Source organism: Bordetella hinzii LMG 13501, assembly GCF_001548475.1.
Classification (GTDB): domain Bacteria; phylum Pseudomonadota; class Gammaproteobacteria; order Burkholderiales; family Burkholderiaceae_B; genus Bordetella; species Bordetella hinzii.
The window spans coordinates 1-50,306 of sequence record NZ_LRUJ01000038.1; the positions used below are offsets into that span (position 1 = coordinate 1).

The 50,306-nt window shown below is 69.0% G+C and carries 52 protein-coding genes and 1 tRNA gene; 30 read left to right on the plus strand and 23 right to left on the minus strand.

What is annotated here, in order from left to right; all coding sequences use genetic code 11:
- The 5 genes from AXA74_RS19565 to panB form a co-directional block, all read left to right on the plus strand.
- A partial coding sequence (locus tag AXA74_RS19565) for an EamA family transporter (RefSeq protein ID WP_155680894.1) occupies window positions 1-452 on the plus strand: 452 nt, incomplete at its 5' end.
- A gap of 221 nt (window positions 453-673) precedes the next feature.
- Entirely contained in the window at window positions 674-1,357 is a 684-nt protein-coding gene (locus AXA74_RS19570; RefSeq protein WP_223850468.1) for a CsgG/HfaB family protein, read from the plus strand.
- 8 nt (window positions 1,358-1,365) lie between these two features.
- Window positions 1,366-1,776, plus strand: coding sequence for a DUF4810 domain-containing protein (locus tag AXA74_RS19575; protein ID WP_029577666.1), 411 nt, complete (start codon window positions 1,366-1,368; stop codon window positions 1,774-1,776).
- A 5-nt stretch (window positions 1,777-1,781) separates the two neighbouring features.
- Window positions 1,782-2,438: a DUF799 domain-containing protein gene (locus AXA74_RS19580; RefSeq protein ID WP_032956368.1), complete on the plus strand. Its 657-nt coding sequence runs from the start codon at window positions 1,782-1,784 to the stop codon at window positions 2,436-2,438.
- 71 nt (window positions 2,439-2,509) lie between these two features.
- Window positions 2,510-3,370: a 3-methyl-2-oxobutanoate hydroxymethyltransferase gene (gene panB / locus AXA74_RS19585; RefSeq protein WP_029577664.1), complete on the plus strand. Its 861-nt coding sequence runs from the start codon at window positions 2,510-2,512 to the stop codon at window positions 3,368-3,370.
- 4 nt (window positions 3,371-3,374) lie between these two features.
- On the opposite strand, the gene AXA74_RS19590 is transcribed toward panB, so the two are convergent.
- Window positions 3,375-4,616: an Hsp70 family protein gene (locus AXA74_RS19590; protein WP_029577663.1), complete on the minus strand. Its 1,242-nt coding sequence runs from the start codon at window positions 4,614-4,616 to the stop codon at window positions 3,375-3,377.
- Between the two features lie 125 nt (window positions 4,617-4,741).
- Here AXA74_RS19590 and AXA74_RS19595 point away from each other — a divergent pair, with 125 nt between their 5' ends.
- Window positions 4,742-5,713, plus strand: a complete 972-nt coding sequence (locus AXA74_RS19595) for a sigma-54 interaction domain-containing protein (protein WP_029577662.1) — start codon at window positions 4,742-4,744, stop codon at window positions 5,711-5,713.
- A 36-nt stretch (window positions 5,714-5,749) separates the two neighbouring features.
- Here AXA74_RS19595 and AXA74_RS19600 read toward each other — a convergent pair whose 3' ends face one another.
- The 8 genes from AXA74_RS19600 to AXA74_RS19635 all read right to left on the minus strand — a co-directional run bounded on the left by AXA74_RS19600 (window position 5,750) and on the right by AXA74_RS19635 (window position 12,747).
- Entirely contained in the window at window positions 5,750-6,712 is a 963-nt protein-coding gene (locus AXA74_RS19600; protein WP_029577661.1) for a tripartite tricarboxylate transporter substrate-binding protein, read from the minus strand.
- 54 nt (window positions 6,713-6,766) lie between these two features.
- A complete protein-coding gene (locus AXA74_RS19605) occupies window positions 6,767-7,087 on the minus strand; it encodes a DUF4387 domain-containing protein (protein WP_029577660.1) in 321 nt (106 codons plus the stop codon).
- A gap of 11 nt (window positions 7,088-7,098) precedes the next feature.
- Complete coding sequence (locus AXA74_RS19610; RefSeq protein ID WP_029577659.1) at window positions 7,099-8,454, minus strand: acyclic terpene utilization AtuA family protein; 1,356 nt, start codon at window positions 8,452-8,454, stop codon at window positions 7,099-7,101.
- A 251-nt stretch (window positions 8,455-8,705) separates the two neighbouring features.
- Window positions 8,706-9,236 (minus strand): 2OG-Fe(II) oxygenase, encoded by a 531-nt coding sequence (locus tag AXA74_RS19615; RefSeq protein ID WP_029577658.1) that lies wholly within the window; start codon window positions 9,234-9,236, stop codon window positions 8,706-8,708.
- 3 nt (window positions 9,237-9,239) lie between these two features.
- Window positions 9,240-10,283 (minus strand): bifunctional DNA-binding transcriptional regulator/O6-methylguanine-DNA methyltransferase Ada, encoded by a 1,044-nt coding sequence (gene ada, locus AXA74_RS19620; protein ID WP_029577657.1) that lies wholly within the window; start codon window positions 10,281-10,283, stop codon window positions 9,240-9,242.
- 103 nt (window positions 10,284-10,386) lie between these two features.
- The gene (alkB, locus tag AXA74_RS19625; RefSeq protein ID WP_029577656.1) at window positions 10,387-11,037 is read right to left on the minus strand and encodes a DNA oxidative demethylase AlkB; all 651 of its coding nucleotides are present in this window, start codon (window positions 11,035-11,037) and stop codon (window positions 10,387-10,389) included.
- Window position 11,038: 1 nt separating this feature from the next.
- On the minus strand, window positions 11,039-11,824 hold the full coding sequence (locus tag AXA74_RS19630) for a 2OG-Fe(II) oxygenase (protein ID WP_172899577.1): 786 nt from the start codon (window positions 11,822-11,824) through the stop codon (window positions 11,039-11,041).
- 20 nt (window positions 11,825-11,844) lie between these two features.
- Complete coding sequence (locus AXA74_RS19635; protein WP_032956424.1) at window positions 11,845-12,747, minus strand: LysR family transcriptional regulator; 903 nt, start codon at window positions 12,745-12,747, stop codon at window positions 11,845-11,847.
- Between the two features lie 120 nt (window positions 12,748-12,867).
- Here AXA74_RS19635 and AXA74_RS19640 point away from each other — a divergent pair, with 120 nt between their 5' ends.
- Genes AXA74_RS19640 through AXA74_RS19650 form a run of 3 tightly spaced genes read left to right on the plus strand, consistent with a single transcriptional unit; the run spans window position 12,868 to window position 15,710 of the window.
- Window positions 12,868-13,851, plus strand: a complete 984-nt coding sequence (locus AXA74_RS19640; protein ID WP_029577652.1) for a Bug family tripartite tricarboxylate transporter substrate binding protein — start codon at window positions 12,868-12,870, stop codon at window positions 13,849-13,851.
- A gap of 3 nt (window positions 13,852-13,854) precedes the next feature.
- Complete coding sequence (locus AXA74_RS19645; RefSeq protein WP_029577651.1) at window positions 13,855-15,024, plus strand: M20 aminoacylase family protein; 1,170 nt, start codon at window positions 13,855-13,857, stop codon at window positions 15,022-15,024.
- Window positions 15,024-15,710 (plus strand): phosphoribosyltransferase, encoded by a 687-nt coding sequence (locus tag AXA74_RS19650; protein ID WP_032959513.1) that lies wholly within the window; start codon window positions 15,024-15,026, stop codon window positions 15,708-15,710. The genes AXA74_RS19645 and AXA74_RS19650 overlap by 1 nt, the downstream gene beginning before the upstream one ends.
- Here AXA74_RS19650 and AXA74_RS19655 read toward each other — a convergent pair.
- Window positions 15,707-16,261, minus strand: coding sequence for an isochorismatase family protein (locus tag AXA74_RS19655; RefSeq protein ID WP_032979612.1), 555 nt, complete (start codon window positions 16,259-16,261; stop codon window positions 15,707-15,709). The genes AXA74_RS19650 and AXA74_RS19655 overlap by 4 nt on opposite strands.
- 127 nt (window positions 16,262-16,388) lie before the next feature.
- Between AXA74_RS19655 and AXA74_RS19660 the strand changes: the two genes are divergently transcribed.
- From AXA74_RS19660 to AXA74_RS19680, 6 genes are all read left to right on the plus strand, one after another.
- Complete coding sequence (locus AXA74_RS19660; RefSeq protein ID WP_029577650.1) at window positions 16,389-16,823, plus strand: GNAT family N-acetyltransferase; 435 nt, start codon at window positions 16,389-16,391, stop codon at window positions 16,821-16,823.
- 3 nt (window positions 16,824-16,826) lie between these two features.
- A complete protein-coding gene (locus tag AXA74_RS19665) occupies window positions 16,827-17,318 on the plus strand; it encodes a DUF523 domain-containing protein (protein ID WP_029577649.1) in 492 nt (163 codons plus the stop codon).
- 114 nt (window positions 17,319-17,432) lie between these two features.
- Window positions 17,433-18,983 (plus strand): FAD-dependent oxidoreductase, encoded by a 1,551-nt coding sequence (locus tag AXA74_RS19670; RefSeq protein WP_080666482.1) that lies wholly within the window; start codon window positions 17,433-17,435, stop codon window positions 18,981-18,983.
- A gap of 10 nt (window positions 18,984-18,993) precedes the next feature.
- On the plus strand, window positions 18,994-19,167 hold the full coding sequence (locus AXA74_RS24510; RefSeq protein ID WP_164725175.1) for a hypothetical protein: 174 nt from the start codon (window positions 18,994-18,996) through the stop codon (window positions 19,165-19,167).
- Window positions 19,168-19,223: 56 nt separating this feature from the next.
- The gene (locus AXA74_RS19675) at window positions 19,224-20,198 is read left to right on the plus strand and encodes a Bug family tripartite tricarboxylate transporter substrate binding protein (protein ID WP_060833251.1); all 975 of its coding nucleotides are present in this window, start codon (window positions 19,224-19,226) and stop codon (window positions 20,196-20,198) included.
- 51 nt (window positions 20,199-20,249) lie between these two features.
- Window positions 20,250-20,717, plus strand: coding sequence for a MarR family winged helix-turn-helix transcriptional regulator (locus tag AXA74_RS19680; protein ID WP_029577648.1), 468 nt, complete (start codon window positions 20,250-20,252; stop codon window positions 20,715-20,717).
- Between the two features lie 2 nt (window positions 20,718-20,719).
- On the opposite strand, the gene AXA74_RS19685 is transcribed toward AXA74_RS19680, so the two are convergent.
- The 8 genes from AXA74_RS19685 to AXA74_RS19720 all read right to left on the minus strand — a co-directional run bounded on the left by AXA74_RS19685 (window position 20,720) and on the right by AXA74_RS19720 (window position 29,195).
- Complete coding sequence (locus AXA74_RS19685) at window positions 20,720-21,505, minus strand: heme ABC transporter ATP-binding protein (RefSeq protein ID WP_029577647.1); 786 nt, start codon at window positions 21,503-21,505, stop codon at window positions 20,720-20,722.
- A complete protein-coding gene (locus AXA74_RS19690) occupies window positions 21,505-22,509 on the minus strand; it encodes a FecCD family ABC transporter permease (RefSeq protein WP_032979614.1) in 1,005 nt (334 codons plus the stop codon). Before AXA74_RS19690 ends, AXA74_RS19685 begins: the two co-directional genes overlap by 1 nt.
- Window positions 22,493-23,326 (minus strand): heme/hemin ABC transporter substrate-binding protein, encoded by an 834-nt coding sequence (locus AXA74_RS19695; protein WP_032979615.1) that lies wholly within the window; start codon window positions 23,324-23,326, stop codon window positions 22,493-22,495. The genes AXA74_RS19690 and AXA74_RS19695 overlap by 17 nt, the downstream gene beginning before the upstream one ends.
- Window positions 23,327-23,333: 7 nt before the next feature.
- A complete protein-coding gene (locus AXA74_RS19700; RefSeq protein WP_029577644.1) occupies window positions 23,334-24,380 on the minus strand; it encodes a hemin-degrading factor in 1,047 nt (348 codons plus the stop codon).
- 54 nt (window positions 24,381-24,434) lie between these two features.
- Complete coding sequence (locus AXA74_RS19705) at window positions 24,435-26,999, minus strand: TonB-dependent receptor (protein ID WP_048940392.1); 2,565 nt, start codon at window positions 26,997-26,999, stop codon at window positions 24,435-24,437.
- Between the two features lie 103 nt (window positions 27,000-27,102).
- The gene (locus AXA74_RS19710; RefSeq protein WP_032979616.1) at window positions 27,103-28,035 is read right to left on the minus strand and encodes a FecR domain-containing protein; all 933 of its coding nucleotides are present in this window, start codon (window positions 28,033-28,035) and stop codon (window positions 27,103-27,105) included.
- Window positions 28,032-28,550 carry a sigma-70 family RNA polymerase sigma factor gene (locus AXA74_RS19715; RefSeq protein WP_032979617.1) on the minus strand — a complete coding sequence of 173 codons (519 nt, stop codon included), beginning with the start codon at window positions 28,548-28,550 and terminating at the stop codon, window positions 28,032-28,034. The genes AXA74_RS19710 and AXA74_RS19715 overlap by 4 nt, the downstream gene beginning before the upstream one ends.
- 69 nt (window positions 28,551-28,619) lie before the next feature.
- Entirely contained in the window at window positions 28,620-29,195 is a 576-nt protein-coding gene (locus tag AXA74_RS19720; RefSeq protein ID WP_029577640.1) for a TetR/AcrR family transcriptional regulator, read from the minus strand.
- A gap of 89 nt (window positions 29,196-29,284) precedes the next feature.
- Between AXA74_RS19720 and AXA74_RS19725 the strand changes: the two genes are divergently transcribed.
- The 4 genes from AXA74_RS19725 (at window position 29,285) to AXA74_RS19740 (ending at window position 33,385) form a co-directional block, all read left to right on the plus strand.
- Window positions 29,285-30,457 (plus strand): MFS transporter, encoded by a 1,173-nt coding sequence (locus AXA74_RS19725; protein ID WP_029577639.1) that lies wholly within the window; start codon window positions 29,285-29,287, stop codon window positions 30,455-30,457.
- Window positions 30,458-30,612: 155 nt separating this feature from the next.
- The gene (locus AXA74_RS19730) at window positions 30,613-31,608 is read left to right on the plus strand and encodes a YVTN family beta-propeller repeat protein (RefSeq protein ID WP_029577638.1); all 996 of its coding nucleotides are present in this window, start codon (window positions 30,613-30,615) and stop codon (window positions 31,606-31,608) included.
- A complete protein-coding gene (locus tag AXA74_RS19735; protein WP_060833252.1) occupies window positions 31,592-32,389 on the plus strand; it encodes a polysaccharide deacetylase family protein in 798 nt (265 codons plus the stop codon). Before AXA74_RS19730 ends, AXA74_RS19735 begins: the two co-directional genes overlap by 17 nt.
- 6 nt (window positions 32,390-32,395) lie before the next feature.
- Window positions 32,396-33,385 (plus strand): sterol desaturase family protein, encoded by a 990-nt coding sequence (locus AXA74_RS19740; protein WP_029577636.1) that lies wholly within the window; start codon window positions 32,396-32,398, stop codon window positions 33,383-33,385.
- Here the strand turns inward: AXA74_RS19740 and AXA74_RS19745 are convergent.
- Window positions 33,342-33,854 carry an acyl-CoA thioesterase gene (locus tag AXA74_RS19745; protein WP_029577635.1) on the minus strand — a complete coding sequence of 171 codons (513 nt, stop codon included), beginning with the start codon at window positions 33,852-33,854 and terminating at the stop codon, window positions 33,342-33,344. The two genes, AXA74_RS19740 and AXA74_RS19745, sit on opposite strands and share 44 nt — an antisense overlap.
- 38 nt (window positions 33,855-33,892) lie before the next feature.
- The gene (locus AXA74_RS19750; RefSeq protein WP_032979618.1) at window positions 33,893-35,323 is read right to left on the minus strand and encodes a DUF1254 domain-containing protein; all 1,431 of its coding nucleotides are present in this window, start codon (window positions 35,321-35,323) and stop codon (window positions 33,893-33,895) included.
- A 259-nt stretch (window positions 35,324-35,582) separates the two neighbouring features.
- Here AXA74_RS19750 and fdnG point away from each other — a divergent pair, with 259 nt between their 5' ends.
- The 8 genes from fdnG to selD all read left to right on the plus strand — a co-directional run bounded on the left by fdnG (window position 35,583) and on the right by selD (window position 45,784).
- Window positions 35,583-38,651 (plus strand): formate dehydrogenase-N subunit alpha, encoded by a 3,069-nt coding sequence (fdnG, locus tag AXA74_RS19760; RefSeq protein ID WP_155271759.1) that lies wholly within the window; start codon window positions 35,583-35,585, stop codon window positions 38,649-38,651.
- A gap of 10 nt (window positions 38,652-38,661) precedes the next feature.
- A complete protein-coding gene (gene fdxH / locus AXA74_RS19765; RefSeq protein WP_029577631.1) occupies window positions 38,662-39,561 on the plus strand; it encodes a formate dehydrogenase subunit beta in 900 nt (299 codons plus the stop codon).
- Window positions 39,554-40,201: a formate dehydrogenase subunit gamma gene (locus tag AXA74_RS19770; RefSeq protein ID WP_029577630.1), complete on the plus strand. Its 648-nt coding sequence runs from the start codon at window positions 39,554-39,556 to the stop codon at window positions 40,199-40,201. The genes fdxH and AXA74_RS19770 overlap by 8 nt, the downstream gene beginning before the upstream one ends.
- A 96-nt stretch (window positions 40,202-40,297) precedes the next feature.
- On the plus strand, window positions 40,298-41,233 hold the full coding sequence (gene fdhE, locus AXA74_RS19775; RefSeq protein ID WP_029577629.1) for a formate dehydrogenase accessory protein FdhE: 936 nt from the start codon (window positions 40,298-40,300) through the stop codon (window positions 41,231-41,233).
- The gene (gene selA, locus AXA74_RS19780; RefSeq protein WP_029577628.1) at window positions 41,230-42,645 is read left to right on the plus strand and encodes an L-seryl-tRNA(Sec) selenium transferase; all 1,416 of its coding nucleotides are present in this window, start codon (window positions 41,230-41,232) and stop codon (window positions 42,643-42,645) included. Before fdhE ends, selA begins: the two co-directional genes overlap by 4 nt.
- A complete protein-coding gene (gene selB / locus AXA74_RS19785) occupies window positions 42,642-44,570 on the plus strand; it encodes a selenocysteine-specific translation elongation factor (RefSeq protein WP_032979620.1) in 1,929 nt (642 codons plus the stop codon). The genes selA and selB overlap by 4 nt, the downstream gene beginning before the upstream one ends.
- Window positions 44,571-44,582: 12 nt before the next feature.
- Window positions 44,583-44,678 (plus strand) — tRNA-Sec (locus AXA74_RS19790).
- Window positions 44,679-44,734: 56 nt separating this feature from the next.
- Complete coding sequence (gene selD, locus AXA74_RS19795) at window positions 44,735-45,784, plus strand: selenide, water dikinase SelD (RefSeq protein WP_029577626.1); 1,050 nt, start codon at window positions 44,735-44,737, stop codon at window positions 45,782-45,784.
- A 14-nt stretch (window positions 45,785-45,798) separates the two neighbouring features.
- Here selD and AXA74_RS19800 read toward each other — a convergent pair whose 3' ends face one another.
- Window positions 45,799-46,758: an MBL fold metallo-hydrolase gene (locus AXA74_RS19800; RefSeq protein ID WP_029577625.1), complete on the minus strand. Its 960-nt coding sequence runs from the start codon at window positions 46,756-46,758 to the stop codon at window positions 45,799-45,801.
- Window positions 46,759-46,779: 21 nt separating this feature from the next.
- A complete protein-coding gene (locus tag AXA74_RS19805; protein WP_029577624.1) occupies window positions 46,780-47,688 on the minus strand; it encodes a LysR substrate-binding domain-containing protein in 909 nt (302 codons plus the stop codon).
- Window positions 47,689-47,933: 245 nt separating this feature from the next.
- Between AXA74_RS19805 and AXA74_RS19810 the strand changes: the two genes are divergently transcribed.
- The 3 genes from AXA74_RS19810 to AXA74_RS24515 are packed head-to-tail and all read left to right on the plus strand — an operon-like array spanning window position 47,934 to window position 49,446.
- Window positions 47,934-48,551, plus strand: coding sequence for a 2-hydroxychromene-2-carboxylate isomerase (locus AXA74_RS19810; protein ID WP_029577623.1), 618 nt, complete (start codon window positions 47,934-47,936; stop codon window positions 48,549-48,551).
- Complete coding sequence (locus AXA74_RS19815; RefSeq protein WP_029577622.1) at window positions 48,548-49,297, plus strand: SDR family oxidoreductase; 750 nt, start codon at window positions 48,548-48,550, stop codon at window positions 49,295-49,297. The genes AXA74_RS19810 and AXA74_RS19815 overlap by 4 nt, the downstream gene beginning before the upstream one ends.
- Window positions 49,294-49,446, plus strand: a complete 153-nt coding sequence (locus AXA74_RS24515) for a hypothetical protein (RefSeq protein ID WP_164725174.1) — start codon at window positions 49,294-49,296, stop codon at window positions 49,444-49,446. The genes AXA74_RS19815 and AXA74_RS24515 overlap by 4 nt, the downstream gene beginning before the upstream one ends.
- A 1-nt stretch (window position 49,447) precedes the next feature.
- On the opposite strand, the gene AXA74_RS19820 is transcribed toward AXA74_RS24515, so the two are convergent.
- A partial coding sequence (locus AXA74_RS19820; protein WP_060833253.1) for a zinc-dependent alcohol dehydrogenase occupies window positions 49,448-50,306 on the minus strand: 859 nt, incomplete at its 5' end.

Below are 50,306 nucleotides of genomic sequence, written 5' to 3' on the forward strand. Positions count from 1 at the left end.
GGTGGATCGCCTGCCGGCCGCGGGCCGGCGGAATGACGCTGGCCGCGGGGTCGCGCGATGCCCTTATCGCGGGCGCCGGGGTGGGCCTGCAGTATGCCTGCGTGGCGCAAGCGGATCCTCAGGCGGGGCTGTGGCCCGTCCTGGCCAATCGCCTGGCCTCGGTCATCGTGGTGGTCTGCTATGCCCGTCATCTGGGCTTGCCGCTGCGCCTGCCGCGCGGCAGGCGGTTCAGCGCGGCCTGGATAGGCAGTTTGGCGGCGCTGTCGCTGGCCCTGTACCTGTATGCCACCTGGCAGTCGCTGGTCAGCGTGGCCGTCGTGCTGGCGTCGCTGTATCCCGCCATTCCGGTCTTGCTCAGCATTCTGCTGCTGGGCGAAACGCTGACGCCGCGCCAGTGGCGCGGCCTGCTCGTGGCCGCGGTGTCCGTGGGTGTGATCGTCCAAGGCGCCTGAAAAGCCCATCCCTTTATTAACGAAAACGTCCGCACGGTGTGTGTGCCGGATTTTGCCGCGCGTTATATGGGACGGCGCCGGCGGATTATCGACGCGGTTTATGGAAGAGGCGGGTCCGATTATCCATCCGGCCGGCAATTCAAGCTTGTGGCATTTGAAATGTTTAGTACACTTCTGACACCAAAAATGGCGAGGGTCCTCGCCCGCACACGGAGAAGTCAATGATCAAGGCGGTGATGAAGGCCGGTACGCTGATCGCGCTCGCGGCAGCACTGGCAGGTTGCGCAACGGAACGCTCGCAGGCTGTGGCGCCGCCACAGACGGCGGCGGCGGCCTCCAAACCCGCCTATCAGGGCCCGCGCAGCCCGATTTCGGTGGGCAAGTTCGACAATCGCAGCAATTATCTGCGCGGGGTATTTTCCGACGGCCAGGACCGCCTGGGCGGGCAGGCCAAGACGATTTTGGTCAGCCATTTGCAGCGTACCGGCCGATTCTCCGTCATGGACCGCGAGAACCTGAGCGAAATCGCGCAGGAGGCGGCTTTCAATAAAAAGGCCAACCAGATCAAGGGCGCGCGTTATGTGGTCACGGGCGACGTGACCGCCTTCGGCCGCAAGGTCACGGGCGACCAGCAGTTGTTCGGCATCCTGGGCCGCGGCAAGGAGCAGGTGGCTTACGCCAAGGTGGACCTGAACGTGGTCGATGTGTCCAGCTCCGAAGTCGTCTATTCGGTGACCGGCGCTGGCGAGTACGCCCTGTCCAACCGCGAGGTCCTGGGCTTCGGCGGTTCGGCGGGCTACGATTCGACCCTCAATGGCAAGGTGCTGGACCTGGCCATCCGCGAGGCCGTGGACCGCCTGGTCGACGGTATCGAACAGGGCGCCTGGCGTCCGTCCGCCAATTGAGGACGGCCATGGCGATCCCTCGATTGACCCGCGCGGGCCTGGCCTGCGCCCTGGTGCTGGGCCTGTCGGCCTGCGCGCAGCAGAAGCCTCTGTACAGCTGGCAGAGCTACCAGCCTTCGGTATACGCCTATCTCAAGGACGACGGCGCGGATCCGACCGCCCAGCTGGCGGCCATGGAGAAAAACGTCGAGACCGCGCGCTCGGCCGAGCTGGCCTTGCCGCCGGGTTTCCGCGCGCATATGGCCCTGCTCTATCTGAAGGCCGGCCAGGACGACAAGGCCGTCGAACAGTTCAATGGCGAAAAAAACGCCTTTCCGGAATCGGCGCCTTTCATGGACTTTTTGATGAGCAAGAAGGATGCGTCAGCGGCCGGCCTGGCCAAGTCCGCGCCTGACACCAACACCGCGAAAGGGAAGTGAGCCTCATGATCCGTACTCTGTTCCGTGCCGGCCTGGTGGCAGCGCTGGCCGTCCTGACGGGTTGCGTGGCCGCCCCGCAGCGCAATGTCGATTACAGCGCGTTCCGCGAAAGCAAGCCCGCGTCCATCCTGGTGTTGCCGCCCCTGAACGAGTCGGTGGAACCGGCCGCTTCGGCCGCGGTGCTGGCCCAGGTGACGTATCCGCTGGCCGAGTCGGGCTATTACGTCGTGCCGGTGGCGGTCATGGACGAGACCTTCCGCCAGAACGGCATGATGTCTCCCGATGATGCGCACCAGGTGCCGCCGGCCAAGCTGCGCGAGATCTTCGGCGCCGACGCCGCGCTGTATCTCAGGGTCAAGCAGTATGGCTCGTCCTACCAGCTGCTGGGCAGCGTGACGACGGTCGCGGTCGATGCCTCGCTGGTCGATCTGCGCACCGGCGCGCAGCTCTGGGAGGGCACCAAGACGGTGGCCCAGGCCGGCAACGGCGGCCAGGGCGGCATTCTCGGCATGCTGGTGCAGGCGGTGGTCGACCAGGTGGTCAACACCTTGACCGACCGGGCCTATGGCGTGGCGGCGCTGACCAATCAGCAATTGCTGATGGCCGGCACCGAAGGCGGCCTGCTCTACGGTCCGCGTTCGCCGCATTACGAGTTCAAGTAAGTCCTCCGGCGCGGCGGCCTGCCCGCAGGCCGCCGCCTGGTGTAGCCTTGGCCCTCCAACAAGGAGAAGACATGGCTAGCAGCACGCAGCAGAACCGTCCCGCGCCCTATGGCGGCGCGGGCCCGGCCCGCAAAGTCACGCCACGGCGCCTGCAGGAGATGCGCGACGCGGGCGAGAAGATCGTCATGCTCACCGCCTATGACGCGGTCTTCGCGGGCCTGGCCGGGCAAGCTGGCGTAGATGTCGTACTGGTGGGCGATTCCCTGGGCATGGTCTGCCAGGGCCGCGACAGCACGGTGCCGGTGACGATGGACGACATGGTCTACCACACGCAAAGCGTGGCCCGCGGCTTGGCGGCCGCACCTTCCCTCCTATTGTCCGACCTGCCCTTCGGCAGCTATCACGGCAGCCAGGACGACGCCATGCGCAATGCCTCCCGGCTGATGCAGGCCGGCGCGCATATGGTCAAGCTTGAAGGCGGCGGCTGGACCGCTCCCCTGGTGCGCTTCCTGGTCGAGCGCGGCGTGCCGGTGTGCGCCCATCTGGGGCTGACCCCGCAGACCGTGCATGCCCTGAGCGGCTATCGGGTGCAGGGGCGCGACGATGACGGCGCCGCCCTGCTCGAGCGCCACGCGCGCGAACTGGCCGACGCGGGCGCGACCCTGCTGGTGCTGGAAATGGTGCCGGCCGCGCTGTCGGCGCGCATCACCCGGGCCCTGCCGTCCTGCCACACCATAGGCATAGGCGCGGGCCGCGGCACCGCGGGCCAGGTGCTGGTGATGCACGACATGCTGGGCGCCAGCCTGGGCAAGACGCCGCGCTTCGTGAAGAACTTCCTGGCCGGCAGCGGCGGCGTGCGCGAAGCGTTCGAAGCCTATGCGCGCGCGGTCCGCGAGGGCAGCTTCCCCGACGACGCCCTGCACGCCTGGTAGCGTCTTAGCCGAACTTGCGCCGGGCATCCAGCGCCAGGCCGGCGCCGATGCTGCCGAACAGATCGCCTTCAACGCTGCGCGCCCCGGGCAGCAGCGCCGAGACACGTTCGCGCAGGCAGGGCACGCGGCTCGATCCTCCGGTGAAGAACAGCGTGTCGACCGCGCTCACGCCGGCATCGGCCAGCAGGCGCGCCACCGTTGTCTCGATGCGGTCGATCAGGCCGTTCATCGAGAGGTCGAACGCCGGCCGGTCGATGTCGGCCGCCAGCCGCGGCGCGATGCGCGCCAGGTCGATACGGGTGGACGGCGCCTCGGACAGGGCGATCTTCGCTTCCTCGACCTGGATGGCGACCCAATGTCCCTCGCGGTTCTTGATGAGCGTCATCAGGTGGCCGATCTTGTCGCGCTCGACCGCCTGGGCCTGGATGAAGGCGAAGGTCTCGGCCGCCTTGCGGGTATAGGCCTGGTTGATGGTGTGCCAGCAGGCCAGGTTGGCGTATTGCGTGGACGGCACGTCCTTGCCGGTCTTCAGCTGCCCGCCCAGGCCGAACAGCGGCATGACGTGGGCCATGCTCAGCTGTTTGTCGAAATCGGTGCCGCCGATATGCACGCCGCCATGGGCCAGGATGTCCTCGCGGCGGTCGGCACGGCCGGCGCGCTGCGGTCCCAGGCGGATGAGCGAGAAGTCGGAAGTCCCGCCGCCGATGTCGATGACCAGCACCAGTTCTTCGCGCGTGATCTGCGATTCGTAGTCGAAGGCGGCCGCCAGCGGTTCGTACTGGAAGGCGATCTCGCGCAGGCCCACGGCGCGGGCGATCTCTCCCAGCGTGTCCTCGGCCAGCTGGTCGGCCTTGGCGTCGTCGTCCACGAAAAAGACCGGCCGGCCGAGCACGGCGGCCTCGAAACCGCGGCCGGCGGCGGCTTCGGCGCGGGCCTTGAGCTCGGCGATGAAGCGTGTGAGCAGCACCTTGAACGGCAGGGCGCGGCCAGCCACCTCGGTGTGGCCCTCCATCAGGGAGCTGCCCAGCAGGCTCTTCATGGAGCGCATCAGGCGGCCGTCGTAGCCGGCCACATAATCGGCGATGGCCGCGCGGCCGTAGCTCACCTCGTCATCTTCGTCATGAAAGAAGATGGCCGAAGGCAAGGTGGGTCTGCCGTCTTCCAGCGCGAGCAGGGCGTGCTGTCCGGGGCGCATCCAGCCGACGGTGGAGTTGGAAGTGCCGAAGTCGATTCCGCAGGCAGTCATGGCAAACCAGGAAAAAAGCGCGCTAGTGTAGCCCAGGCCGCCCCGCCCTAGGGGTATGCCGGAATGGAGGCCCGGGGGCGGCGGCCCGATAATGCGCGCAGTATCGCGCCCTTATGTTGCACGCCATGACTCCCCCGCCTCCCCTGGCCGACACCATCGTCGGCGACCATCCTTCCATCGTGGCCCTGCGCGACCTGGTGCTGCGCGTGGCGCGCAGCCGCGCCAGCACGGTGCTTATCTACGGCGAGACCGGCACCGGCAAAGGCCTGGTGGCGCGCGCGCTGCACGATCATTCCGCTCGCGCCGAGAAAGGCTTCACCGAAATCAACTGCGCCGCCATCCCCGGCAACCTGCTGGAGTCCGAGCTGTTCGGCCATGAGCGCGGCGCTTTCACGGGCGCCGTCGCGCGCAAGGAAGGCTTGCTGGAGATCGCCCATGGCGGCAGCGTCTTCCTGGACGAGGTGCGCGAGCTCGAGCCCATGATGCAGGCCAAGATCCTCACCTTGCTCGACAGCCGGCGCTTCCGGCGCATCGGCGCGGTGCATGAGCTGACGACCGACGTGCGCTTTATCGCGGCCACCAACAAGATCCTGCTGGGCGAGGTGGGCGCGGGCAAGTTCCGCGATGACCTTTACTACCGCCTGCAGGTGGTGTCGATCAATCTTCCGCCGCTGCGCGAGCGCGGCGACGATGTCTTCGTGCTGGCCGACCGCTTCCTGGCGCGCTACAACCGGCTGCATGCCAGCGGCTTCCGGCGCATCGATCCGGCGGTGCAGGAGGTCTTTCGCCGCTATCGCTGGCCGGGCAATGTGCGCGAGCTGGGCAATCTGCTGGAGCGCATCTGCATCCTGGACAGCGGCGACACCGTGGGCCTGGAACATCTGCCGGCGCGCATTGTGCGCGATGCCAGCGAGCCGGCCGGCACGGGCGGCTACGCCGCCCGCACGGCGGATTTCCAGCGCCGCATGATCCAGTCGGCCCTGGCCGCGCAGGGCGGCAGCATGGCCGCCGCCGCGCAGGCGCTGGGGCTGACGCGGCATGCCCTGCGGCACCAGATGCTGCGGCTGGGGCTGGAAAAAAAGCCCGGCCAGGCCTGACGGCCGAGCCGGGCAAGGACTGCGTCAAGCCTTCGTCTATTCGACGCTGATGTGGTGGCTCTGGGCCACGTCGCGCCACAGGGCGTAGTCCCGGGCGACACGCTGGGCGAACTCGGTGCTGCCGATGGCCGCGGGCACGGTGCCGTCCATGTCCAGCAGCGCGGTGCTCTCGGGGGTCCGCGCCACGCGATTGATGGCCTGGTTGTAGCGGTCGATCAGGTCCTGGGGCGTGCCGGCCGGCGCGAACACGCCGACCCAGATATCGACCGCGTAGCCGGGCAGGATGGCGGCGGCCGGCGCGAGCTTGGGGAAGGCCGGATGGGGGTCGCGGGCCGTGGTCGCCACCAGCTTGATCTTGCCCGACTGCACCAGCGGCGCCAGCGAGCTGTAGTTGGCCAGCATGATGTCGATCTGTCCGCCGGCCATGTCGGAGGCGGCATTGGCCGCGCCCTTGTAGGGCACGTGGGTCATGCTGACGTGGGCGGCATCGTTCATCATCACGGTCGCCAGGTGCGCGAGCGAGCCGATGCCGGCCGTGCCGTAATTGAGCACGTCCGGCTTGGCGCGCGCGGCCTCCAGGACGTCGGCCAGGCTGGCGTAGGGCTTGGCGCCGGTCACGCCGATGACCAGCGGCCCCTCTCCCACCATGGCCACGGGCGCGAAGCTCTTGACCGGATCGTAGGGCATGCGCGGCTGGGTGGCGGCCGAGGTCAGGAAGGTGGACGAGGTCAGTAGCAGGGTCGCGCCGTCCTTGGCGGACTTGGCCACGTAGTCCGAGCCGATGACGCCGGCCGCGCCGACCCGGTTCTCGACGATGACGATGGTCTTCAGCTGTTCCGCCAGCTGGGGGGCGAGGGCGCGCGCGATGGCGTCATTGCTCGCCCCGGCGCTGAAGGGCACGACGATCTTGAGTTGCTTGGGCACCGGCGTGGGCGCCTGCTGCGCCTGGGCGCCGGTGGCCAGCGCGCACAGCGCCAGCGCCTGGAGGATGTTCTTCATAGGTTGTTCCCCTTGTATTGGCCGGGGCCCGCGCCGGGCGGGCCCGCGTGCCGGTCAGCGTTGCACGGGCAGGTCCAGCAGCGGCGCGTACTGTTGGGCGCCGAAGATATCGCCATCGCCGGCCGAGCCGCTGGGCACGAGACGATAGATGGTGAATTTGATCGCCAGGCCGGGATCGTATTCGACGAAGTCCGAGATGCGCGCGTCGGGGATGCGGTAGAGCGCGGCCACGCTCTTGCGCGTGAGCGCGCCCGAGCGCTTCACCGATTCATAGGTGTCGCGGTCGCGGAAGATGATGTCGAAGGTGATCTTGTTCACGCCGGCATTCTTGCTGCGTATGGTCTTGGCGAGTTCGCTCAGTTTCTGCGTGGGCATGGCGTGTTCTCTCAGGCCTCGATGATATGGGTTTGGATCAGTTCGAAGATGTCGTCCACCGGGATGGTGTGATTCAGCGTCCAGCGATAGGCGGCGCTGGCGCGCACGACTTCATCGAGGGGGAAGGACACCGATCCGGCCGTGCCCTTGACGTCGGGCAGGCGGGCATAGAACATCTGGCGCAGGCCCGTCAGGGTGAGCTCTTCGGCCATCTCGGCCGTGGGCGCCACGCCCTGCACCATGATGCACAGCTCGTGCGCCGGCTGGTCGCGCAGCGGCTCCAGGTCTCCCATGACGCCGTCGCGGCCATAGACCTTGTAATGCAGCTCGTAGCCGCTGTCGCCGAAGCGTTCGCGGACCTTGTCGCGCGCCCAGGCGATGACGCGGTCGATGTTGGCGATGGTGTAGGGGTCGCGCACGCCGCACAGGCCGATGTAGCGCTCGCCCACCTTGCCCGAGCCTTCCAGCTTGACGGTCAGGCGCTCCGAGGGGATGAAGCGCGAGCCGGTGATGCGGGTGGTCTTCTCGTCGAGCTGCTCATAGTGGCATTCGCGCATATCCAGCTTGCCGCCGGCGAAAAATTCTTCGTAGGGGTTGGAGCGCTCGTACATGGCGTGGCCGGCGACCGAGGCGATGGTGCAGCGCTGCTCGGGATGCATGGCCGTCACGCGCACGTCCTCGTGGCTGATCTCGCCCAGCACGGTTTCCTTGCCGCCATAGGGTTCGGCGCAGAACGACGCGCATTCCAGTACCTTGCCCAGGTAATAGGCCTGGTCGGCGGCGAAGCCGTGATGCAGCGCGGGCGCGGCGAACACGGCGGCATCCGAGCTGCGTCCACCGATGATGACGTCGGCGCCGGCTTCCAGCAGCTTCAGATAAGGCTGCACGCCGGCCACGGCGACGATGCGCTCGGTGGCGTCCAGTTCGGCTTCGGTCAGGTCCGCGTAGCCGTCCAGGCCGGCGATGGTCGCGCCCGCGCGCATCTTGCGGCGCACGAAGTCAGGATCCACCTCGGAATAGAAATAGCCGATCTTGAACGGCGCCAGGCCATGCTTGGCGGCCAGTTCGCGGATGATGCGCACATAAAGATCCACGCGGCTGTTCGAGCCGGTGTCGCCGGCCGAGCCGATGATCATGGGCACTCCCTGCCCGCGCGCGGCCAGCAGCATCTGCTCCAGGTCGTGGCGCTGCCAGGCTTCGGGGCTGGTCGAGGTGTCCGAGCCCAGGGGCACGGGGCCCACGTCGTCGCTGCCGGAGTCGGCGGCGATGTAGTCGGGCCGGGCGCGCACGCCGGCCTGGAAACTCTCGGTACGCAGGGGGGCAAAGCCCAGGTGTCCGTTCGGACAAATGATTCTCATGGAGCGCATCTTCTGACTCGGTTGAGGAAGGCCACACAGGGCCGGAATCCTCGGGATATTGCAAACACCGTGCCAACCGCGGCTTGCGGAAAATGCGCTTAAGAATCAAAACCTTGAAAGGGGTGCGGAGAAATTCGGGCGTTCGTGGAGCGTGTATTTCGCGCATCATGCGTGAATCACACGCATGACCAGTCGCGGCGCCCGCCCTCTCAGGGCCCTGGCAGGGCAGGGCCGGCAGATTTTTGCGGCGGGGCCGCGCTTCAGGCCTGCCAGCGCAGCACCCACGCCTGGCGCTCTCCCCGGCGCAGCCGGCCCGTGCCCAGGCGCAGCAGCGTGGTGTAGAGACCCTGGCGTCCTTGCACCGGCCGTGGCCCGGTGGCGCAGACGGCGACGCTGCCTTGCTCCAGGGGCAGCACCATGGGGCGGGACTGCATGCGCGGCCGCTGTTCGACGGCGATGGCGTGGCCGCCCTCGAAATCCCGGCCGGGCGCCGACAGCAGGATGAGCAATTGCAGCGGGAAGACATCCGGCGCGTGGCTGGACGACAGTGGCCGGCCCTGCCCGGCGGCCAGCGTCTGGTCTTCGAGACGCGGGCGGCGGGCCGAGGCAGCGCCGCCCGCCTCGCCCAGATGGGCCTGCCATTGCCGCGCCAGGGGTTCGAGCCGGTCGCGCAGCGCCGCGGCCCAGGCCGGCGGCCTGCCCTGGCGCAGAGCGGCGATCGCCGCCTCGTCCAGCGCGTCGTCCAGCAAGGCCCAGCCCTCGCCGGCCAGGCGGCTTTCCAGCGTCTGCATGGCTCAGGCCGCCCGCGCCTGTTCGCGGCGCAGCAGTTCGCGCTTGCGGGCCACGCCCCAGCGATAGCCCGACAAGGCCCCGTCGTTGCGCACGACGCGGTGGCAGGGGATGGCCACCGCGAGCATGTTGGCGCCGCAGGCCTGGGCCACGGCGCGCACGGCCTTGGGGCTGCCGATGCGGCGGGCGATCTCGCTGTAGGAGACGGTCTCGCCGGGCGCGATCTGGGTCAGCGCCCGCCAGACGCGCTCCTGGAAAGCGGTGCCGCGCACATCCAGCGGCAGGTCCACGGGCGTGCCCGGCGCCTCCACCAGGCCGACCACGGTGGCCATCATGCCCTCATAGGCCGGGTCTGCGCCGATCAGCTCGGCCTTGGGGAAGCGGTCCTGCAAGGTCTGCAGCAGCGGCTCGGGATCGTCGCCCAGCAGGATGGCGCAGACCCCGCGTTCACTCTGGGCGACCAGGATGGCGCCCAGCGAACATTGGCCAATGGCGAAGTACAGCCTCGCATTGGCGCCGCCTTCGCGGTAGGCGCTGGGCTTCATGCCCAGCATGCCGTCGGCGGCGGCATAAAAGCGGCTGTTGGAGTTGAAACCCGCCGCGTAGAGGGCGGTGGTCACGTCCTGGCCCCCGTCGAGCTGCCGGCGCAGGCGGCGGGCCCGGTGGGCCTGGGCATAGGCGCGCGGGGTCAGGCCGGTGGCGGCCTTGAAGACACGATGGAAATGGTAGCTGCTTACACCGAGTTCGGCCGCAAGCTCGTCCAGCGAGGGCAGGGTGTCGGCCGCCTCGATGCGGCGGCAGGCCTGGGCGACCCAGTCGGCATGCGCCCGGCTGACGCGGGCCTGGACCTGGCTGGGCCGGTAGCCGGCGGCCTCGGCCTCCTGGGCGGTGGCGAAGAACTCGACGTTTTCCGGACGCGGCAGCCGCGCCGGGTTGCCCGGGTGGTTGTAGACGCCGGTGGTCTTGACGGCATAGACGAATCGGGCGTGCGGATCGCGGGCGAGGACGGCGGCCCAGCGGGGATCGGTGTCGGTGAGGCGCGTGTTCATGGCGGACTCATGAAAAATCAAGGTAAGGCCACTTTAGGCGGGGGCGGGCCCCGGCGCACTCCGCGTCTTGCGGCCGAATTTCCGCGCCGCCGCCCCGGCCAGGCTACTTTACCGCGGGCCCGGCCCGGCGCAGGGTGAGGTTGATGCGCTGGCGGCCCACCACGGGGTGATCGCCTTCGGCCAGCGGCAGGATGCCGTGAAAGCGCAGCCGGTCCGCCCCGCCCCAGACGGCGACATCGCCGTGCTGCAGCGGCACGCGGGCGCAACGGTCCTGGCGGCGCAGCCCGCCAAACAGGAACACTGCCGGCAGGCCCAGCGAGACCGACACGATGGGAGCGCCGAAATCCGCTTCGTTGCGGTCCTGGTGCAGGCTCATGCGCGCGCCGGGGGCGTAGTGGTTGATCAGGCAGGCGTCGGGCCGGAATCCGGCAAAGCCGGCCATGGCGGCGGCTTCGGCCGCCAGTTCGGCGAACACGGCCGGCAGCGGCGGCCAGGGCCGCCCGCTTTGCGGGTCGAGGGATTGATAGCGATAGCCCTGCCGGTCCGTGGTCCAACCCAGCTCGCCGCAATTGGTGATGGCCGCGGACATGGTGAAACCGCCCGGCGTCTGCATATGCCGCGGCGGCGCGCTGGCCTCGATGTCCGCCAGCGCGGCGAGCAGGTGTCCGGCCCGCGCCAGGGCCAGGCCGCGCAGCACGCAGGCCTGGTGCCCCAGGGTGATGCGGCTGTCGCCGGCAAAGAGTTCGGCCTGCATCTCAGGAAGCGTCGTGAAAAATGATGCCCAGGGTGTGGCGCTGGCCCGCGCGCACGGCGGCCACGCCATGGCGCATGGCGCGCCGGTGCCAGCCGCGCGGGCCGGCGGCCGGCCGATGGTGCACGGCAAAGACCAGGGCGTCGCCCTGGGCCAGCGGCAGCACATCGGCCTGTGGCGCATGCCCGGCGCGCTGTTCGGTCATGACGAATTCCCCGCCCTCGAAGTCCACGCCGGGCACCGACAGCAGCACGGCGCATTGCAGCGGGAAGACTTCTTCGCCGTAGAGGTCCTGGTGCAAGCAGTTGTAGTCGCCGGCGCCATAGCGCAGGATGAGCGGCGTGGGCCGGACCTGGCCCGCCCGATGGCAGCGGGCCAGGTAGTCGGCATGCCGTTCGGGATAATCGCCAGGCTGCCCCAGGCGCCGCGCCCAGTCGCGGGCGATGGGCGCCAGGCGCGCGTACAGCGCGGCGCGCCACGCGGCCAGGGCCGGGGGCAGCGGATAGGCGAAGTACTGGTATTCCCCCTGGCCGAAACCATGGCGCGCCATGACCACGCGGCTGCGGTAGCGGCCGCCGCCGGCGTCATAGGCTTGCGCCAGCTGGCGGCATTCGCCGGGCCGCAGCAGGGCGGGCAGGATGCCGCGGCCCTCGGCATCCAGGGATTGCGAGAGCGCGGCCCAGTCCTGGGCGTCCAGGCGCTGGTCGATGCGGCGGGAGAGGTCGGCGGTCACGATGGATGGCGCTTGTGGCGGATGGTGCAGTCTAGACCGCGCGCCGCCGGCGCGCATCCCGCCGCTTGCGCCCGAATTCAGCGCCGCAGCGCGGCGCGCAGCCAGGCATGGCAGCGCGCCACGGGCGGGCGCTGGACCGCCGTATGGGCCAGCAGGGCGATCGAGCGCTCGGTGGCGGGCTCGCCCAAGCCCAGCACGGCCAGCGAACCCGGCCGCTGGGGCAGGGTGTACAGGCGCGAAATCAGGCCCACCCGCTGGCCGGCCCGCACCAGGCTGTAGAGAGAGTCGGTGTAGTGCAGGGTATGCACCTGGTCCGCGGCCAGGCCATGCTGGGCCAAGGCGGCCAGGATCATGCTGTGGGTGCTGCCGCGCGACAGCATGGCCAGCCGCTCGCCCGCCAGGTCGCGCCAGGCCAGGCGCTGTCGTCCGGCCAGGCGGTGGCCGGGCGCCAGCACCGCAACCAGCTCGTCGCGGGCGATCTCCTCGGCCTGGATCTGCGGCGGCAGGCCGAAGTCCAGGCCCAGGCCCAGGTCCAGGGCGCCGTTCTGCAATCCGTTGATGAGTTCGTCGTTCAGGACGTCGCGCAGCTGCAGCTCGATGTCCGGTTCGGCGGCCTGCCAGTCCGCCAGCAGGGGCGCGATCAGGGGCATGGTGGAGGGGATGCAGCCGATGCGCACCACCGCGGCCTCGGCGTGCAGCAGCCGGTGCAGTTCGCGCGCGCCCTCGTCGAAGGTATTGAGCATCCATTGCGCCTGGACGTAGAGCGCGTGGCCGGCCCGTGTCAGCCGCACATGGTGGGTGCTGCGGTCAAAGAGCGGCGCGCCCAGGGCGCTTTCCAGCTCGCGGATGGCCGAGGACAGCGCCGGCTGGCTCAAGGCCAGGGCCTGGGCGGCCCGGCTGAAGCTGGCGTGCCGGGCCACTTCGACAAAGCCGCGCAGCTGTCGCAGGCTGGGCTGCCGGAGCGGGGCTTCGGGCGTCATGATGGGCTGGTTATAAGCAAAATGGATCAATCTATAAAAATATATCACTTCAGTTATCACGCGCCGATTCGTACGATGGCCCCCGCCGGCCGCCCGCGCGGCTTCTTCCGATTGCCTCCCATGTCCAAACGCCTGTCTCTTCTCGCCGCGGCCCTCCTGGCGCCGCTTCTGGCCGTGTCCGCCGCCTGTGCGGCCGCCCCCTGGCCCGCCGCCAAGCCCATCACCCTCATCGTGCCGGTGAGCGCCGGCGGCAATGTCGACACCACCGCGCGCCTGGTGGCGCAGCGCCTGGGCGAGCGCCTGAACCAGTCCATCATCATCGAGAACGTGGCCGGCGCCGGCGGCGTGGTCGGCGTGGGCAAGGCCATCCATGCCCAGCCCGACGGCTATACCGCGGTGATGGGTTTCGACGGCCCGATCAGCGTGGCGCACCTGGTCAACCCGGCCGTGCGCTACGACGCCGAGCACCGCCTGGCGCCCGTGGGCCTGGTGACCACCGCTCCGGTGGTGATGCTGGCCCGCCCCGGCCTGGCCGTGAACTCCATGGACGAACTGCTGGACCTGGCGCGGCGCGAGCCCGGCAAGCTGACCTACGCGACGTCGGGGGTCGGCACCGTGCTGCACCTGGCCGTGGAAGTCATGCAGGAGCAGGCCGGCGTGAAGCTGGTGCACGTGCCCTATCGCGGCGGCGCGCAGATCACCAACGACGTCATGGGCGAGCAGGTGGACCTGGGCATGCTGGTGACGACCAGCGCCACGCCCCTGGTGCAACAGGGCAAGCTGCGCGCCCTGGGCGTGACCTCGGCGGCGCGCGCCAGTTCGCTGCCGCAGGTGCCGGCGTTTGGCGAGACGCCGGCGCTCAAGGGCTTTGACCTGAACACCTGGACCGGCCTGTTCGTGCCGGCCGGCACGCCGCCGGAAATCATCGCGCGCCTGAACGAGGCGCTCAATGCCGTCCTGAAACTGCCCGAGGTCGCGGCGCGGCTCAAGGACGGCGGCGCCACGCCGGGCGAAGGCAGTCCGGCCGCCTTCGCCGACTTCCTCAAGAAAGAGCAGGCCACCTATGCCCACATCGTGGCCCGGGCCCACATCACGCAGGAGTAGCCGATGAGCATTCTTCCCGAGGTCGCCGCCATCCAGGACGAGATGGTGGCCTTGCGCCACCGCCTCCATGCCCATCCCGAATTGGCCTATGAAGAAGTCGCCACCGGCGACCTGGTGGCCGAGTGCCTGCGCGCCTGGGGGTATGAAGTGCATCGCGGCCTGGGCGGCACGGGTGTGGTGGGCCAGCTGCGCCGCGGCAGCGGCACGCGCCGCCTGGGCCTGCGCGCCGACATGGACGCCCTGCCCATCCACGAGGCCACCGGCCTGCCCTATGCCAGCCGCCTGCCGGGCAAGATGCACGCCTGCGGCCATGACGGACATACCGCGACCCTGCTGGCCGCCGCGCGCGCGCTCGCCGCGCGCGCCGTGTTCGACGGCACGCTCAACCTCATCTTCCAGCCGGCCGAGGAAGGTCATGGGGGCGCGCAGCGCATGATCGCCGACGGCCTGTTCGAGCGTTTCCCCTGCGACACGATCTATAGCTTCCATAATGAGCCGGGCTATCCCGCCGGGCAGTTCGGCTTTCGGCCCGGCGTGATGTACAGCTCCTCGGACACCGCCATCCTGACGGTGCGCGGCGAGGGCGGTCATGGCGCCATGCCGCATGTGGCCGTGGACCCCATCGTGGCCTCGGCGCATATCGTGCTGGCGCTGCAAACCATCGTCTCGCGCGAGGTGGATCCCAATGACATGGCGGTCGTCACCATCGGCGCCATCCATGGCGGCGAGGCGCCCAATGTGATTCCGGCCAGCGTGGAGCTGCGCCTGACCATACGCGCGCGCCGGCCCGAGACCCGCCAGTTGCTGCGTGACCGCATCACGGCCATCGCGCAACAGCAGGCCGCCGTTCATCGGGCCACGGTGGAGGTGGACTACCGCTGGCGCTATCCGCCGGTTATCAACGACGCCGACGCCACGCGCTTCGCGCGCGAGGTGGCGCGCCAGTCGCTGGGCGAGGCCGCGCTGATTGCCGACCTGCAGCCGCTGCAGGCCAGCGATGACTTCGCCTTCATGCTCCAGGCCGTGCCGGGCAGCTATTTCATCGTCGGCAATGGCGAGGGAGCGGGCGGCTGCATGGTGCACAACCCGGGCTATGACTTCAACGACGCCCTGCTGCCCCGCGTGGCCAGTTTCTGGGTGCGCCTGGCCGAGCGCTTCCTGGGAGGCGAGTGATGCCGCAAGCCTTCGACGCCACCGCCGGCTACTGGCAGGAGATCGTCGCCCTGCCCGAGCCGCCCGGCGGCCCCTATCGGCGCAACTATCCGGCGCGCCTGCCCGATGGGCGCTATCTGGTGTTGCCGCTGCGCGCGGTGCCCGGTGACGACGCGCATTGCGTCGCCTCCTTCATCGCCAATCATGCGGCGCTGGACGTGGTCGAGACCCTGGCGGGCTTCATGGCGCGGCAGGCGCGGCGCTTTGCGGCCGAGGTGGTGGTGGGCCTGCCCACCCTGGGCCTGGCGTTCGCGCCCCTGGTGGCGCGCGGCCTGGGCTTCAGCCGTTATGTGCCTTTCGGCTACTCGCGCAAATACTGGTACGACGATGCCCTGGCCGTGCCGGTGCGTTCGCTGACCACGCCCGACAGCGGCAAGATGCTTTATGTGGATCCCAACCTGGCCGGCGGCCTGCGCGGCCGCCGCGTGCTGGTGGTCGATGATGCCGTCAGCACCGGGCAGACCATGGGTTCGGCCCTGACCCTGCTGGAGCGCTGCGGCGCCGACGTGGCCGGCGTGGTCGTGGCCATGCGCCAGGGCCGGCGCTGGCGCGAGCTGCGCGATGCGCGCGGACGTCCGGTCGAGGTGGAAGGCGCCTTCGATTCGCCGCGCATGAGGCGCGCCGAGGGCGGCTGGATGCCGGACTAGGCGGCCAGCGCGGCCGCGAAGGCGACGGCCTCGGCCGGCACCGCACGGATGGTGACGCCAAAACTGCGGATGGCGGGCAGGGTCGCGTTGTGGTGGGCACGGATCGCATCGGCCTTGGCATGCGCGCGGTCGCAGGTGGTGTGGCCGTCGCTGACCAGCGTGACATGCAGGCCCAGGCCGGCGGCGCGCCGCGCCGTGGTGTCCACGCAGAACTCCGTGGCGTAGCCGCCGATCACGACTTCGTCGACGGCGTGCTGCCATAGCCAATGGCTCAGGTCGGTGCCTTGGAAGGAATCCGGCGTGGTCTTGCGCACGATGCGGTCTTGGGGATGCACATCGAGGTCGCGGTCCAGGCTCCAGCCTGGCGTGCCACGCGCCAGTGGCGTGCCCGAAGGGCTTTCGTGCTGGATGAAGACAACCGGTGCGCGCGCGGCGCGCGCCCTTGCCGCCAGGGCATTGATGCGGGCAATGACTCGCGGCGCGTCGGCCGGCGGCGCATCCGTGCGGAACAGGCCTTCTTGGACGTCGATGATCAGCAAGGCGGCAGGCATGGCAAGCAGACTCCGGATGGATATGGACGAACAGGGAGTCTAGTCCTCCGCGGGGATAGGCATGTTGCAAACAGGAGACGGCGCTTTTCGGAGAAAATAGGCTTCCGGACAAGCCGCGAGGCCAAGCATGGAAAAAGCCAGCATCACCATTGCGCAGACCGCCGATACCGAGCTGCAGGAGGCCTTCGCGCGCCTCTTGCCCCAGCTATCGCGCAGCGCCGCGCCCTTGACGGCCGCGCAACTCCAGGAAATCGTCACCACCCCCGGCAACGATGTCTTCGTGGCGCGGGTCCAGGGGCGGATCGTGGGCACGCTCACCCTGGTGCATTTCCGTATCCCGACAGGCGTGCGCGCCTGGATCGAGGATGTCGTGGTCGACGGGCAGGCCCGTGGTTCGGGTGCGGGCCAAGCCCTGGTGCTGGCCGCCGTGGCGCGCGCTCGCGAACTGGGCGCGCGCACGCTGGACCTGACCTCGAATCCCGCGCGCGAAGCCGCGCATCGCCTCTACGAGAAAACCGGCTTCGCCCTGCGCGATACCCGTGTCTATCGCCATGCGGGCTGAGCCGTGAGGCGCGTGCTCGTCAGCGCCTGTTTGCTGGGCCAGCCCGTGCGCTATGACGGCCGCGACGCCGCGCGGCCGCATCCCATCTTGCAGCGCTGGGCCGACGAAGACCGCATCGTGGCGCTTTGCCCCGAGGTGGCGGGCGGCCTGCCTATTCCGCGTCCGCCCGCCGAAATCGAACCCGGCGCCGATGGCCGGGCGGTCTGGCAAGGGCTGGCGCGCGTGCGCCAGCGCGATGGCGGCGACGTCAGCGCGGCCTTTTTGGCCGGCGCCCGCCAGGCCCTGGAACTGGCGGCCCGGCACGATATCGCCGTGGCCGTCCTTAAAGAGGGCAGTCCCTCCTGCGGCAGCGGCTATATCCATGATGGCCGTTTCCAGGGCGGCCGGGTGGCGGCCATGGGCGTGACGGCGGCCTGCCTCGCCCAGGCCGGCCTGGCGGTGTTCAGCGAACACCAGCTCGAAGCCGCCGACGCCTGCCTGCGCGCCGCCGGCTGAACCTTTTCTCCTGTGCGCCACGGGCTTCCTGCGGGTATTCCCTATTTGGTTGCGTGCGCAACAAATAGCGCATATAGTTGTGCGCACAACCAAATAGACAAGCTGGAGACCGTCATGCCGCAAGGCGACCATATACCCGTTCTTATCGCCGGCGGCGGGCCGGTCGGCCTGATGATGGCCCTGCTGCTGGCGCGCCAGGGGATTGCCTCGGTGACGGTGGAAGCCGATGCCGGCTATTGCGAAGGCAGCCGCGCCATCTGCATGTCGCGCCGTTCGCTGGAGATCCTGTCGTGGGCGGGCGTGGATCGTCCGGTGCTGGAAAAAGGCCTGGCATGGAGCGGCGGGCGCAGCTATTACGGCGACCGCGAAGTGCTGCATTTCGAGATGCCGCACGATCCCCGGCAGCGCTTCGCGCCCATGGTCAACATCCAGCAGTACTACATCGAAGAGTATCTCGACCGGGCCCTGCGCGAGCAAGGCGGCCTGGCCCGGGTGCTGTGGAGCAGCCGGGTGACCGGCCTGCGCCAGGATGGCGAAGGCGCCACCGTCATGGTGCAGACGCCGGAAGGCAGCCGCGAGCTGCGCGCCGGCTGGGTATTGGCCTGCGACGGCGGACGCAGCACGGTGCGCGAACTGCTCGGCCTGTCCTTGCAGGGCATGCAGTACGAAGGGCGCTATGTGATCGTGGATATCCGGCAGAAGACCCGGCGCGCCACCGAGCGTCTGGCCTGGTTCGACCCGCCGTCCAATCCCGGGTCGACCCTGCTCATGCATCGCCAGCCCGATGATGTGTGGCGCATCGACTACCAGATCCGCGACGACGAAGACCCGGCCGAGGCCGTCAAGCCGGAGAACGTGCTGCCGCGGGTGCGCAGCCACCTGGCGATGATAGGCGAGGATGAACCCTGGGAGCCGCTGTGGATCTCCATCTACAACGCCAAGTGCCTGACGCTGGACAACTACCGTCATGGACGGGTGCTATTCGCCGGCGACGCCGCGCACCTGGTGCCTATCTTCGGCGTGCGGGGCTTGAACTCCGGCCTGGACGATGCCGCCAACCTGGCCTGGAAGCTGGCCGCCGTGATGTCCGGCAGGGCCGGGGAGGCGCTGCTGGACAGTTATAGCCAGGAGCGCGTGGCCGCCGCGCGCCTGAACATCGCCTATGGGGCCAAGAGCACCGAGTTCATGGCGCCGCCGGACTACGGCTTCGACCTGCTGCGCCAGGCCACGCTGCGCCTGGCCCTGCGCGAGGCAAGCGTGCGTTCGCTCATCAATCCGCGCCAGTCCGAGCCGGTCTTTTACCGCGACAGCGCGCTCAACTTGCCCGACGGCGCGCCCGAGGCCGGCGGCCAGGCCGCGCCCGGCATGCCGGCGCCCGAATGCGAATTGAGCGAAAACGGCCGCGTGCGCCACCTGACGGAGTGGTTCGGCCAGGGCTTCACGGTGCTGGCGCTGGGCGAGGAGGCGCCGGCGCTCGGCGAGCTGCCCGGCGTGCAACTGCTGCATGTCGGCGCCGCGACGGCGCTGCGCGACACCGGCCAGCTGGGTGAGCGCTACGGCCAGGCAAGGCTCTATCTGATCCGGCCCGACGGCTATGTGATGGGACGCTGGAACCGGATCGACACGCAAGCCCTGCGCCAGGCATTGGCGTCCTTTGGAATCTGAGCACAAGGCCATGACCCATCAAGAACTCGATCATGTCTACACCGAGCTGGCGCACACCCTGACCCGCGCGGGCGAGGCGCGCGCGCCGCTATTGCTTTCCATGGTCTGCCTGGCATTGCTGAGCCGGCAGGACGATGCGCCCGCGGCGCTGGAGATCATCCGCCAGGCCGAGCATTCGCTCTAGCCGGAGCGGCCGCGGTATCCACCAAGCAAGAAAACATAACACCCCGAGGAGACACCATGATGTTGCGAAAAGTGGCGGCGCTTGCGGCCGGCCTGACCCTGTCCATCCTGGCCGGCGCCGCGAATGCGGCCGGCTACCCCGAGCGCCCCATCGAATGGGTCGTGCCCTATCCGGCCGGCGGCGGCTCGGACATCGTGGCCCGCACGCTGTCCGAGCCCATGGCGCGCGAGCTCAAGCAGACACTGATCATCTCCAACAAGCCAGGCGCGGCCACGGCCATCGGCGCGGACTACGCCGCCCGCGCCAAGGCGGACGGCTATGTCATGCTGACCGGCGACACCGCCACGCTGGCGGCCAACCCCTCGCTCTATCCCAAGCTGGCCTATCAGCCGCAGCGCGATTTCGATGCCGTGGGCCTCATGACGCGCTTTTCCATGATCCTGGTGGTCCACCCCTCGGTGCCCGTCCGGACGTATGCGGAATTCCTGGCCTGGGCCAAGGAGCAGAAGGACGGCGTGCCCTATGCCACGCCGGGTTCGGGCAGTCCGCATCACCTGGCCACCGAGCTGCTGCGCGCGCGCACCGGGCTGCACCTGGTGCATGTGCCCTACCGCGGCGCGGCGCCCGCCGTGCAGGATGTGGTGGGCGGGCAGGTGCCCATGATGTTCGTCGACTCGGCCACCGGCATGCAATACATCGCTTCAGGCAAGCTGAGCCCCATCGCGGTGGCCAGCGATAAGCGCCCGGCCGGCTTCCCGCAGGTGCCGACCCTGATCGAATCGGGCCTGGATGGTTTCGAGGCCTATGCCTGGCAAGGGCTGGTGGTGCCCAAGGGCACGCCGTCCGACATCGTCGCCACGCTGAACCGGGCGCTGCAAGACGCGCTGGCGCAGCCCGCGGTGCGCGAGCGCTTCGCCGCCATGGGACTGGAGACCCTGCCGGGCACGCCCCAGACCATGGCGAGCTATGCCGCCGAAGAGCAGGCCAAATGGGCCAAGGTCATCAAGGAGGCCGGCATCACGGTGGATTGATGACGGCCGGCTTGTGGCACACTCGCAGCTTCTTATCGAGGTATGCAGACCATGTCCAACGATAACGCCGTCCATGATGATCTGCCCGCGCTGGATCGCTTCCTGACGTACCGCATGCATTTCATCAACAAGATCAGCGACCGCGACAGTGCCCAGGCCTATGCCGAGCAATACCAGCTGCCCATCGGCGAGGCGCGCTGCCTGGCGGCCATCGGCCGCTTCGCGCCGCTGTCGGTCAACGACCTGGCGCTGGCGGCCAACCTCAACAAGGGGCAGGCCAGCCGCTGCGCCCAGGCCCTGAGCGATGCGGGCCTGATCCGCAAGGCGGTCAGCCATGTGGATGGGCGCGGCGTGGTGCTCAGCCCCACGGCCAAGGGGCAGAAGCGCTACCGCCAGCTCATCGAGCTGATCGCGCGGCGCAATGAAGAGATCTTCGGCTGCCTCACCGCGCGCGAACAGGCCGAGTTGAGCCGCATGTTGGACAAGATCATCACCCACCTGCGCCCCGAAACGGACTGAGCTCAGCGCATCAGCACCAGCAAGGCGCCGGCTTCGCGCGGGTGCGGCAGCACCTCCGCCTCGACCCCATACACATTGCGCAGGTTCGCCGGCGTCAGGACCTCGGCCGGCGTGCCCTCGGCGACCGCCGCGCCGTCGGCCAGCAGCATGATGCGGTCGCACCAGCGCGCGGCCAGGTTGACGTCATGCGCGATGACCAGCACCCCCGCGCCCTGCTCGCGCGCCAGGTCGCGCGCCGTGCGCAGCAAGTCGATCTGGTGCCGCGGATCGAGATTGGAGATGGGCTCGTCCAGCATCAGGTAGCGCGGCTCGCCGGCGGGGGCGGCCTGGCATTGCGCCAGCACCCGGGCGAATTGCACGCGCTGCTGTTCGCCGCCCGACAGTTCGAGATAGCGCCGTTGCGCCAGATGGCTCACGCCGGCCTGGCGCAGCGCCTGCCCGCAGAGCCGGCCGACCTCGTCCGGACTGAGCTCGGGGAAGGGATAGGCGCCCATGGCCACCACCTCCTGCACGCCGAGGTCAAAGGACAGCGAGGGCTTTTGCGGCAGCACCGCGCGCAGCCGCGCCTGTTTGCCGGCCGACAACATGCGCAGGGGCCGGCCGTTGATCTCGACCTGGCCGCCGGCAGGCGCCAGCTCGCCGGACAGGCAGGCCAGCAGCGTGGATTTGCCGGCGCCGTTGGCGCCCAGCAGGCCCAGCATGGCGCCCGGCGCGAGGGTCAGCGAGACGCCGGTCAGGATGCGCTTGCCGCCGCGCTCCAGGGTGAGGTGATGGGCTTGCAGTGTCATCAGAAGCGGCGTCCGCGGGCCAACAGCCACAGAAAGAAGGGGCCGCCCACCAGCGCGGTCACCAGGCCGATGGGCAGTTCGGCGGGCACGACCACGAGGCGCGCCAGCCAGTCGGCCAGCGCCAGCGCCACGGCGCCGGCCAGGATGCATGCCGGCAGCAGCCAGCGGTGGTTGGCGCCTAGCGCCATGCGCACCAGGTGCGGCACGACCAGGCCGACAAAACCGATGCCGCCGGTCGCCGCGACCAGCGGCCCCACGACCAGCGCGGTCACGAGGATGAGCTTGCGGCGCAGGCGCGACAGCGCGAAGCCCAGGTGCTGCGCTTCGCGCTCGCCCAGCAAGAGGGCGTTGAGGGGGCGCCACTGGCGCATCAGCCACAGGCACCAGAACAGCGTCCAGGGCGCCAGGAAGGCCAGGATGGGCCAGCGGGCGCCGGCCAGGCTGCCCATGTTCCAGAACGTAAGGTCGCGCAGCTGCGCGTCGCTGGCCATGAAAGTGAGCAGGCCGATGAGCGCGCCGCAGACCGCGTTGATGGCGATGCCCGCCAGCAGCAGGCCGGCCACGCCCTGCACCCGCCGGCCGAGGGTATAGGCGCAGGCGGTGGCGGCCAGGCTGCCCGTGAAGGCGGCCGAGGCGGTCAGGAAAAAGCCGCCCGCGCCCAGCACGATGGCGGCCACCGCGCCCAAGGCCCCGCCCAGCGAAATGCCGACCAGGCCTGGTTCGGCCAGCGGATTGCGGAACAGCGCCTGCATGGTCGCGCCGCAGATGGCCAGGGCCGCGCCGGTCACCAGCGCGAACAGCACGCGCGGCAGGCGTATATCCCAGATGATGTTCTGCCACAGCACCTCCCCGGGGCCGGCCTGCCCGGCAAGCAGGCGCGGCAGCGCCGCCAGCGGGATGGACACCGCGCCGCTGGCGGTGGCCAGGCACAGCACCACGATGAGGGCCAGCGCCAGGCCGCCCAATATCCAGCGCGGGCGGGCCGGCTCAGCGGACGGCGTCATGCTGGATGCAAGGCTGTTGTTTGAGGAAGCGGATGGCCTGGCCCAGGCGCGGACCGGTGCCCAGCGCCAGCAGGTCGTCCATGGCGATGATGCACTGATGGCGGGCGGCCGGCGTGTTGGCCAGCCCGGGCTGCTGATACAGCTTGTCCAGCCCGCCGGAGGCCGTGACCGAGGCCGTGGTCACGATGATGGCCTGCGGCGCCAGCGCGCCGATGCCTTCGGCCGACAAGGGCTTGTAGCCCTGCTGGCCGGCCATGACGTTGTCCAGGCCGGCCAGCCGCAGCAAGAGGTCGGCCGCCGTGCCGCCGCCGGCGGCCTGGGGCGTGCCGGTGCGGTTCATGAGCAGCACCGCCCGTTTGCCCGAGGCCGGCAGAGCCTGGGCCGCCTGCAGGTCCTGTCGCACCTGGGCCAGCAGGCGCTCGCCCTCGGGCCCGGCCCCCAGCGCCTGGGCGATCTGGCCGATGCGGGTTTCGAGGGACTGCACGGATGGCTCGTCGGAGATGCGCAGCACCGTCACGCCGACGTCGGCCAGGCGCTTGAGCGCATCGGGCGGCCCGGATTGATCGGAGGCCAGCACCAGGTCCGGCTTGAGCGCCAGCACGCCTTCGACCGGCACGCTGCGGTAATAGCCCACGCGCGGCAGCCGGGTGGCGGCATCGGGATAGATGCTGGAGAGGTCGTCGCCGACCAGCATGTCGCCCTTGCCCAGCGCGTAGACGATTTCCGTCACGCTGCCGCCCAGTGTCACGACACGTTCGGCCGCCTGGGCCGGCAGGACCAGGCAGGCTGCGAGCGCGGCGCCCAGCAGTCTTTTCATATGCACCTCAGGCGGCCAGGGGTTGTTCGCACAGGCCGAGCATCAGCTTTCGCCAGGCGGGCAGCTCCGGCTTGCCGGGTTTGCGCTCGCCAAAGAATTGCACGATCAGGTCGCCATTGGCCGCATAGAGCTCCAGCGAGGTCACCCAGCCGTCGGAGGTTGGCTTGTTGACCACCCAGGCCCGGGCGATGGCGTCTGTGTTCAGATGCAGATTAAAGCGCGGATCGAGCACATTGAACCAGGGGCCGGTGCGGCGCAGCGTATGTACCGTGCCGGTGTGGATCTGGATCATGCCGCGGTTGCCCACGAAGCACATGATGGACAGGCCGGTTTCGGCAGCCTGCGTGAGCATGCGTTCGGCCGCGTCGGCCGGCACGGTCTGGGCCAGGTCGCTGCCCGCGGCCGCCAGCGCCGCCTGGCGCGCCACCTTGAATTTGCGCAGCAGGGGGAAGAACTCATGCGTATCCGTCATGGCCAGCCAGGCCTGGCGCAGGGCTTGCGGATCCGCCACGCTGCTGTCCTCGGCGGCCGTGGCGATGGCCTCGGGGACGGGCCAGGCCGGCGCGCCGGCGAATCTATCGATCAGGGCCTGCCAGGCGGCCGCGTCGCTGGCTTCGGTGCGATAGACCTTGTGCACCGCCACGCCCTCGGCGTCGAAGAATTGCAGGCTGTGGCGGCTGTCCTGTTCGACCGCCCAGGCCGTCCGCCAGCAGTTGAAGAAGACGCGCAGGTCGATGTCCGGGCCGAGCACCAGGCCCACCGGCCCCTCGGCCTGGATGTCCTCATAGCGGCCATGGCGCTCGTGCACGCACCATTCGTTGCGGGTCAGCGCCATGACTTCGCCCAGGGTGCCCAGTTCGCGGAAGAGGGCTTGCGGCTCGGCCGCCAAGGCGGTCACCCGGGCCCCGCCACAGCCGGCGGCGATCCATTCGGCCTCGCTCACGCCCAGCGCCTGGGCCGCATTGCGGGCGCGTTGCCCGGGCTGGCTGGCGGCGTAGGCATCGTGGCGGGCACGCAGGTCGCTGGCGCGCTGTTCAAAAGAAAGATCGGTCATGCGTTTTCTCCTAGGTCCGGCGGGCGGGTCCCGACCCCGCCCGCGCAAGGGGGATCAGTATTGATAGGTCAGGGACAGGCGCACGCTGCGGCCGGGTTCGGTGTACCAGTCTACCGGGCGCGGGATGGCCGTGGTGCCGGCGGTCGGCACATTGATGGCTTCCCAGTATTTTTTGTCGAACAAGTTGAAGACGCCCAACTGTACCTGCATGCCGGCGGCAGGGCGCCAGTAAGCCATCAGGTCGACCACGCCGTAGCCCGGCGCCTGGAAGTCGGCATAGGGCGTGCCTGGGCCGGCATCCGGATACTCGACCTTGTCGCGCTTGCGCGCGGCCGTCAGGAGCGCGTCCACGCCCCATTGGTCGCGGGCATAGCCCAGGCCCAGCACCGCCTTCAGGGCCGGGATCGAGTTCAGGTACTGGCCTGTGCCCTGGTCCTTGCCCACGGCCCAGGCCAGCGAGCCCCAGGTGCGCCAGTTGGGCGCGAACTTCCAGTGCGCGGAAGCCTCGGCGCCATAGATACGAACCCGGTCGCGGTTGACGATGCCGGTCACACCCAGCGGATACTGCCCGGCCCAGCCCGGCTGCCATTGCGGCGAGGAAGCGTCGAGGGGGACGTTCTTGTCGATGAAGTTCTGGTAGCGGTTGTCGAACACGGACAGCGCGCCGCCCAGGGCATCGTCGCCCAGTTTGGCGCCCAGCTCCCATCCCTTGCTGGTCTCGGGCTTGAGGTAGGGGTTGCCCACGCGCAGATAGGTGCCCGCGCCGCCATAATTGGTGTAGAGCTCGCTGGCATTGGGCGCGCGGTAGCCGAAGCCGTATTGCGCATAGAGCGTGACCTGGTCGCGCGCCTTCCAGCTGCCCAGCAGCTTGGGCGAGAACCGGCCGCCCGAGGACGCGGGCGGCAGCCCGCCTCCGGAATTGGCATTGTTGTCGTAGCCTTCGCTGGACTGCGGCTTTTGCTCGTAGTGGTCATAGCGCAGCGACGGGGTCAGGGTGTAGCGGCCGTCGGCGAAGCTGAATTCATCCTGCGCCCAGAGGGCGAACTGGCTGCCCTTGACGCGCGGCATGTCGGCCTGGTTGGTGTGCAGCAGCTCGCATGAGCGCGGACCGAAAGGCGCGGGCATGCCCGCCGGGGTGGCCGGGCAGTTGTCGTAGCCGTCGGAATACTGTTGCGTGCGGTTGCCCATCCATTCGCCGCCCAGGGTCAGGCGCTGCGCGACGCGGCCCTCGAAGCGGCGGCTGGCTTCGCCGCTCACGCCGAAGAGCGACTCGCGGATGGAATTGCCGCGTCCATAAGCCCCGTAGGGATAGCCGTAGCGGAAAGGATCGCGCGGGATGATGAAGGCGCGGCTGTCCATGCCGCGCTGGCCGCTCATGGCATTGTCCAGCGTGACGCGCTGCCAGTAGACCAGGGCCGTTGCGCTGTCGACCAGGCCGCCGGCGGCCGGCGCGATGTATTGGTAGTCCAGCGACACGCGCTCGCGCCGGGTGGTCTTGACCGTCGAGTTCTCGCCATACAGGTAGTTGGTGCCCGGGCCCTGTTCAAACATATTGTCCAGCTCGCCTTCGCGCTTGAAGTATTCCCCCGTCAGGCCGAAACGGTGGCCGCCATCGACCTTCTGCTGCAGCTTGGCCAGGAAGTTGCGCTGGGTGTAGTGCTCGGGCGTGGGTTCGCTGCGCTGGGGGCCGTAGCCGCCGACGTCGCCGCGGTTATCCAGCGCATGGCCGGCGCGGGCGCCCGCCTGGATCAGCCACGAGGTGTTGTCATGGATGCGGCCGGCCAGCGCGGCATTGGCGCCGCGGCTGGTGTCGGCCGAGTCGTAGTCGAGCTTGGCCAGCGCGCCCAGCTCGCTGCCGTCGCGCAGCAGGTCCGAGGGATCCAGCGTGTGCAGATCGGCCATGCCGCCCAGCGCGCCCGAACCGGCCTTGGCCGAATCGGCGCCGCGCACGATATCCAGGCGCGACAGCGTATTGAAGTCCACGGCCTCCAGGCCGCCCTTGACGCCGCGCGCGCCGTCATCCAGGAAAGGCAGGCGGATGCCGTCGATGCGGGTGAGCACGCGGTCCTGGTCCAGGCCGCGGATATTGATGCTGTTGTTCTGGCGGTTGAAGGTCACGCCCGGGTCCAGACGCTTGCCGACATCGCTCCAGCCATAGGCCATGGCCGAGTCCAGTGCCGGGCGGGATGTGCTGGTGGTCCAGGCGGGTTCGGCGCGCGTGCTTTCGCCCTCCACCGAGACCGGCGGGAGCTGGGGCACGGGGGCCGGGCGCAGCACATAGGTGCCGTCGCCCTGGCGCCTGGCCACCAGCGAGGTGCCCGACAGCAGCCGGGCCAAGGCTTGTTCAGGGGGATAGCTGCCGTTCAGGCCCGGGCTTTTCAGGCCGGCCACGGCCGAGGGTTCGTACAGCAGCGTCAGGCCGGCCTGATCGGCATAGCGCGCCAGCGCGTCGGCCAGCGGCGCGGCGGCGATCTGAAAGGCCTGGGGCGCGGCGCGTTGGGCCAGGGCGGGGGTGCAGACGCCGAGCGCCAGGGCCAGGGAGGTCAATGCCCCGGCGCGCGCCAGGCGGCGCGAGTGCGGAACTGAAAGGGAAACGGAGAGGAGTCGTGCGGGTGCCATGAGGGTCGTTCCGGTCAGAGATAGCCGTAGCCATTGCTTCCCATGACCGGCGAGCAGTCCAAACCGGACAGCTCATGCGCCTTTTTTTTGTAACAAGAATCATTCAGGTTTCCAGCGGGCCGATCACGACCCAATAGGCGCCGCGGCGGCGCACTGTCACGGGCAGCAGCGCCGGCAGCGCGCGCAGCACGCCTTCGGTATTGTCGAGCTGGAACGTGCCCGAGACGCGCAGCCTGGCGACGGACGGGTCGCAACGCACGACGCCGCGCCGGTGGCGGGCGATCTCTGCGGCGAATTCGGCCAGCGACATGTCGCGCGCCTGGAGCACGCCGCGCAGCCAGGGCGGCTGGCCGTCCACGGCCGTGGCCAGGGCATGCAGCGCGCTGGCGTCGAACCAGGCGGTCCGGGGCGCGGGCACGGTGGCGGCGGCGCCCCGGGCCGGCTGCAGGCGCACCCGGCCTTCGTAGACCTCGACCCGGCAGCCCTCGTCCAGCAGGCGCAGGACGAAGCGGGCCTGGCTGGCGCCGACCTGCCCTTGCGGCGTGTGGGCCACGCAGGGATGGTCGCCGGCGCGGACATAGATTTCGCCGGCGCGCAGCCGCAGGCCGTCGGCGGTGATGTCCACCGCCGTGCCGCTGTTCAGGGTGACCAGGGTGCCGTCGGCCAGCGTCAGGTCGCGCCGTTCGCCCGGCGCGCTGCGGTAGTCGGCAAGCAGGCCGGACTGCTCGCCGCCGCGCCAGGCCGCCCAGGCGGCCGGCGTGCCGAGGATGAGCCCGGCGAGGGTCTTGAGGGCCAGGCGCCGGGTCTTGACGGCGGGCCGCTCCAGCGTGGCGCGGGCCAGCTCCGGCGGCAGCGCGCCCAGCAGCGCCTTGAGCCGCTGGGCGCGCTGCCAGGCCTGTTCATGCATGGCGCTGCGGGCGCGCCAGCGGTCGCAGGCGGCCGTGTCTTCGGCGCTGGCCTGGCCGGAAGCCAGGTGCATGAGCCAGCGCGCCGCTTCGCGGGCCACATGGCGGTCGATCGCGGCGTCCGGGTTCATGCGTCGCCCATCGCCAGGATGCACTGCTCATAGGCGCGCAGGATGTGCCGCTGCGCCGTGCGCACCGATATCTGCAGGCGTTCGGCGATATCGGCCTGGGGCAGGCGCTCGACCTGGGCCAGCAGGAAGGCGGTGCGCGTCCTGGCCGGCAGGGCCGCCAGCAAGGCGTCGATCTGGTCCAGCGTTTCGAGGATCAGCAAGCGCTGTTCGGGCGCGGGCGCGCACTCGGCCGGCAGTGCGGCCAGGGCCTCCTCATAGGCGCGCTCCAGCGAGCGGCGGCGGTAGTGATTGAGCAGCAAGCGGCCGGCGATGGTGACCAGATAGGCGCGCGGCTCGCGCACGGCGGGCAGCTCGCGGCGGTGCCGCAGCACGCGCACAAAAGTGTCTTGGGCCAGGTCCGCGGCATCGAAGCTGTTGCCCAGCTTCTTGCGCAGCCAGCCGTTCAGCCAGCCATGATGATCGGCGTAGAGTCGGTGGACATCGTCTTGGGAGGCAGAAAACACGTGGGCGCCCAATGTAAATGAAAATAACTCTCATTCTATTAAATGGGCGTGAAACTGCAATCGGAATCTGTCCTCCCCCGCCTAGGCCGGAAGGCGGGCAAGCAGCTCGGCGACCCGCTGCCGGCCATAGCCGGGCTCGGGTTGCTGGCTATAGAGAATGCGGAACACCACCGGCGCGACCAGATCGTCCATCAGCGCATCGAGCGTGGGCAGCGCCCGCGCGCCGCGCGCGGCCGCGCGCGCCAGGATGGCGCCGAGCTGCTCGCGGATGATGTCCACGCAGGCGCAGGGAATCTCGTCATCCTCGGAGGCCGTCAGCATGTCGCGCATCAGGGTGCGGCCCAGGGGCGAACCCATTTCTTCGATGTATTGCTCGGCCCAGGCCTGCAGGTCGCCTTGCAGGCTGCCGGTATCGGCCGGCGCCGCCACGGGCCGGAAGCGCTCCAGGGCGACATCGGCCAGCAGCTGCCCGATATCGCCCCAGCGCCGGTAGAGCGTGGACGGGGTGACGCCGGCGCGCGCGGCCACCTGGGGAAAACCGACCTGCTCGCGCGGCATCTCGGCCAGGAGTTCGCGCACGGCTTGGTGCACGGCGGCCTGTACCCGGGCGCTGCGTCCGCCCGGGCGCGGCGTGGGCTTGTCCGTAGGAGTGTTCATAAAAGCTAAATATTTGCTTTAACCCGGAAAGCCGGGCAGAATGTGCAAACGCAAAAATTTTGCTTTTATTATGCCGGAGTTATCCCGTCATGTCCGCCTCGCCGCCCGTCCGCGCCCTCTTGCTGCCCGCCGCCACCTTGGGCCTGTTCCTCGCGGCCTCCAGCGCGCCCACGCCCCTGTACCGGCTTTATCAGCAGGCCTGGGGCTTTTCCCCCAGCCTGCTGACGCTGGTCTTCTCCGTCTATGCTTTCTCGCTTCTCGTGGCGCTGCTCACCACCGGAGCGCTGTCCGATCACCTGGGCCGCCGCCCCGTCATCCTGGCCGCGCTGGTCCTCGAAATGGCATCCATGGCGGTCTTCGCGCGCGCCGATAGCGTGGCCTGGCTGATGCTGGCGCGCATCGTGCAGGGTTTCGCCACCGGCATTGCCGGCAGCGCGCTGGGCGCGGCCCTGCTCGATGTGCACCATGAGCGCGGCGCCCTGGTCAACACGCTGGCGCCCATGCTGGGCATGGCCCTGGGCGTGATGGGCGTGACCGGCTGGATGGCCCTGCATCATGGCACGGCCGCCACCGTCTTCTGGACGCTGCTGGCGCTGTTCGCGCTGCTGGCCGTCGGCGTCTGGCGCATGCGAGAAAGCGCGCCGCGCCGGCCCGGCGCCTGGGCTTCCCTGCGGCCGCGGGTGCGCGTGCCGCCGCCGGCGCGGGAGGCCTTCGTCCGTACCGCGCCCATGTCCATGGCCGTCTGGGCCCTGGGGGGGTTCTATATGTCGCTGGGCCCCTCGCTGCTGGCCGACGTCACCGGCCTGGCCGGCCTGGGCGGCTGGGCGGTCTGCATCAACACCTTGAGCGCCGCGGCCGGCATCCTGCTGCTGCGCCGCCGGTCGGCGCGCTTCCTGCTGCGCGCCGGCGCCGTGGGCCTGGTCGCGGGGCTGGCCATTCTGCTGGTCGGCACGCACCTGGCCCATACGCCCGCGCTGCTGCTGGCCTCGGTGGTGGCGGGCATGGGTTTCGGCGTGGGTTTCCAGGGCGCGCTGCGCATGGTGATGCCGTTGGCCGAACCGCATGAGCGCGGCAGCTTGCTGGCCGCCGTCTACGTCCTCAGTTACCTGGCGCTCAGCCTGCCGGCCATCGGCGCCGGCCTGCTGGCGCAGCGGCTGGGCCTGGTCCCGGCGACCGACGTCTACGGCGCGGGTCTCATCGGGCTGGCGCTGATGGCGCTGGCGAGCACGGCGAGGCCGCTTGCCCGGCGCGCAGGTGCCTGAAAACGCGGGCATTTCTGCCTGGTTGTTGCCCAGCCGCAACAGGCCGGGCGGAAAGCCCGCGGCGTATCGCGCGTTGCACTTTTCGTCAGGTGGCTATGCCAAAATGGCGGCACACCGGCCGTGTTGCCGCTGATCTTTTTAGGTATTGCCACACCTTGAATCCCCTGCATCTGATCCGTTGCGCTCTGGCGAGCGCGGGGATGGCGTTCAGCCTGTCGGCGGCCGCGGCCCCGATCTTCGTGCTCAACTCGCTCAACGCCAATGTCAGCATCATCGATCCTGCCACCTATACCGAGCTGCGGCGCGTGCCGACCGGCAAGGAGCCGCATCACCTCTACCTGACGCCCGACGAAAAGTCGCTCATGGTCGCCAATGCGCTGAGCGATACCATCACCCTCATGGACCCGCGCACCGGCGACATCCAGCGCACCCTTACCGGCATCGTCGATCCCTACCAGCTGCGCTTCTCGCCTGACATGAAGTGGTTCGTCACGGCGGCCAACCGCCTGGACCACATCGACATCTACGAGTACAAGCCGCTGGGACAGGGCCAGGGTTTCGACCTCAAGCTGGCCAAGCGCGTGCCGGCGGGCAAGACGCCCAGCCATATCGCCATCGACAGCAAGAGCAAGGTCACCTACGTGTCGCTGCAGGACAGCGACCAAGTGATCGCCATCGACCTGGCCACGCAAAAGCCCTTGTGGACCATGCCGGTCGGCAAGACGCCGGCCGATGTCTTCATCACCGGCGACGACAAGATCCTGCTGGTGGCGCTGACGGGCGACAACTATGTCGAGGCCTATGATTTGACCGCCAAGCCGGCCAAGCTCATCAAGCGCATCAAGACCGGCGCCGGCGCGCATGCCTTCCGCGCCCAGGGCGACGGCCGCCATCTCTTCGTGAGCAACCGCAGCGCCAACACCATCAGCCGCATCGACATGCGCGCGTTGGAGGTCACCGACACCTTCGCGGCGCCGGGCGGCCCGGACTGCATGGACGTCTCCAAGGACGGCAAGCTGCTTTTCGTCACCTCGCGCTGGGCGGGCAAGCTGACGGTCATCGATCTTGAAAAGAAAACCGTCAGCAAACAGGTCCGGGTGGGCAAGTCCCCGCACGGCGTGTGGACGCTGAACCATGCGCCGGCCCGCTGACCGGCGCCGGATATGGGCGGCCGGCCTGCTGGCCGCCGCCGTCTCCCAGGCCCTGGCCGCGCCGGCGGCCTGCGACAAGCCCGTCTATCTCACCTTCGATACCGGGCACATGGGGGTGGCCGATCTCGTCGCCGACGTTCTCAAGCGCCAGGGCGTGCACGCGACCTTCTTCCTGGCCAACGAGCGCACCCTCGGCGACGGCAGCAGCCTGGACGCGCAATGGGCGCCCTGGTGGAAGGCGCGTGCCGCCGAAGGCCATGTGTTCGGCTCGCACACCTACGATCACGTCTACTGGCGCGGCGACCTGCCCGATGGCGGTTTCCGCGTGCGTCCCAGCGCCGGCCCGGACAGCGGCAAGACCCAGACGTGGACGGCGGCGCAATATTGCCGCGAAATCCAGCGCTCGGCGCAGCGTTTCACCGAAATGACCGGCAAGACCATGCTGCCGCTGTACCGCGCGCCCGGCGGCAAGACCTCGCCCGCGCTGCTGGCGGCGGCCCGCAGCTGCGGCTATGCCCATGCCGGCTGGGCCGACGCCGGTTTTCTGGGCGATGAGCTGCCCAGCGACAAATATCCCAACGCCGCCCTGCTGGACCAGGCATTGCGCCGCATCCGGCCGGGCGATATCCTGCTTGCGCACCTGGGCATCTGGTCGCGCAAGGACCCCTGGGCGCCGGCCGTCCTGGAGCCGCTGATCACCGGGCTGAAGGCCAAGGGCTTTTGTTTCGCCACGCTCGATACGCATCCGGCGTATCGCCAGTGGCTTGCCACGCATCACTGATTCACCATGGAAACACTCAGCCAGCTGTTTTCACAATGCCAGCAATGGCTGTTCGAGACGGCCGTGCAGCCCGTGCTTTTTCACCTGGGCCTGGCCAGCATCATCGAAGACGCCTACGACGGCACGATGTGGCTGCTGGTCGGCCTGGTCCAGATTGTCATCATGGTGCTGATCTTCGGCGCGCTGGAGCGCTGGCGCCCGGTCGAGGCGGTGCGCGACCGCCAGCAGGTCTTCGTGGACGTGATCTACACCCTGGTGCATCGCCTGGGCCTGTTCCGTATCCTGTTGTTTTTCACCGTTGACCCGCTGTGGGACAGCGTGTTCGGCACCCTGCACACCTGGGGCCTGGCAACTTTCCAGCTCGACCAGGTCTGGCCGGGCGTGACCGACGGTCCCTGGGCCAGCCTGCTGCTCTATCTGCTGGTCTTCGACCTGGTGGACTACTTCTACCACCGGGCCCAGCATCGCTACAGCTGGCTGTGGGCGCTGCATTCGCTGCATCACAGCCAGCGGCAGATGACGCTCTGGAGCGACAACCGCAATCACCTGCTCGACGACATGCTGCGCGACGTGGTCATCGTTCTGGTGTCCCAGCTGATCGGCGTGCCGCCGGCGCAGTTCGTGGCCGTGGTGGCCATCACCCAGCTGACCGAAAGCCTGTCGCATGCCAACCTGCGCGCCGGTTTCGGCCGGCTGGGGGCGCGCCTGGTCGTGGGGCCGCGCTTTCACCGCCAGCACCATTCCATCGCCTACGACGCCTCATCGCCGGGGCCGGCCGGCGGCTACAACTTCGCCGCCCTGTTCCCGGTCTGGGACATGTTGTTCGGCACGGCGCGCTTCGATGGCGATTACGGCCCGACCGGCATCCACGACCAGCTGCCGCAAGGCGGCGGCCGCGACTACGGGCGCGGTTTCTGGGCCCAGCAGTGGCTGGGCGTCAAGCGCATGTTGGCTAGGGATGAGCCGCGGCGCTCGGATCGTGCGCCTGCCGCTTGATCGCGTCGTGCCGGTTTTCCATTTCCTGGCGCAGGGCGCGGCGCTGCTTGGCGGCCTCGAAGCGCTGGCACTCTTCGACCGTGCGTAGCTCCAGCGGTGGCACGGCGGTGGGCTGGCCCTGGTCGTCGACCGCCACCATCGTGAAATAACAGCTGTTGGTGTGGCGCACCAGCTTGCGGCGGATGTCCTCGGTCACGACCTTGATGCCCACTTCCATCGACGTGCGGCCGGTGTAATTGACCGAGGCGAGAAAGGTCACCAGTTCGCCCACGTGGATGGGTTCGCGAAAGACCACCTGGTCCACCGACAGGGTCACCACGTACTGGCCGGCATAGCGGCTCGCACAGGCATAGGCCACCTGGTCCAGGTATTTGAGTATGGTGCCCCCGTGCACATTGCCTGAGAAGTTCGCCATGTCGGGCGTCATCAGGATGGTCATCGAGAGCTGGTGGCTGAAAGCGTCTTCCATGGCGGTGTTGCGAGTTGCGAAGTGGCTATCGTACTCGCCTATTGCGGCGCCGCGTTATCGGCCGGCGCCGCTTCGGAGCGCTCGGCCCGCAGCACGGGCGGATTCCAGCGGCCGTCCAGGGCGGCGGCGGCAGGCAGGTAGATGCGCAGCAGGAGGTTGACGGCCTCGCCCGACAGCGGCAGCCAGTTGGCCCGGTCGGCCTCGGCCGGCGGATCGGCCTGCAGATAAAGCTCCAGCGAGCCGTCGGGGTTGTAGCGCAGCGGGTCGCGGTCGCCCACGCTGTGGCGCCGGTAGGGATTGGGCACGGTCTGGCCTTGCGCGTCGAAAGCCGCCAGGGTCCAGAAGGCGTCGCCCGGCGGCAGTTCATCGGCCTCGAAACGCAGCACATAGCGCGCGCCGCTGTCGATCGGCAAGCCGTCGGCGTCGGTCACCAGGCGCAGCGTCAGCACATCCTCGGGCAGTTCGGCGCCGGGTTGCAGCCAGGCCATCCAGGCGCGCTTGAGGTAGGCGCTGCCATAGGCGCCCATGGCCTCGCGCTCGGCCACCCAGCCGCGGGCGTCCGGCTGCCGCGCGCGGGCCAGGGTTTCGATATAGGCCGGCGCCTCGCGCGCGGCGCGCCGCAAGGCCTGCTGCACGATGTTGTCCTGCTTCGACAGGACGAATTGCTGCCCCGGCGCGATGCCCAGGCGGCGCAGGCGCGCCAGCATGGGCTGGTCGGTATCGTGCGCGGGATTCTTGCGCAGCAGCTCGGCGCCGTAGGCAAAAAACACATCGGCCGGCATTTTCGCCACCTGCCGGGCGACCGGGGTGGCAAGATCCAGCCCGGGGTCCGACTTGACCTGCATGGACTGCGCGCCCCGGTTCCAGTCCTGCAGCGGGGTCAGGATGAAGCCGTCCTGCAAGGCCTGGGTCTCGGCGGCCGCTCCGGGCTGCAGCAGCCCCTGCAGCCATACGTGGCTGGTCGGCGCGTCGATGCGCTGCATGGCCGGCGGCAGCGCCGCGGTCCATCCGGGCGGCACCACGGCGTAATTGCCGCGCCCGGTGCCGGTGCTGCGCTTGCCCAGGACCGCGAAGGCGTCGCTCCAGAGATCATGCAGCGTCAGGGTGTAGAGCCGTCCCTGGGTGGGCGGCACCGAAATCACCACGGGCCCGTCGCTCAGGTCCAGCCATGCCGTCATGCGCAGCATGTCGGCATGCGCCCAGGCACCGCCCGCCGCCCCGGCGCGCTGCATCCAGAAGCGGTTGGCCGGCGCATGGCCGGCCTGGCCCGAGGCCTTGGGAGACACCGCTTGGCGCCGCGCCAGGTCCATGGACACCAAGGGGTAGAGATAGACATAGGCATCGAAGGCGATGCGCTGGATCTCGGCCGTGGCGGCCGGCACGGGCGGGTCGGCCAGGCCTTGGGCCGGGCCGGGCAAAGGGGCGAAAAGGGCGGCCAGCGAGAGGATGGCCACGTTCAGGCGGCGCATGCGGCGCTCCAGAAAACGGGAATGAGGACACCTCCCGTTCGCGTCGGCGCGGCGGGCAGGAAGGCCGCATCGTAGCAGCGCGCCAGCGCGCCAAAATCGGCGAATACGCCGCTTTCTTGAGCTAAATCTTGTTTTGTGCGCCGCGCAATTGATATCCACGATGTAAGCACCCTATACTGGCTTTAACTGTGACGCCCGCGGGGTCTTTACAAGAGGCAGGGCATGGCGTCACTTTCCTCCACCCAGAAGGGAGTGCTTCATGCTCAACATGAATCGCCGCCAGTTCTTCAAGGTGACAGGGTCGACGCTGGCAGGCTCCAGCCTGGTGATGCTGGGCGCCGCGCCCGGCACGGCCATGGCCGAAGTGCGTCAGTACAAGCTTGCGCGCATGACGGAAACGCGCAACACCTGTCCTTACTGTTCGGTTGCCTGCGGCATCTTGATGTACGGACTTGGCGACGGCGCCAAGAACGCCAAGGCGAGCATCGTCCATATCGAGGGCGATGCCGATCACCCGGTCAACCGGGGCACCCTCTGTCCCAAGGGGGCTGGCCTGATCGATTTCATCCACAGCCCCAACCGCCTCATGTATCCGGAGTACCGCGCGCCGGGCTCGGATAAATGGCAGCGCCTGTCCTGGGACGAGGCGATGACGCGCATCGCCAAGCTCATGAAGGAAGACCGCGACGCCAACTTCGTGCAAAAGACGGCTGACGGCAAGACCGTCAACCGCTGGCTGACCACCGGCATGCTCGCGGCTTCGGCCAGCAGCAACGAGGTCGGCTACATCACGCACAAGGTTGTGCGCAGCATGGGGATGCTGGCGTTCGACAACCAGGCTCGTGTCTGACATGGCCCGACGGTGGCAGGTCTTGCCCCGACGTTTGGCCGTGGAGCGATGACGAACCATTGGGTCGACATCAAGAACGCGGATGTCGTGCTTATCATGGGCGGCAATGCCGCCGAGGCCCACCCTTGCGGGTTCAAATGGGTCACGGAAGCCAAAGCCCATAACAAGGCGAAACTGCTGGTCGTGGACCCGCGCTTCACGCGCTCGGCGTCCGTGGCCGATTTCTACGCGCCCATACGCACCGGGACCGACATCGTGTTCCTCGGCGGCGTCATCCGCTACCTGCTGGAAAACGACAAGGTCCAGCACGAGTATGTGCGCAATTACACCGACTTCTCGTTCATCGTCCGCGAGGACTTCAAGTTCGAGGACGGCATCTACTCGGGCTACAACGCCGAAAAGCGCAGCTACGACAAAGCCTCCTGGGACTACGAGCGAGGCGAGGACGGCTACGTCAAGACCGACCCCACCTTGCAGCATCCGCGTTCGGTCTACCAGCTGCTCAAGCAGCACTACTCGCGCTACACGCCCGAGATGGTCGAGCGCGTCTGCGGCACGCCCAAGGACAAGTTCCAGCATGTGTGCGAGACGCTGGCGTCGACGGCGACCAAGGACCGCGCGGCCACCATCCTGTACGCGCTGGGCTGGACGCAGCACTCCATCGGTTCGCAGATCATCCGCACCGGCGCGATGCTGCAGCTGCTGCTGGGCAATATCGGCGTGGCCGGCGGCGGCATGAACGCGCTGCGCGGGCACTCCAACATCCAGGGCCTGACCGATCTGGGGCTGATGTCCAACCTGCTGCCGGGCTATATGACCCTGCCCGGCGAAGGCGAGCAGGATTTCGGCAAATACATCGACGTGCGCGCGCTCAAGCCACTGCGTCCCAACCAGCTGAGCTACTGGCAGAACTACAAGAAGTTCCACGTCAGCCTCATGAAGGCCTGGTGGGGTCCGTCGGCGACGGTGGAAAACAACTGGGCCTACGACTATCTGCCCAAGCTGGACAAGCTCTACGACATGCTGCAGACGTATGAGCTGATGACCCAGGGCAAGGTCAACGGCTACATCTGCCAGGGCTTCAACCCGCTGGCCGCCGCGCCCAACAAGGCCAAGCTGACCGAGGGCTTCTCCAAGCTCAAGTTCCTGGTCATCATGGACCCTCTGAACACCGAGACGTCGGAGTTCTGGCGCAATGTGGGTGAACACAACGACGTCGATCCGGCCAAGATCCAGACCGAAGTCTTCCGCCTGCCCACCACCTGCTTTGCCGAGGAAGAGGGCACGCTGGTCAACTCGGGCCGCTGGCTGCAATGGCACTGGAAGGGCGCCGAGCCCCCGGGCGAGGCGCGCAGCGATATCGAGATCATGGCTGATCTCTTCACCCGCGTGCGCGAGATGTACCGCAAGGACGGCGGCGTCTATCCCGACCCCATCGTCAACCTGTGGTGGCCGTATTCCAATCCGGGCAACCCCACGGCGGTCGAGCTGGCCAAGGAGTACACTGGCCGCGCGCTGGTCGACCTGACCGATCCCAAGGATCCGACGCGCGTCACCCGCAAGGCCGGCGAGCAGCTGGCCGGTTTCGCGGAGCTGCGCGACGATGGCTCGACCCTCAGCGGCTGCTGGATCTTCGCGGGCGCCTGGAGCGAGGCGGGCAACCTCATGGCCCGGCGCGACAACAGCGACCCGACCGGCATCGGGCAGACCCTGAACTGGGCCTGGGCCTGGCCGGCCAACCGCCGCGTGCTGTACAACCGCGCCTCCTGCGACCTGGAAGGCAAGCCCTTCAATCCGCGGCGCAGTCTGGTCGCCTGGAATGGCAAGGCCTGGGGGGGCGCCGATATCCCGGATTTCAAGGGTGACGAGAACCCGGCCGGCGGCATGGGCCCCTTCATCATGAACCCGGAGGGCGTGGCGCGTTTCTTCGCCCGGGCCGGCATGGCCGAAGGGCCTTTCCCCGAGCACTACGAGCCCTTCGAGAACCCGCTGGGCTACAACCCGCTGCATCCCAAGCAGCCGCTGGCCGTCAGCAACCCGGCCGCGCGCGTGTTCAAGTCGGACCTGGAGGCCATGGGCAAGGCGGATAAATTCCCGCATGTGGCCACGACCTACCGCTTGACGGAGCACTTCCACTACTGGACCAAGAACGTCAGGCTCAATGCCATCCTGCAGCCCGAGCAATTCGTCGAGATCGGCGAGGCGCTGGCCAAGGAGCTGGGCATCGCCAATGGTTCGCGCGTGAAGGTGTCGTCCAACCGCGGCTACATCAAGGCGGTGGCCCTGGTCACCAAGCGGATCAAGGCGCTGACCATCGAGGGCCGCACCGTGCACCAGGTGGGCATACCCATCCACTGGGGTTTCGTGGGGATAGCGAAACCGGGCTTCCTGACCAATACGCTGACGCCTTTCGTGGGCGACGGCAACAGCCAGACGCCCGAGTTCAAGTCCTTCCTGGTCAAGGTCGAGAAGGCATAGGAGCCAAGTCATGTCGATGCAATCACTGGACATCAAACGGCGCTCCGCCACCACCACGCCGCCGCCCGGCGTGCGCGAGCCCTCGACCGGCAGCGTCGCCAAGCTGATCGACGTCTCCAAGTGCATAGGCTGCAAGGCCTGCCAGGTGGCCTGCATGGAGTGGAATGATCTGCGCGACGAGATCGGCGTGAACGTGGGGGTCTATGACAACCCGGCCGATCTCACCGAGCATTCCTGGACTGTCATGCGGTTCTCGGAGTACGAGAACGACAAGGGCGACCTGGAGTGGCTGATCCGCAAGGACGGCTGCATGCACTGCGAGGACCCGGGCTGCCTGAAGGCCTGTCCCTCGCCGGGCGCCATCATCCAATACAACAATGGCATCGTGGATTTCCACGAAGAAAACTGTATTGGCTGCGGCTACTGCATCACCGGCTGTCCGTTCAATATTCCGCGCATCTCGCAGAAGGACCACAAGGCCTATAAATGCACCCTGTGCTCGGACCGCGTGGCCGTCGGCCAGGAGCCCGCCTGTGTCAAGACCTGTCCCACCGGTGCCATCGTGTTCGGCACCAAGGACGACATGAAGCAGCATGCGGCGGAACGGATCGAAGACCTGAAGTCGCGCGGCTTCCAGAACGCCGGCCTGTACGATCCCCAGGGCGTGGGCGGCACGCACGTCATGTACGTGCTGCACCATGCCGACAAGCCGCAGCTCTATCACGGCTTGCCCGAGGATCCCAAGATCAGTCCCATGGTCTCGCTCTGGAAGGGCATCGCCAAGCCGCTGGGCGTGGCCGCCATGGCGCTGACGGCGCTGGCCGGCTTCCTGCACTACATCCGGGTCGGCCCCAACGAGACCGACGAGGAAGACGAACGCAAGGCTGAAGAGGAGGCGCGCCATGGCTGATCCCCGTCGCTCCAAGCAGATCCTGCGCTATACGGCCGGTGAGCGCACCAATCACTGGCTGATCGCGCTGACCTTCATCCTGTTGGCCCTCTCGGGCCTGGCCCTCTTCCATCCGGCCTTCTCCTGGCTCTATGCCTTGCTGGGCGGCGGCCCCTGGACGCGCATCCTGCACCCCTTCATCGGGGTCGTGATGTTTGTCTGCTTCTTCGTCTTCGCCGGCCATATGTGGCGGCACAACCTGATGACGAAGAACGACCGCCAGTGGCTGCGCCAGCTGGGCGATGTGCTGAACAACCGCGAGGACAAGCTGCCCGAGGTCGGCAAGTACAACGCCGGCCAGAAGCTGCTGTTCTATGTGCTGGTCATCTGCATGCTGGGCCTGGTCCTGACCGGCATCGTGATGTGGCGTCCCTACTTCGCCGGGTATTTCCCGATAGACGGTATCCGCGTCGCCTCGCTGTTGCATGCCGTTTTTGCTTTTGTGTTGATTTGCGCGATCATTGTGCATATCTACGCGGCGATCTGGGTCAAGGGTTCGGTCCGGGCCATGGTGCGCGGCACCGTGAGCTGGGGCTGGGCCTGGAAACATCATCGCGCCTGGTTCCGTTCGGTTCGCAAGGAGTCGCCTGGCGGCGAATAAGCCCGCCACCGTCCCCGCCGGGCCCGACGGCCCGCCGCACGGCTGCGTTGCGCGCTTGGCGCGCCCGCAGCCGTGTTTGTTTCTCTGGAGAGTGCTTTGCAGCGAATTCTGCCGCGCGGCGAGATTGAATCCCTGGATCACACCGCCATTGCCCGCCTGCGCCAGCCCGAGCGCGCCACGGTCTTCAGCGCGCGCGCCGCGCGCCTGCGGGCCCTGGCCGAAGACAATCCCATCGCGGGCTATCTGCGGCTGATGGCCGACGTGGCCGACGCCCAACAGGCCGCGCTGGCGTCCTGCCATTTCCCGGGCCCGGCCGCCGAGCGGGTCGACCTGGCCCAGGCCCACGGCATGCCGCCGCTGCAGGCCGTGGCCTGGGAGCGTGATCCGGCCTGGCGCGAGGTGCTGGACCAGCTGCTGGCGCGCGTGGCCGCCCTGCCCGCCACGCCCGAGGCGGCGCGCGAGGTCTGCGAGCGCTGGCGCGCGGCGCTGGCCCGCGATCCGCAGGCGGTCGAAGACCTGGCCGACGCCCTGCTGGCCGAGCGGGCGGTGGGGGTGGACAGCGCCGCCGCGCCCCTGGTGATGGCCGCCCTGCAAGTCTATTGGACCGACATGGCCTGCCGCTTCGATCCCAAGGCCATGCCGGTGGCCAGCCCCTTCGGGGTCTGCCCCATGTGCGGCAGCCTGCCGGTATCCAGCGTGGTGCGCGTGGGCGGCCAGTCGGATGGCCTGCGCTACCTGGCCTGCGGTTTGTGTTCCTGCGAATGGCACCTGGTGCGCGTGACCTGCAGCCACTGCCAGAACACCAAGGACGTGGCCTACCACAACATCGCCGGCCGTTCCGAGGCCATCAAGGCCGAGTCCTGCGACAGCTGCCACAGCTACCGCAAGATCTTCTATCAAGAGAAAGACCTGCACGTCGACCCCGTGGCCGACGATCTCGCCAGCCTGGCGCTGGACGTGCTGATGGGCGAGGCGGGCTACCACCGGGCCAGCGGCAATCCGCTGCTCTGGCACGAGGAGAGCGCAGAATGAGCGCGCGGCCGGCCACGCCGGGCGACATCCCTTCGCTGGACCGCCTGCTCAACCACGCAGACTACGCGGCGCTGCTGGAGCGCTACGGCCGCAGCCAGGTCGTGGCCATGCTGCGCGAACAATTGCAGGGCCTGCGCGAACGGGCGCTGGCCGGCGGCCTGGACGGCGCCGAGCTGGAGGCCGGCATGCTGGCCGCGGCCACCGCGCGGGCGCTGGCATCGCGCAATGCGCCGCGCCTGACGGCGGTCTTCAACCTGACCGGCACGGTGCTGCACACCAATCTGGGCCGCGCCCTCCTGCCCGACGAAGCGGTCGACTCGGTGTTGCGCGCGCTCACGCGCCCGGCCAACCTGGAGTTCGACCTGGAGACCGGCGCGCGCGGCGACCGCGATGATCTCATCGAGGCGCTGCTGTGCGAGCTGACCGGCGCGCAGGCCGCCACGGTGGTCAACAACAATGCCGCGGCGGTGCTGCTCATGCTCAACGCGCTGGCCGATCGCCGCGAAGTCATCGTGTCGCGCGGCGAGCTGGTCGAGATCGGCGGTGCTTTCCGCATCCCCGACATCATGAAGCGCGCCGGCGCGCGGCTGATCGAGGTCGGCACCACCAACCGCACGCATGCCGCCGACTATGCCAATGCCATCGGCCCGCGCACCGCGATGCTGATGAAGGTGCATTGCAGCAACTACGCCGTGACCGGCTTCACCAAGAGCGTGAGCGTGGCCGAGGTGGCCGCCATGGCGCACGCCCAGGGCCTGCCCGCCACGGTGGACCTGGGCAGCGGCACCTTGCTGGACTTGACGCAATGGGGCCTGCCGCGCGAGGACACGGTGCGCGAGACCATCGAGGCCGGCGCCGACCTCGTCACCTTCAGCGGCGACAAGCTGCTGGGCGGGCCGCAGGCGGGCCTGCTGGTCGGCCGCGCCGACCTCATCCGCAAGATCAAGAAAAATCCGCTCAAGCGCGCCCTGCGCGTGGGCAAGCTGACGCTGGCCGCGCTCGAGCCCGTGCTGGCCCTGTACCGGGCGCCGGAGAAGCTGGCCGAACGGCTGACCACCTTGCGCCTGCTCACACGTCCGCAGCGCCTGATGCAGGCCCAGGCCGAGCGCCTGCGCGCGGCTGTGCAGCACGCCGTGGGGCCCGGGTTCGGCGTCCAGGGCGTGGCGATGTTCAGCCAGATCGGCAGCGGCGCGCTGCCCATCGACCAGCTGCCCAGCTTCGGCCTGGCCATACGCTACCTGGGCCGTGGCCGCGCCGGCCGCCACCTGGAGCGCCTGCAGGCCGGCTTGCGCGCGCTGCCGCGGCCGGTGATCGGGCGGATCGACGATGATGTCTTCTGGCTCGACCTGCGTTGCCTCGAAGAGCGCGACGAAGCCGAGTTCGCCGCCCAGCTGACGGAGCCCCTGGCATGATCGTCGGCACCGCGGGTCATATCGACCACGGCAAGACCACCCTGGTGCGCGCCCTGACCGGAGTCGATACCGACCGGCTCAAGGAAGAGAAAGCGCGCGGCATCTCCATCGAGCTGGGCTATGCCTATACGCCCTTGCCCAACGGCGACGTGCTGGGCTTCATCGATGTCCCCGGGCACGAGAAGCTCGTGCATACCATGGCCGCCGGCGCCAGCGGCATCGATTTCGGGCTCTTGGTGGTGGCCGCCGACGATGGCGTGATGCCCCAGACGCGCGAGCACCTGGCCATTCTCGGCCTGCTGGGCGTGGACCGGGGAGCGGTCGTCATCACCAAGGCCGATCGCGCGGACGCCGGCCGTATCGAAGCGGTAAAGGACGAAATCCGGGCGCTGGCCGCGGCCTCCTTTCTGCAGGACGCGCCCCTATTCGTGGTGGCCGCCGGCCAGCCGGGCGACCCCGGCGTGGCCGAGCTCAAGTCCTGGCTGCACGCCCAGGCCCAGGCCCTGGCGCCGCGCGCGGCCAGCGGCCTGTTCCGCCTGGCGATCGACCGCGCCTTCACGCTGGCCGGCCACGGCACGGTCGTGACCGGCACCGTGCACGACGGCAGGGTGCGCGTGGGCGAAGACGGCGCCGACCTGCGTCTTATGCCGGCTGGCCGGCCGGTCCGGGTGCGCAGCATCCATGCGCAGAACCGCAGCAGCGATACCGGCGTAGCCGGCCAGCGCTGCGCGCTGAATCTGCCGGGGGTGGACAAGGACGATATCGCGCGCGGCGACTGGGTGGCCGATGCGCGCTGCTTCACGCCCTCGCGGCATATCGATGTCGACCTGCGCTGGCACGGCGAGACGCCGCTGTCGGCCTGGACGCCGGTGCATGTGCATCTGGGCGCGGCGCGGGCGCTGGCCCATGCCGTGCCGCTGGCGCCAGCCGAGCTGGCCGCCGGCCAGGCCGGGCGGGTGCAGCTGGTCTTCGACGAACCGCAGTGCGCCATGCCTGGCGACCGCTACATCGTCCGCAATGCCCAGGCCAGCCGCACCGTCGGCGGTGGGCAGGTGCTGGATCCCAACGCGCCGGACCGCAAGCGCCGCTCGCCCGCGCGCCTGGCCTGGCTGGACGCCGTCGCCGCCTATCTGGCCGACGGCGATCTGCTGCCCGTGCTCGCGCAGGCGCCCCTGGGAATCTCCGAACTCACGGTCCTGCGCCTGGGCGCGGCCGCCCGCGTGCCGGCCGCCGCGCGCTGGGTGGCGCCGCGCCAGGGCGGCGGCCGCATCCTGATCGACGAGGGACGCTGGCAGGCCCTGCACGAAGACCTGCGCGCCGCGCTCGCGTCCTTCCATGCGCAGTTTCCCGATGAGCCGGGCGCCGATGCCGCGCGGCTGCGGCGCATGGCCTGGCCGCAGGCCACGCCCGAGCTTTGGCAGGCCCTGCTGGAAAGCGCGGCCGGGCAGGGCCTGGCGCGGCGCAATGGCGTCTGGTGGCAGTTGCCCGGCCATGGCGTATCCCTGAACGAGGCCGAGACCGTGCTGGCCGAGCGCGCGCTGCCGCTGCTGCGGCAGGGCCGCTATGACCCGCCCTGGGTGCGCGACCTGGCGCGCGCGCTGCATGTGCCCGAAGACGATATGCGCCGCCTGATGCGCAAGCTGCTGCGCCGCGGCGACGTGGTCCAGGTGGTGCGCGATCTTTTCTATCACCACGAACCGGTGCAGGCGCTGGCCGCCATGGTGGCCGGGCTATGCCGCGAGCAGGGCAGCGCCGAGGCCGCGTCCTTCAGGGACCTGACCGGCCTGGGGCGCAAGCGCGCCATCCAGATCCTGGAGTTCTTCGACCGGGTGGGGTATACGCGGCGCTTGCGGGACGGCCATGTGCTGCGCGCTGACAGCGCGCTCTATGCGCACCCACAAGCCGGGGACGAGTCGTTATCATAGAGGCCCGTTCAAGGAAGGCATGCGTGCCCGGTGGCACGGCTGGGCTTCAAACCCAGTTGGGGACGTCAGACGTTCCCAGGTAGGTTCGACTCCTGCTGCCTTCCGCCACCTCCCCGGCGGGCCCGGTGCCATGCCTTGCTCGCCCTTGATCCCACGGAGCGCGCATGTCCACCGATACTGTTTTGCGATTGACCTCGCTGTCCCATGGCGGAGGCTGCGGCTGCAAGATCGCTCCCGGCGTCCTGTCGGAATTGCTGTCGCGTTTCGTCCCGCAGCGCAGCGACCCCAACCTGCTCGTGGGCACCGAGACCTCCGATGATGCGGCGGTTTATCGCCTCAACGACCAGCAGGCCCTGATCGCCACCACCGATTTCTTCATGCCCATCGTCGACAATCCCTTCGACTTCGGGCGCATCGCCGCGACCAATGCGCTGTCCGATATCTATGCCATGGGCGGCAAGCCCATCATGGCGCTGGCCATCGTCGGCATGCCCATCAACGTGCTGCCGCACGATGTGATCGCCGAGATCCTGCGCGGCGGCGAATCCGTCTGCCAGGACGCCGGCATCATGATCGCGGGCGGCCACAGCATCGACTCGGTCGAACCTATCTATGGGCTGGCGGCCATGGGCCTGGTCCACCCCGATTTCATCAAGCGCAATGCGGATGCGCGCGCCGGCGACGTGCTCATCCTGGGCAAGCCGCTGGGCGTGGGTATCTTGTCGGCGGCCCTGAAGAAAAACCGTCTGGACGAGGCCGGCTACGCGGCCATGTTGGCGGCCACCACCCAGCTCAACCGTCCCGGATCGGACCTGGGCGCCCTGCCCGGCGTGCACGCCATCACCGATGTCACCGGCTTCGGCCTGCTGGGCCACGCGCTGGAGATGGCGCGCGGCGCCGGCCTGACCGCCAGGCTGCGCCTGAGCGACCTGCCCTGGATTCCGGGGGTGCGCGCCCTGGCCGCCGACGGCGTGGTCACGGGCGCCTCCGGCCGCAACTGGGCCTCTTATGGCGACGCCATACGCCTGGCGCCCAAGATCGGCGACACCGAGCGCGCCCTGCTGACCGACCCGCAGACCTCGGGCGGCCTGCTGGTGGCCTGCGCGCCCGAGGCGGCCGCCCAGGTGCTGGACATCTTCGCCGCCGGCGGCTTTGCCGACGCCGCCGTCATCGGCGAGATGGCCGTCGGCGATCCGGTGGTGCAAGTCGTCTAGGCGGGCGGGCCGGGCTATTTGTTGCGCAGGGGCGCGTACTCCACCGGCACCCAGACATAGCCCGTGCCGTCCGGCCGCACATGGCCCAGCCCCGGGAATGGCAGGTGCGCGCCGCCTATCCACAGGCGTTCGCGCGCCGCGTCGGCCAGGAGCTGGCGCCGCGTGGCGACCGCCTGGCCGCTTTCCACGTCGAACTCGATGGCGATCTCGGGCCGGGGCAGCTGCACCGCGTGGTTGTGCACGATGTCGCCCCAGATCAGCAGGGTCTGGCCGCCCGAGCTCAGGCGGTAGGACCGATGGCCGGGCGTGTGGCCCGGGCTCTCGACGATGCTCAGGCCCGCCATGATGCCCGGGTCGCCGTCATAGGCAATGAAACGGCCGCTTTCCTGGTAGGGCGCCACGGCCTGGGCGGCCATGGCGAACATGGGCCGGGCCGCCTCGGGCGCGGCCGCGGCGATGGGTTGGCTCAGCCAATAGGCGGTCTCTTCGCGCGCGGCATAGACCTTGGCGCGCGGAAAGCGCGCCTGGCCCTGGGGCGTGATCAGTCCACAGGCATGGTCGGGATGCAGATGGGTCAGCAGCACCGCGTCCACGTCCGCCGCCGTGTAGCCGGCGGCCTGCAGATTGCTGTCCAGCTGGCCGAGCGTCGGGCCGAAACAATGGCCGGCGCCAGTATCGATCAGCACCAACTGGGCGCCCGTGTGCACCAGATAGCCGTTGACGGCGGTCTGCATGCCGCTGGCGCGCTGGGCGAACATGTCGGCCAGCAGGCGCTGGACATCTTGGGGCGAAGCGCCGGTCAGGACCTTGGGGTCGAGGTCGACGTAGCCGTCGTAGAGCGCGGTGACGACGAAGTCGCCCAATGCCATGCGATGAAAGCCGGGCGCTTGCGCGGTCTGGACAGGTGAGGCCTGGGCGCCGCCCATGAGGGCGAGGGTCAATCCCAGGGCGGCCGCGATGCGGGCGAAAGACATGGCAGGGCTCCGTCGTAGGGGTTATCGGTCAGCCTCGGATAATGCCTGAGTTCGCAGCCATTCGGCCACGATGTCAGCCTCGGCCGAGGGCCGGCGCGGATTGCGAACCAGCCAGTACGATAGCGGCGTGCTGCCGGGCGCCTCTCCGCCGACGGCGCGCAGCCGGCCGTCGGCCAGCATGGGCGCGATCAGGGCGTGGCGGCCCAGGGCCACGCCATGGCCGGCCAGCGCCGCATGGACGACCTGGTCGTATTGGTTGAAGCGCAGCATGCTCCGGGGCCTGGTGCGCCCCAGGCCGCGCGATTCCAGCCAGCTGTCCCATTGCAGCCAGGGGCGCGTGGGATCGTCGAATTCCAGCAAGACCTGCTCTTGCAGGCTGTCGCCGTCCAGGCGCGTCATGGCCAGCGAAGGATGGGCCACCGGCAGCACGGTCTCCCCGAAGAGCCACTGGGCGTCCTCGCTCACGTGTTCGGCCGTGCAATAGCGGATGGCGATGTCCACGCCTTCGCGGTCCAGGTCCATGACCCGGTTGTCGGCGGCCACCCGCACGTCGATATCGGGATGGGCGGCCTGGAAGGCGCCCAGGCGGGGCAGGAGCCAGAGCGAGGCCACGCCTATGGTCGTGGTGACCGTCACGGGCAGGCGCCGGCCGGGCGTGCGCCACTGCGCGCTGAGCTCGCCCAGTTCAGTCAGCCAGGGATCGGCCAGGCGGAACAGCTGGGCGCCTTCGGGCGTGAGCGAGACGCTGCGAAAGCCGCGCCGCAGCAGGGCGACCCCGAGATGGGCCTCCAGGCTGCGGATCTGCCGGCTCACGGCCGATTGGGTCACGTGCAGGTCCTGTGCGGCCTGGGTGATGCTCATGCGGCGCGCCACCGCCACAAAGCCTCGCACCAGGTCCAGGGGCGGTAATTTAGCGAGAGGGAATGGCATTCGCAAAACTCATGTCATGACGCCGTGAAAGTCGCTTGAGCAATATTACCTTCCGGCCGTCCAATAGCAGGTGAACGAATAAGCGGGCGCGGGCGCCCCGGCGGGCTGGCCGCGCAAGGCCAGGCGCTTCCGGCGCGCCGAGCGCTGTTCTATGCTTTGGGCTGGAACGGCTCGCGGCCCTGCCTGCGATGTCGCCATTCGCGGCCCGCGCGCCGCGCCCGTCCCTACTGCCGGAGTGCCTCCTGATGACCCTTCCCGCCGCGCCCAGCGTTGAGATGTGGTTCGATTTCGCCAGCCCCTACAGCTATCTGGCCATGGCCCGCGTCGATGCGCTGGCCCGCGCGGCCGGGGTCGGGCTGGTGTTGCAGCCTTTTCTGCTGGGGCCGATCTTCCAGGCCCAGGGCTGGAACGACAGCCCCTTCCGGCTCTTTCCCGGCAAGGGCGCCTACATGATGCGCGACATCGCTCGGCTGGCCGACAAATATGGCGTGCCCTACAACCGCCCCATGATTTTCCCGCGAGTGGGGGTGCTGCCCGCGCGCCTGGCCCTGCTGGGCCAGCACCAGGCCTGGGGCCTGGATTTCTGCCGCGCGGTCTTTCGCGCCAACTTCGCCGAAGACCGCGACATCCAGGACGAGGATGTGATGCGCGACGTCCTGCAAGACCTGTCCCTCGACGCCGCCGACTGGATCGCCCGCGCCAAGGCCGAGAGCAGCAAAGAGGCCTTGCGCCGGCAGGTCGACCGTGCCCGCCAGCATGGCATCTTCGGCGCCCCGACCTTCCTGGTCGATGGCGAGATGTTCTGGGGCAACGACAGGCTGGAAGACGCCTTGCAATGGGCGCGCGACCGGAGCGCGGCATGAGCCGGCCGGTGGTGTTGATCACGGGCGGCGCGCGCGGCATCGGCGCGGCGGCCGCCCGGCTGGCGGCGCGGCGCGGCTACGCCGTCTGCGTGAACTACCGCGCCAATGCCGATGCGGCGGCCCGCCTGGTCGATGCGCTGCGCCAGGAGGGCGGCGAGGCCATGGCGGTGCAGGCCGACGTGGCCCGCGAAGCAGAGGTCGTGGCCTTGTTCCAGGCCGTGGACCGGCAATGGGGGCGGCTGGACGCCCTGGTCAACAATGCCGGCATCCTGGAGACCCAGATGCGTGTCGAAGACATGGACGCGGCGCGCATCCAGCGCATTCTGGCGACCAATGTGGTGGGCGCCTTCATCTGCTGCCGCGAGGCGGTGCGGCGCATGGCGCTGCGCCACGGCGGACGGGGCGGGGCCATTGTCAATGTATCGTCGGCCGCGGCCCGGCTGGGCTCGGCGGGCGAATACGTGGACTACGCCGCGTCCAAGGGCGCGCTGGACACGCTGACCCTGGGCCTGGCGCGCGAAGTCGCCGATGAGGGCATTCGCGTCAACGCCGTGCGCCCGGGTTTCATCTATACCGACATGCATGCCTCGGGCGGCGAGCCCGGCCGCGTGGACCGGCTCAAGCCATCCCTGCCCATGAAGCGCGGCGGCACGGCCGAGGAAGTCGCCGCCGCCATCATGTGGCTGCTTTCCCCGGAGGCAAGCTATTCCACTGCCTCCTTTATCGAAGTCTCAGGCGGACGATGAAAAACACTGCCCAGCGCGGGCTGCCCATGCCGGGCAGCCGCTCCATGACCCAATTCCGCAGCGCCCGCATCCGCCGGGTGGCTTTTCACTGGCGACGCCGCCAGGAGATGCCCGCCGCGCCGGCGGCCGATGAAGGCAAGAAAGACTAGATCACGCGCTCATGTCCAGCACGATGCGGCCTTCGATCTGGCCTTTGTGCATCTTGTCGAACACGTCGTTGATGTCGTCCAGGCGGGCTTTGCTGATGGTCGCGGCCACGCGGCCGTCGGCGGCGAAATCCAGCGATTCCTGAAGGTCCAGCCGCGTGCCGACGATGGAGCCGCGCACGGTCAGGCCATTGAGCACGGTGCTGAAGATGGGCAGCGGGAAGTCCCCCGGAGGCAGGCCGTTGAGCGAAATCGTGCCGCCGCGGGCGGTCATGCCCATGGCCTGTTCGAACGCCTTGGGCGAGACGGCCGTCACCAGCACCCCTTGCACGCCGCCCGAGGTGAGTTTCTTGACCTCGGCGGCCGGATCGGGGCTGGTCTTGGCATTGACCACGATTTCGGCGCCCAGGCGGCGCGCCAGTTCCAGCTTGGCGTCGTCGACATCGACCGCGACCACATGCAGGCCCATGGCGCGCGCATATTGCACCGCCATATGGCCCAGGCCGCCGATGCCGGAGATGGCCACCCAATCACCCGGCTTGGTGTCGGTCACCTTCAGGCCCTTGTAGACCGTCACGCCCGCGCACAGCACCGGGGCAATCTCGGCAAAGCCGATATTGGCGGGCAAGTGGCCGACATAATTGGGGTCGGCCACCACATATTCCGCGAAGCCGCCGTTGACCGAGTAGCCGGTGTTCTGCTGCGCCTCGCACAGGGTTTCCCAGCCGCCCAGACAGTGGCGGCAATGGCCGCAGGCCGTATAGAGCCAGGGTACCCCCACGCGGTCGCCTTCCTTGACGAATTTCACGCCCGCGCCCACGGCCGACACAAAGCCCACGCCTTCGTGGCCCGGGATGAACGGC

Bases quoted from the DNA above. Each gene is read 5' to 3' on its own strand.
- AXA74_RS19570 (WP_223850468.1), top strand. From the start codon at position 674: ATGATCAAGGCGGTGATGAAGGCCGGTACGCTGATCGCGCTCGCGGCA.
- AXA74_RS19575 (WP_029577666.1), top strand. From the start codon at position 1,366: ATGGCGATCCCTCGATTGACCCGCGCGGGCCTGGCCTGCGCCCTGGTG.
- AXA74_RS19580 (WP_032956368.1), top strand. From the start codon at position 1,782: ATGATCCGTACTCTGTTCCGTGCCGGCCTGGTGGCAGCGCTGGCCGTC.
- panB (WP_029577664.1), top strand. From the start codon at position 2,510: ATGGCTAGCAGCACGCAGCAGAACCGTCCCGCGCCCTATGGCGGCGCG.
- AXA74_RS19590 (WP_029577663.1), bottom strand. From the start codon at position 4,616: ATGACTGCCTGCGGAATCGACTTCGGCACTTCCAACTCCACCGTCGGC.
- AXA74_RS19595 (WP_029577662.1), top strand. From the start codon at position 4,742: ATGACTCCCCCGCCTCCCCTGGCCGACACCATCGTCGGCGACCATCCT.
- AXA74_RS19600 (WP_029577661.1), bottom strand. From the start codon at position 6,712: ATGAAGAACATCCTCCAGGCGCTGGCGCTGTGCGCGCTGGCCACCGGC.
- AXA74_RS19605 (WP_029577660.1), bottom strand. From the start codon at position 7,087: ATGCCCACGCAGAAACTGAGCGAACTCGCCAAGACCATACGCAGCAAG.
- AXA74_RS19610 (WP_029577659.1), bottom strand. From the start codon at position 8,454: ATGCGCTCCATGAGAATCATTTGTCCGAACGGACACCTGGGCTTTGCC.
- AXA74_RS19615 (WP_029577658.1), bottom strand. From the start codon at position 9,236: ATGCAGACGCTGGAAAGCCGCCTGGCCGGCGAGGGCTGGGCCTTGCTG.
- ada (WP_029577657.1), bottom strand. From the start codon at position 10,283: ATGAACACGCGCCTCACCGACACCGATCCCCGCTGGGCCGCCGTCCTC.
- alkB (WP_029577656.1), bottom strand. From the start codon at position 11,037: ATGCAGGCCGAACTCTTTGCCGGCGACAGCCGCATCACCCTGGGGCAC.
- AXA74_RS19630 (WP_172899577.1), bottom strand. From the start codon at position 11,824: ATGCGCGCCGGCGGCGCGCGGTCTAGACTGCACCATCCGCCACAAGCG.
- AXA74_RS19635 (WP_032956424.1), bottom strand. From the start codon at position 12,747: ATGACGCCCGAAGCCCCGCTCCGGCAGCCCAGCCTGCGACAGCTGCGC.
- AXA74_RS19640 (WP_029577652.1), top strand. From the start codon at position 12,868: ATGTCCAAACGCCTGTCTCTTCTCGCCGCGGCCCTCCTGGCGCCGCTT.
- AXA74_RS19645 (WP_029577651.1), top strand. From the start codon at position 13,855: ATGAGCATTCTTCCCGAGGTCGCCGCCATCCAGGACGAGATGGTGGCC.
- AXA74_RS19650 (WP_032959513.1), top strand. From the start codon at position 15,024: ATGCCGCAAGCCTTCGACGCCACCGCCGGCTACTGGCAGGAGATCGTC.
- AXA74_RS19655 (WP_032979612.1), bottom strand. From the start codon at position 16,261: ATGCCTGCCGCCTTGCTGATCATCGACGTCCAAGAAGGCCTGTTCCGC.
- AXA74_RS19660 (WP_029577650.1), top strand. From the start codon at position 16,389: ATGGAAAAAGCCAGCATCACCATTGCGCAGACCGCCGATACCGAGCTG.
- AXA74_RS19670 (WP_080666482.1), top strand. From the start codon at position 17,433: ATGCCGCAAGGCGACCATATACCCGTTCTTATCGCCGGCGGCGGGCCG.
- AXA74_RS24510 (WP_164725175.1), top strand. From the start codon at position 18,994: ATGACCCATCAAGAACTCGATCATGTCTACACCGAGCTGGCGCACACC.
- AXA74_RS19675 (WP_060833251.1), top strand. From the start codon at position 19,224: ATGATGTTGCGAAAAGTGGCGGCGCTTGCGGCCGGCCTGACCCTGTCC.
- AXA74_RS19680 (WP_029577648.1), top strand. From the start codon at position 20,250: ATGTCCAACGATAACGCCGTCCATGATGATCTGCCCGCGCTGGATCGC.
- AXA74_RS19685 (WP_029577647.1), bottom strand. From the start codon at position 21,505: ATGACACTGCAAGCCCATCACCTCACCCTGGAGCGCGGCGGCAAGCGC.
- AXA74_RS19690 (WP_032979614.1), bottom strand. From the start codon at position 22,509: ATGACGCCGTCCGCTGAGCCGGCCCGCCCGCGCTGGATATTGGGCGGC.
- AXA74_RS19695 (WP_032979615.1), bottom strand. From the start codon at position 23,326: ATGAAAAGACTGCTGGGCGCCGCGCTCGCAGCCTGCCTGGTCCTGCCG.
- AXA74_RS19700 (WP_029577644.1), bottom strand. From the start codon at position 24,380: ATGACCGATCTTTCTTTTGAACAGCGCGCCAGCGACCTGCGTGCCCGC.
- AXA74_RS19705 (WP_048940392.1), bottom strand. From the start codon at position 26,999: ATGGCACCCGCACGACTCCTCTCCGTTTCCCTTTCAGTTCCGCACTCG.
- AXA74_RS19710 (WP_032979616.1), bottom strand. From the start codon at position 28,035: ATGAACCCGGACGCCGCGATCGACCGCCATGTGGCCCGCGAAGCGGCG.
- AXA74_RS19720 (WP_029577640.1), bottom strand. From the start codon at position 29,195: ATGAACACTCCTACGGACAAGCCCACGCCGCGCCCGGGCGGACGCAGC.
- AXA74_RS19725 (WP_029577639.1), top strand. From the start codon at position 29,285: ATGTCCGCCTCGCCGCCCGTCCGCGCCCTCTTGCTGCCCGCCGCCACC.
- AXA74_RS19735 (WP_060833252.1), top strand. From the start codon at position 31,592: ATGCGCCGGCCCGCTGACCGGCGCCGGATATGGGCGGCCGGCCTGCTG.
- AXA74_RS19740 (WP_029577636.1), top strand. From the start codon at position 32,396: ATGGAAACACTCAGCCAGCTGTTTTCACAATGCCAGCAATGGCTGTTC.
- AXA74_RS19745 (WP_029577635.1), bottom strand. From the start codon at position 33,854: ATGGAAGACGCTTTCAGCCACCAGCTCTCGATGACCATCCTGATGACG.
- AXA74_RS19750 (WP_032979618.1), bottom strand. From the start codon at position 35,323: ATGCGCCGCCTGAACGTGGCCATCCTCTCGCTGGCCGCCCTTTTCGCC.
- fdxH (WP_029577631.1), top strand. From the start codon at position 38,662: ATGTCGATGCAATCACTGGACATCAAACGGCGCTCCGCCACCACCACG.
- AXA74_RS19770 (WP_029577630.1), top strand. From the start codon at position 39,554: ATGGCTGATCCCCGTCGCTCCAAGCAGATCCTGCGCTATACGGCCGGT.
- selA (WP_029577628.1), top strand. From the start codon at position 41,230: ATGAGCGCGCGGCCGGCCACGCCGGGCGACATCCCTTCGCTGGACCGC.
- selB (WP_032979620.1), top strand. From the start codon at position 42,642: ATGATCGTCGGCACCGCGGGTCATATCGACCACGGCAAGACCACCCTG.
- selD (WP_029577626.1), top strand. From the start codon at position 44,735: ATGTCCACCGATACTGTTTTGCGATTGACCTCGCTGTCCCATGGCGGA.
- AXA74_RS19800 (WP_029577625.1), bottom strand. From the start codon at position 46,758: ATGTCTTTCGCCCGCATCGCGGCCGCCCTGGGATTGACCCTCGCCCTC.
- AXA74_RS19805 (WP_029577624.1), bottom strand. From the start codon at position 47,688: ATGCCATTCCCTCTCGCTAAATTACCGCCCCTGGACCTGGTGCGAGGC.
- AXA74_RS19810 (WP_029577623.1), top strand. From the start codon at position 47,934: ATGACCCTTCCCGCCGCGCCCAGCGTTGAGATGTGGTTCGATTTCGCC.
- AXA74_RS19815 (WP_029577622.1), top strand. From the start codon at position 48,548: ATGAGCCGGCCGGTGGTGTTGATCACGGGCGGCGCGCGCGGCATCGGC.
- AXA74_RS24515 (WP_164725174.1), top strand. From the start codon at position 49,294: ATGAAAAACACTGCCCAGCGCGGGCTGCCCATGCCGGGCAGCCGCTCC.